At 75.5% G+C, this 56,142-nt stretch carries 52 protein-coding genes (2 of these 52 running past the window's edge); 33 read left to right on the forward strand and 19 right to left on the reverse strand.

Going from position 1 to position 56,142, the window contains the following annotated elements:
- Positions 1 to 2,141: the 3' portion of a CHAT domain-containing protein gene (locus ACIQCH_RS07780; protein WP_402579048.1), read on the forward strand. Its footprint begins 643 nt before the window's first position; the window shows 2,141 of its 2,784 coding nt (coding positions 644-2,784); the start codon falls outside the window, past its left edge; the stop codon is at positions 2,139 to 2,141.
- Between the two features lie 43 nt (positions 2,142 to 2,184).
- On the forward strand, positions 2,185 to 2,526 hold the full coding sequence (locus ACIQCH_RS07785; RefSeq protein ID WP_402579050.1) for a CU044_2847 family protein: 342 nt from the start codon (positions 2,185 to 2,187) through the stop codon (positions 2,524 to 2,526).
- A 56-nt stretch (positions 2,527 to 2,582) separates the two neighbouring features.
- Here ACIQCH_RS07785 and ACIQCH_RS07790 read toward each other — a convergent pair whose 3' ends face one another.
- On the reverse strand, positions 2,583 to 3,038 hold the full coding sequence (locus ACIQCH_RS07790) for a tellurite resistance TerB family protein (RefSeq protein ID WP_402579052.1): 456 nt from the start codon (positions 3,036 to 3,038) through the stop codon (positions 2,583 to 2,585).
- A 211-nt stretch (positions 3,039 to 3,249) separates the two neighbouring features.
- On the opposite strand from ACIQCH_RS07790, the gene ACIQCH_RS07795 reads away from it, so the two are divergent.
- Positions 3,250 to 3,681, forward strand: a complete 432-nt coding sequence (locus tag ACIQCH_RS07795) for a GNAT family N-acetyltransferase (protein WP_402579054.1) — start codon at positions 3,250 to 3,252, stop codon at positions 3,679 to 3,681.
- Between the two features lie 27 nt (positions 3,682 to 3,708).
- Here the strand turns inward: ACIQCH_RS07795 and ACIQCH_RS07800 are convergent, their stop codons facing one another.
- Entirely contained in the window at positions 3,709 to 4,278 is a 570-nt protein-coding gene (locus tag ACIQCH_RS07800) for a TlpA family protein disulfide reductase (RefSeq protein ID WP_402579056.1), read from the reverse strand.
- A gap of 323 nt (positions 4,279 to 4,601) precedes the next feature.
- Between ACIQCH_RS07800 and ACIQCH_RS07805 the strand changes: the two genes are divergently transcribed.
- The 3 genes from ACIQCH_RS07805 to ACIQCH_RS07815 all read left to right on the forward strand — a co-directional run bounded on the left by ACIQCH_RS07805 (position 4,602) and on the right by ACIQCH_RS07815 (position 7,652).
- On the forward strand, positions 4,602 to 5,387 hold the full coding sequence (locus ACIQCH_RS07805) for a hypothetical protein (protein ID WP_402579058.1): 786 nt from the start codon (positions 4,602 to 4,604) through the stop codon (positions 5,385 to 5,387).
- A 124-nt stretch (positions 5,388 to 5,511) separates the two neighbouring features.
- A complete protein-coding gene (locus ACIQCH_RS07810) occupies positions 5,512 to 5,970 on the forward strand; it encodes a GNAT family N-acetyltransferase (protein ID WP_402579060.1) in 459 nt (152 codons plus the stop codon).
- A 380-nt stretch (positions 5,971 to 6,350) separates the two neighbouring features.
- Complete coding sequence (locus tag ACIQCH_RS07815; protein ID WP_402579165.1) at positions 6,351 to 7,652, forward strand: cytochrome P450; 1,302 nt, start codon at positions 6,351 to 6,353, stop codon at positions 7,650 to 7,652.
- 59 nt (positions 7,653 to 7,711) lie between these two features.
- Here ACIQCH_RS07815 and ACIQCH_RS07820 read toward each other — a convergent pair whose 3' ends face one another.
- The 4 genes from ACIQCH_RS07820 to ACIQCH_RS07835 form a co-directional block, all read right to left on the reverse strand.
- Positions 7,712 to 9,445 carry an FAD-dependent monooxygenase gene (locus ACIQCH_RS07820; RefSeq protein WP_402579062.1) on the reverse strand — a complete coding sequence of 578 codons (1,734 nt, stop codon included), beginning with the start codon at positions 9,443 to 9,445 and terminating at the stop codon, positions 7,712 to 7,714.
- Between the two features lie 170 nt (positions 9,446 to 9,615).
- Positions 9,616 to 10,839, reverse strand: coding sequence for an alginate lyase family protein (locus ACIQCH_RS07825; protein ID WP_402579064.1), 1,224 nt, complete (start codon positions 10,837 to 10,839; stop codon positions 9,616 to 9,618).
- Positions 10,840 to 10,990: 151 nt separating this feature from the next.
- Positions 10,991 to 11,659 carry an ABC transporter gene (locus ACIQCH_RS07830; protein WP_402579066.1) on the reverse strand — a complete coding sequence of 223 codons (669 nt, stop codon included), beginning with the start codon at positions 11,657 to 11,659 and terminating at the stop codon, positions 10,991 to 10,993.
- Complete coding sequence (locus tag ACIQCH_RS07835) at positions 11,656 to 12,645, reverse strand: ATP-binding cassette domain-containing protein (RefSeq protein WP_402579167.1); 990 nt, start codon at positions 12,643 to 12,645, stop codon at positions 11,656 to 11,658. Before ACIQCH_RS07835 ends, ACIQCH_RS07830 begins: the two co-directional genes overlap by 4 nt.
- A 105-nt stretch (positions 12,646 to 12,750) precedes the next feature.
- On the opposite strand from ACIQCH_RS07835, the gene ACIQCH_RS07840 reads away from it, so the two are divergent.
- Entirely contained in the window at positions 12,751 to 13,365 is a 615-nt protein-coding gene (locus tag ACIQCH_RS07840; RefSeq protein WP_402579068.1) for an exonuclease, read from the forward strand.
- Here the strand turns inward: ACIQCH_RS07840 and ACIQCH_RS07845 are convergent.
- From ACIQCH_RS07845 to ACIQCH_RS07855, 3 genes are all read right to left on the reverse strand, one after another.
- Complete coding sequence (locus ACIQCH_RS07845) at positions 13,352 to 13,729, reverse strand: SH3 domain-containing protein (protein ID WP_402579070.1); 378 nt, start codon at positions 13,727 to 13,729, stop codon at positions 13,352 to 13,354. The genes ACIQCH_RS07840 and ACIQCH_RS07845 overlap by 14 nt on opposite strands.
- Before the next feature lie 184 nt (positions 13,730 to 13,913).
- Positions 13,914 to 14,534, reverse strand: coding sequence for an L-threonylcarbamoyladenylate synthase (locus tag ACIQCH_RS07850; protein ID WP_402579072.1), 621 nt, complete (start codon positions 14,532 to 14,534; stop codon positions 13,914 to 13,916).
- Positions 14,535 to 14,634: 100 nt separating this feature from the next.
- Positions 14,635 to 15,096, reverse strand: coding sequence for a MarR family winged helix-turn-helix transcriptional regulator (locus tag ACIQCH_RS07855; RefSeq protein WP_402579074.1), 462 nt, complete (start codon positions 15,094 to 15,096; stop codon positions 14,635 to 14,637).
- Positions 15,097 to 15,208: 112 nt separating this feature from the next.
- On the opposite strand from ACIQCH_RS07855, the gene ACIQCH_RS07860 reads away from it, so the two are divergent.
- Positions 15,209 to 16,087 (forward strand): SDR family NAD(P)-dependent oxidoreductase, encoded by an 879-nt coding sequence (locus ACIQCH_RS07860; RefSeq protein ID WP_402579076.1) that lies wholly within the window; start codon positions 15,209 to 15,211, stop codon positions 16,085 to 16,087.
- An 87-nt stretch (positions 16,088 to 16,174) separates the two neighbouring features.
- Here the strand turns inward: ACIQCH_RS07860 and ACIQCH_RS07865 are convergent, their stop codons facing one another.
- Both ACIQCH_RS07865 and ACIQCH_RS07870 read right to left on the reverse strand, forming a co-directional pair.
- On the reverse strand, positions 16,175 to 17,257 hold the full coding sequence (locus tag ACIQCH_RS07865) for a glutathione S-transferase family protein (protein WP_402579078.1): 1,083 nt from the start codon (positions 17,255 to 17,257) through the stop codon (positions 16,175 to 16,177).
- Positions 17,258 to 17,426: 169 nt separating this feature from the next.
- Positions 17,427 to 19,040, reverse strand: coding sequence for a DEAD/DEAH box helicase (locus ACIQCH_RS07870; RefSeq protein ID WP_402579080.1), 1,614 nt, complete (start codon positions 19,038 to 19,040; stop codon positions 17,427 to 17,429).
- Between the two features lie 216 nt (positions 19,041 to 19,256).
- On the opposite strand from ACIQCH_RS07870, the gene ACIQCH_RS07875 reads away from it, so the two are divergent.
- From ACIQCH_RS07875 to ACIQCH_RS07885, 3 genes are all read left to right on the forward strand, one after another.
- Positions 19,257 to 19,565, forward strand: a complete 309-nt coding sequence (locus ACIQCH_RS07875) for a hypothetical protein (protein WP_402579082.1) — start codon at positions 19,257 to 19,259, stop codon at positions 19,563 to 19,565.
- 181 nt (positions 19,566 to 19,746) lie between these two features.
- Complete coding sequence (locus ACIQCH_RS07880; protein WP_402579084.1) at positions 19,747 to 21,123, forward strand: cryptochrome/photolyase family protein; 1,377 nt, start codon at positions 19,747 to 19,749, stop codon at positions 21,121 to 21,123.
- A 424-nt stretch (positions 21,124 to 21,547) separates the two neighbouring features.
- A complete protein-coding gene (locus tag ACIQCH_RS07885) occupies positions 21,548 to 22,144 on the forward strand; it encodes a sigma-70 family RNA polymerase sigma factor (RefSeq protein WP_402579169.1) in 597 nt (198 codons plus the stop codon).
- On the opposite strand, the gene ACIQCH_RS07890 is transcribed toward ACIQCH_RS07885, so the two are convergent.
- A complete protein-coding gene (locus ACIQCH_RS07890; protein ID WP_402579086.1) occupies positions 22,108 to 23,256 on the reverse strand; it encodes a MerR family transcriptional regulator in 1,149 nt (382 codons plus the stop codon). The two genes, ACIQCH_RS07885 and ACIQCH_RS07890, sit on opposite strands and share 37 nt — an antisense overlap.
- 165 nt (positions 23,257 to 23,421) lie before the next feature.
- Between ACIQCH_RS07890 and ACIQCH_RS07895 the strand changes: the two genes are divergently transcribed.
- Positions 23,422 to 25,089, forward strand: a complete 1,668-nt coding sequence (locus tag ACIQCH_RS07895) for an AMP-binding protein (protein WP_402579088.1) — start codon at positions 23,422 to 23,424, stop codon at positions 25,087 to 25,089.
- Between the two features lie 91 nt (positions 25,090 to 25,180).
- Here ACIQCH_RS07895 and ACIQCH_RS07900 read toward each other — a convergent pair whose 3' ends face one another.
- The 5 genes from ACIQCH_RS07900 to ACIQCH_RS07920 form a co-directional block, all read right to left on the reverse strand.
- On the reverse strand, positions 25,181 to 27,760 hold the full coding sequence (locus ACIQCH_RS07900; RefSeq protein WP_402579090.1) for an ABC transporter permease: 2,580 nt from the start codon (positions 27,758 to 27,760) through the stop codon (positions 25,181 to 25,183).
- Between the two features lie 50 nt (positions 27,761 to 27,810).
- A complete protein-coding gene (locus ACIQCH_RS07905) occupies positions 27,811 to 28,614 on the reverse strand; it encodes an ABC transporter ATP-binding protein (protein ID WP_402579092.1) in 804 nt (267 codons plus the stop codon).
- A 205-nt stretch (positions 28,615 to 28,819) separates the two neighbouring features.
- Complete coding sequence (locus tag ACIQCH_RS07910; RefSeq protein ID WP_402579094.1) at positions 28,820 to 29,491, reverse strand: response regulator; 672 nt, start codon at positions 29,489 to 29,491, stop codon at positions 28,820 to 28,822.
- On the reverse strand, positions 29,488 to 31,152 hold the full coding sequence (locus tag ACIQCH_RS07915; RefSeq protein ID WP_402579096.1) for a sensor histidine kinase: 1,665 nt from the start codon (positions 31,150 to 31,152) through the stop codon (positions 29,488 to 29,490). Before ACIQCH_RS07915 ends, ACIQCH_RS07910 begins: the two co-directional genes overlap by 4 nt.
- A gap of 187 nt (positions 31,153 to 31,339) precedes the next feature.
- Positions 31,340 to 31,504: a hypothetical protein gene (locus ACIQCH_RS07920; RefSeq protein ID WP_402579098.1), complete on the reverse strand. Its 165-nt coding sequence runs from the start codon at positions 31,502 to 31,504 to the stop codon at positions 31,340 to 31,342.
- 186 nt (positions 31,505 to 31,690) lie between these two features.
- On the opposite strand from ACIQCH_RS07920, the gene ACIQCH_RS07925 reads away from it, so the two are divergent.
- The 3 genes from ACIQCH_RS07925 (at position 31,691) to ACIQCH_RS07935 (ending at position 34,932) form a co-directional block, all read left to right on the forward strand.
- Positions 31,691 to 32,572, forward strand: coding sequence for a DUF817 domain-containing protein (locus ACIQCH_RS07925; RefSeq protein ID WP_402579100.1), 882 nt, complete (start codon positions 31,691 to 31,693; stop codon positions 32,570 to 32,572).
- A 185-nt stretch (positions 32,573 to 32,757) separates the two neighbouring features.
- Entirely contained in the window at positions 32,758 to 33,471 is a 714-nt protein-coding gene (locus tag ACIQCH_RS07930; protein WP_402579102.1) for a DUF4142 domain-containing protein, read from the forward strand.
- A 9-nt stretch (positions 33,472 to 33,480) separates the two neighbouring features.
- Positions 33,481 to 34,932, forward strand: a complete 1,452-nt coding sequence (locus ACIQCH_RS07935; protein WP_402579104.1) for a DUF1996 domain-containing protein — start codon at positions 33,481 to 33,483, stop codon at positions 34,930 to 34,932.
- A gap of 382 nt (positions 34,933 to 35,314) precedes the next feature.
- Here the strand turns inward: ACIQCH_RS07935 and ACIQCH_RS07940 are convergent, their stop codons facing one another.
- Positions 35,315 to 36,532 carry a PucR family transcriptional regulator gene (locus ACIQCH_RS07940; protein WP_402579106.1) on the reverse strand — a complete coding sequence of 406 codons (1,218 nt, stop codon included), beginning with the start codon at positions 36,530 to 36,532 and terminating at the stop codon, positions 35,315 to 35,317.
- Between the two features lie 560 nt (positions 36,533 to 37,092).
- Here ACIQCH_RS07940 and ACIQCH_RS07945 point away from each other — a divergent pair.
- The 4 genes from ACIQCH_RS07945 (at position 37,093) to ACIQCH_RS07960 (ending at position 41,279) form a co-directional block, all read left to right on the forward strand.
- Positions 37,093 to 38,019, forward strand: coding sequence for a hypothetical protein (locus ACIQCH_RS07945; protein WP_402579108.1), 927 nt, complete (start codon positions 37,093 to 37,095; stop codon positions 38,017 to 38,019).
- Positions 38,020 to 38,024: 5 nt separating this feature from the next.
- On the forward strand, positions 38,025 to 39,485 hold the full coding sequence (locus ACIQCH_RS07950; RefSeq protein WP_402579110.1) for an NADH-ubiquinone oxidoreductase-F iron-sulfur binding region domain-containing protein: 1,461 nt from the start codon (positions 38,025 to 38,027) through the stop codon (positions 39,483 to 39,485).
- Between the two features lie 175 nt (positions 39,486 to 39,660).
- Complete coding sequence (locus ACIQCH_RS07955) at positions 39,661 to 40,743, forward strand: SCO0930 family lipoprotein (RefSeq protein WP_402579112.1); 1,083 nt, start codon at positions 39,661 to 39,663, stop codon at positions 40,741 to 40,743.
- 11 nt (positions 40,744 to 40,754) lie between these two features.
- Positions 40,755 to 41,279, forward strand: a complete 525-nt coding sequence (locus tag ACIQCH_RS07960; protein ID WP_402579114.1) for a hypothetical protein — start codon at positions 40,755 to 40,757, stop codon at positions 41,277 to 41,279.
- A gap of 438 nt (positions 41,280 to 41,717) precedes the next feature.
- Here the strand turns inward: ACIQCH_RS07960 and ACIQCH_RS07965 are convergent, their stop codons facing one another.
- The gene (locus tag ACIQCH_RS07965; protein WP_402579116.1) at positions 41,718 to 42,089 is read right to left on the reverse strand and encodes a hypothetical protein; all 372 of its coding nucleotides are present in this window, start codon (positions 42,087 to 42,089) and stop codon (positions 41,718 to 41,720) included.
- A 328-nt stretch (positions 42,090 to 42,417) separates the two neighbouring features.
- Here ACIQCH_RS07965 and ACIQCH_RS07970 point away from each other — a divergent pair, with 328 nt between their 5' ends.
- The 14 genes from ACIQCH_RS07970 to hypD all read left to right on the forward strand — a co-directional run.
- Positions 42,418 to 44,115 (forward strand): enoyl-CoA hydratase-related protein, encoded by a 1,698-nt coding sequence (locus tag ACIQCH_RS07970; protein WP_402579118.1) that lies wholly within the window; start codon positions 42,418 to 42,420, stop codon positions 44,113 to 44,115.
- Between the two features lie 91 nt (positions 44,116 to 44,206).
- Positions 44,207 to 45,262, forward strand: a complete 1,056-nt coding sequence (locus tag ACIQCH_RS07975; RefSeq protein ID WP_402579120.1) for a hydrogenase expression protein HypE — start codon at positions 44,207 to 44,209, stop codon at positions 45,260 to 45,262.
- A 67-nt stretch (positions 45,263 to 45,329) separates the two neighbouring features.
- Positions 45,330 to 47,117, forward strand: coding sequence for a nickel-dependent hydrogenase large subunit (locus tag ACIQCH_RS07980; RefSeq protein ID WP_402579122.1), 1,788 nt, complete (start codon positions 45,330 to 45,332; stop codon positions 47,115 to 47,117).
- Positions 47,114 to 47,653, forward strand: a complete 540-nt coding sequence (locus tag ACIQCH_RS07985; RefSeq protein ID WP_402579124.1) for a hypothetical protein — start codon at positions 47,114 to 47,116, stop codon at positions 47,651 to 47,653. Before ACIQCH_RS07980 ends, ACIQCH_RS07985 begins: the two co-directional genes overlap by 4 nt.
- Complete coding sequence (locus tag ACIQCH_RS07990) at positions 47,650 to 48,399, forward strand: DUF5947 family protein (RefSeq protein WP_402579125.1); 750 nt, start codon at positions 47,650 to 47,652, stop codon at positions 48,397 to 48,399. Before ACIQCH_RS07985 ends, ACIQCH_RS07990 begins: the two co-directional genes overlap by 4 nt.
- Positions 48,396 to 49,136, forward strand: coding sequence for a DUF6084 family protein (locus ACIQCH_RS07995; RefSeq protein WP_402579127.1), 741 nt, complete (start codon positions 48,396 to 48,398; stop codon positions 49,134 to 49,136). The genes ACIQCH_RS07990 and ACIQCH_RS07995 overlap by 4 nt, the downstream gene beginning before the upstream one ends.
- Positions 49,133 to 50,680 carry a hypothetical protein gene (locus tag ACIQCH_RS08000; protein ID WP_402579129.1) on the forward strand — a complete coding sequence of 516 codons (1,548 nt, stop codon included), beginning with the start codon at positions 49,133 to 49,135 and terminating at the stop codon, positions 50,678 to 50,680. The genes ACIQCH_RS07995 and ACIQCH_RS08000 overlap by 4 nt, the downstream gene beginning before the upstream one ends.
- A complete protein-coding gene (locus ACIQCH_RS08005) occupies positions 50,677 to 51,225 on the forward strand; it encodes a hydrogenase maturation protease (RefSeq protein ID WP_402579130.1) in 549 nt (182 codons plus the stop codon). Before ACIQCH_RS08000 ends, ACIQCH_RS08005 begins: the two co-directional genes overlap by 4 nt.
- A 10-nt stretch (positions 51,226 to 51,235) precedes the next feature.
- Positions 51,236 to 51,337 (forward strand): DUF6893 family small protein, encoded by a 102-nt coding sequence (locus ACIQCH_RS08010; RefSeq protein ID WP_402579132.1) that lies wholly within the window; start codon positions 51,236 to 51,238, stop codon positions 51,335 to 51,337.
- Between the two features lie 168 nt (positions 51,338 to 51,505).
- Positions 51,506 to 51,985: a hydrogenase maturation nickel metallochaperone HypA gene (locus ACIQCH_RS08015; RefSeq protein ID WP_402579134.1), complete on the forward strand. Its 480-nt coding sequence runs from the start codon at positions 51,506 to 51,508 to the stop codon at positions 51,983 to 51,985.
- 3 nt (positions 51,986 to 51,988) lie between these two features.
- Positions 51,989 to 52,720 (forward strand): hydrogenase nickel incorporation protein HypB, encoded by a 732-nt coding sequence (gene hypB / locus ACIQCH_RS08020; RefSeq protein WP_402579136.1) that lies wholly within the window; start codon positions 51,989 to 51,991, stop codon positions 52,718 to 52,720.
- Entirely contained in the window at positions 52,721 to 55,192 is a 2,472-nt protein-coding gene (hypF, locus tag ACIQCH_RS08025; protein WP_402579138.1) for a carbamoyltransferase HypF, read from the forward strand. It begins immediately after the preceding gene.
- Entirely contained in the window at positions 55,161 to 55,514 is a 354-nt protein-coding gene (locus ACIQCH_RS08030) for a HypC/HybG/HupF family hydrogenase formation chaperone (RefSeq protein ID WP_402579139.1), read from the forward strand. The genes hypF and ACIQCH_RS08030 overlap by 32 nt, the downstream gene beginning before the upstream one ends.
- Positions 55,511 to 56,142: the 5' portion of a hydrogenase formation protein HypD gene (gene hypD, locus ACIQCH_RS08035; RefSeq protein ID WP_402579141.1), read on the forward strand. 622 nt of this gene lie beyond the right edge of the window; only the first 632 of its 1,254 coding nucleotides appear in the window; it begins with the start codon at positions 55,511 to 55,513; its stop codon lies off the right edge, out of view. Before ACIQCH_RS08030 ends, hypD begins: the two co-directional genes overlap by 4 nt.

The following is a 56,142-nucleotide window of genomic DNA, read 5'->3' on the forward strand; positions in this document are numbered from 1 at the left end:
AGTGGCACGTGCTGCACCTCATCGGGCACGGCGACTACGACGAGGGCGCCGACGAAGGCCTCATCGCACTGGTCGACGGCAGTGGCGGCGCCGATCTGGTCGAGGCCTCCCGGCTGGCGGACCTGCTCGGCGAGGCCCGGCCGACGCCGCGGCTCGTGGTGCTCAACGCCTGTGCCTCGGCGCAGGGCGGGACGCGCGACGTCTTCTCCAGCACAGGCGCGACCCTGGTCCGCAGCGGCATCAGCGCGGCCGCCGCGATGCAGTTCGCGGTCAGCGACCGCGCCGCGATCCGCTTCGCACAGGGCTTCTACACCGCCCTCGCCCATGGCCGTCGGATCGACGAGGCGGCACAGAGCGGGCGCATCGCCATCCTCGGCACCAGCCGCCGCACCCTGGAATGGATCACCCCGGTGTTGTACGTGCGCGGCGACGCCGCCCGGTTGTTCACCTTCACCACGGGAGCCACTCCGCGCACGGTCCCGCCACGGCACCGGCCCGAGGGGGCCGACCCACAACTGCGCGCCCTCTACGTGACGGCCGCCGCGGAACTGCGCGTGGGACGCCACGACCGGGCCGTGGAGCTGCTCGACGACCTCCTCGCCCGCGCCCCGGACGACCGGGAAGCGGCGGCGCTGCGCGAGCGGGCCGTCGTCCAGCTCGAGCTCGCCTCGGTCTACCGGCGGGCGACGGATGCGGAGGCCGCCGGCGACTGGGCCGGCGCGATCGACGGGTACGCGGAGGTCCTCCGGGCCGAGGAGGGCTACCGGGACGCCGCCGAGCGGGCCGAGCGGTGCCGCTCCCGGCAGCGCGTCGCCGACCTCGAGGCGGAGCTGCGCTACCACGCGGACGCCGGCCAGTGGCAGGCCGTCCTCGAGGTCAGCGACGAACTGCGCGGGCTCGACCCGGCCGCCGCCGACCGGTACGGACTGGTCGGCCGCGCCCGGCACGCCCTGCGCGAGTCGGAACAGGAACGCCGCTACGACGAGGCCCGCGCGGCGGAGGACGGCCAGGAGTGGTCCGCGGCCGCGGACCGGTACGAGGAGCTCGCGGCCGACGGCGGCTACCGCGACGCCGCCGAGCGCGGCGCGCTCTGCCGGCGGGTCGCCGACCTGCGCGCCGCGCTGCAGCGGCAGGTCAGGGCGCAGGACTGGGTGACGGCGCTCGGGACGATCGCCGAGCTGACGGCCATGCGGGCGGACGCGGCGGCCGAGTACGCCGAGCTGGCGGGTCATGCCCGGCGGGAGATCGCGGCCGACCCGCCCGAGCTGGCCCGCATCGACTTCGGGGACGCGGTCCGTTCCGTGTCGTGGCACCCGAGCGGCGAGGGCATCGCCGTCGCGGGCGGGTCCCGGTGGGCCCGGATCTACGACACCTCGGGTGCGGAGCGCCTCAAGGTGAAGGGCGGGGGCCTGCGGTCCACCGTGCCCGCGGTGGCGTTCAGCCCGGACGGCCTGCGGATCGCCACGGGCAGCGCACACGACGCGGTCCGGATCTGGAGCGCCGGCACCGGACGGTTGACGGTCGAGGCCCGGCACGACGCCGGCGTGAACTGCGTTGCCTTCAGTCCCGACGGAACGCGCCTCGCCAGCGGCGGCGCGGACGCCACGGCCCGGGTGTGGGACGCCACGGGCGTCCGCGAGCAGCTGCTCGAGGTCCGCCACGGGGGCAGGTGGACCCCCGTGCAGGCCGTGGCGTTCGCCCCGGACGGGACCCGGATCGCCACCGGCGGTTCCGACGCCACGGCCCGGGTGTGGGACGCCGTGGCGGGGCGGCAGCTCCTCGAACTCCGCCACGGAGCCGCCGTGAACGCGGTGGCCTTCAACGTCGACGGGTCCCGCATCGCCACCGCGGGCTCCGACGGCACCGCCCGGGTCTGGGACGCCTCTTCGGGCAAGCCGCTCCTCGAACTGCGCCACGACGCCGGTGTGAACGCGGTGGCGTTCAGCCCGGACGGGACCCGCCTGGCCACCGGCAGTGGCGACGCCACGGCCTGCGTGTGGGACCTCGCCGAGGAGGTGCTGCTCCTCGAGCTGCGCCACGACGCCGCCGTGAACGCGGTGGCGTTCGGCCCGGACGGGACCCGCATCGCCACCGGCAGCGACGACCGCACCGTCCGCCTGTGGCCCGTGGGCGACCTGTAGCGGCGGAAAGCGCGACGGGAACGCGAAGGAAGGGACGCCTCGGATGGCACACCTGGTGGAATTCCCCACGGCGGACGGCGCCACGGTCCTGGTCGAGGTGCGCGACCCGGCCGCGGGGGTCGTCACCCGCGGGCTCCGCGACTCGGCGGTGACCCAGCGGGCGCAGAAGACCTTCGAGGACGCCGTGCGCTGTGCACGGCCCGCGGTCCAGGGCGTGGTCGACCAGCTCCGCTCGATCGCCGACTCGCCCGACGAGATCCACGTCGAGTTCGGCCTGGACCTGCACGCCGAGGCCGGCGCCTTCGTCGCGGCGGCCAGCACCACCGCCAACTTCACCGTGTCCGTCACCTGGCACCGCAGCAAGCCCCCGCCGAAGCCGCAATGAACCGTCCCCGCACCGGCCCGGCCGGTGCGAGCCCGGCCTGATCCGAAAGACAGGCGCTAGAGGTCGAACTCGTGCGGCGGCAGGTCGAGGGCGTAGCAGGCCTCGCGGACCACGGCCTGTTCGGTCTTGTCGAAGTCGCCGTCGGCGCCGCCGATGACGATGCCGATCTGGATGACGGCGCGGGCCTCGGCGGGCTTCTTCTTGGCCTTGGCCACCTCCTGGAGGACCGAGACCTTGCCGAAGGCGAAGTCGGCGGTCAGCTTGCCCAGGTTCTCGTCGAAGCGCCGCCGCAGGTCGTCGGCGTCGAAGTTCTGCAGCACCTCGTTGGTGGCGATCAGCTGGGCCACGCGGGCGCGCTCGGCCGGGTCGACGGAGCCGTCGGCCGCCGCGACGAGCGCGCACATCGCCATGGAGGCGTCGCGGAACGCACCGGACTTGAGGTCGTTCTTCTTCGCGACGAGCTGGGTCTGCATCGTCGACGCGGACTCCTTGATGCGGTCCCACAGGGCCATGCCGTCTCCGTCTCCTCGGACGGGCGGCGGGCCGTTCCGGGTCCGCCCCCGTCGCTTCTACAACACTGTAGAACCTATCAGGAGGGGCGGGGGAACGCGGTGTTGGTCGCACCGCGCCCGAAGGACCCGTGATCGGGGCGGGGTTGCGGCGCCCGCCGGGGCCACGCGAAAATCGACGGCCGGGTCCGCCGCGAACTGCTTGGATGCGGCCATGACCCATGAACCTCCCGCCGGGTACGAGATATCCGCCGACTCCGCCCGGATCGATCCCGCCCTGGTGTACCGGTGGCTTTCGCAGGACGCGTACTGGGCCCGCGGCCGGTCGCGCGAGAAGCAGGACCGGGCCATCGCCGGCTCCCTCAACTTCGGCGTCTACGAACGGGCCTCGGGCGCGCAGGTCGGCTATGCCCGGGTCGTGACCGACCGGGCCGACTTCGCCTGGCTGTGCGACGTCTACATCTGCCCGGAGGTGCGCGGCAAGGGCCTCGGCACCGCGCTCGTCACCGCGGTGCGCGACCACCTCGCGCCCTACGGCCTGCGCCGCATCATCCTGGCCACCGCGGACGCCCAGGGCGTCTACGCGAAGGTCGGCTTCGCCGCGCTGGAGAACCCCGAGCGGTGGATGACCCTGGGCGCCCAGTGAGCCGCGCCCGAATGGCGGCAGCGGGCGTCAGTTCGGGCCGAGCAGGACGGTGAGTTCGCGGTCGAGGGCGTCGGTGTCGGCCGCGGGGCCCTGGTGGAGGAGCTTGCCGTGCGCGTCCACCAGGACGTACGAGCTGGCGCCCTCGACCTCGAAGCGGTCGCGCAGGACGTGGCCCGCATCGGCCAGGTGGGGGAGCGGGACGCCGTTCGAGGGGAGGGTGAAGCCCTGCAGGCCCGAGCCGGCGTGCCCGTCGGGCTCGGTCACGGCGACCACGTTCAGGCGCCCGGTGTACCGGTCCGCGCGCGCCGCGGTCTCGAAGGCCTGGGCCGGGCAGGGCGCGCAGGTGGGGGTGTAGAACCACAGCAGCACCGGCTTGCCCGCGAGCGACGTGCCGTCGAACGGCTGGCCGTCCACCGTCCTGACCGTGAAGCGCAGCGAGTCGGGCACGGTGGCGGCCGCCCGCGCCCCGGGTGGGCCGAAGACCCCGGGGTGCGACGACACCGTGTCGCCGGGCCCGCAGCCGGACGTCGTCGCCAGCAGCAAGGGCAGTGCGGCGAGCCGGGCGAGCAGGGCGGTGGCGGCGGCAGGTCGGCGCATGGCGACCCTCCCAGGGTGCGGGGTCGAGTCGAAGGGGGGCGGAGTCGGACGTCGGGGGGCGAAAGGGCGGGCTTGCGTTCCCGGTCCTTCCACCCCCGTCCCCGGACAGCGGCGAATCTATGACTCGACAGAAAATCTGATGAGCTGAAACACCGGCCTTCGGGTCGATTCACCTCGATGGCCCAGCCCGCCGACGGCGGTCGCGGGACCGGCGTTCCGGGGCACGGTGCGGAGGCCCGTCGGCGACCAGTGGGTTCGCCGGGCAGGAGGCGGGGGCGAGGGGCGGGGATGAGATGCAGGGGATGAGGGGCAGGGGTGAGGTGATGAGCACGGTGTCCGGGTTCGTCTACGTCCACGACGAGGCGCGTGACCTCCTGCGGGGGGCGGTGGCCGGGTCGCGCGTCACGCTGCCGGCGTTCGAGCCGCCCTGGCGCGTGGTGGACCACGCGCTGGAGGGCGTCGTCGTCGCGCGGTGGCCGGGGCGGCTGTTCCGGGCCGAGGTGGTCCCCCCGGCCACGGACGGGGAACGGGCCGCCCTGGCGCGGGCCGCGGAGAACCTGCGCCCCGGCGCCGGCTACACGCGCGCCGTGTCCGTGGACCTGGTCCAGGAGCTCTCCCCGGCTGTGCTGTTCGGCCCGCACGGGGAAGCGGTCTGTCGCGTGCTCCGGGCCGCGGGCGCCCTCGACGAAGAGGGCGCGGGCCGGCTCGCGGCGGCCCGGCACCCCGCGGCCGACCGTGCGTACGGCGGGGCCTGGGACAGCTGGCTCCTCGACCAGCCGCGCGGCGCGACCTGCCGGGGCCGGGCGCACGTCCGCACGCTCGCGGTCCCCGGCGCCGGGCCGTCCGGGTCCCCGATCGGCCACGGGTTCTCCGTGCTCGCCGGCGCGGTCCGCGCGAGCATCCGGCTGCGGGGCGGCGCGGGGGCGTACACCGTCGACGAGGACGGCGAACGGGTGATGGCGGATCCGTGGGCCGCGGCCCTGGGTGCCCTCCTCGACGCGGCCATGGCCTTCGGGGCCCCGCACCTCCTGGACGACCGGTCCGCCGCGGTGCTCACGACGGCGTGGAACGCCGTGTTCGGCCCCGCGGGGCCGAACACCGGAGCCTGACCCCCGTCCTGCTCCACCGCGGCGCAACCGCCGCCCGGCTTTCGACACACCGGCGCAGACGTCCCGCCCCGACCTCCCGCATGATCGGTTCACCGCCCTCCCGACGACGAAAGTGTGTGAGCCCATGTCGACCGGCATCAGCGTCCGCCCGGTGCGCGCGCAGGACTTCCCCCAGTGGCGCGCCCTCTACCGCGGCTACGCCGACTTCTACGGGGTCGAGCAGACCGAGGAGGCAGCCGAGAAGGTGTGGTCGTGGGTGACCGACCCCGGCCACGAGGTGAACGCCCTGGTCGCCGAGGGGGCCGACGGCCGGCTGATCGGCCTCGCCCACTACCGTCCCTTCGCCCGCCCGCTGTCGGCCACCACCGGGGGCTTCCTCGACGACCTCTTCGTCGACCCCGCCGACCGCGGCTCCGGCGCGGCCGACCTGCTGCTCGCGGCGCTGCGGGAGATCGCCGCCGAGCGCGGCTGGAGCGTGGTCCGGTGGATCACGGCCGACGACAACCACCGCGCCCGCGCCAAGTACGACCAGGTCGCCACCCGCACGATGTGGGTCACGTACGACATGCCGCCGGCCGACTGACCCGGGCCACCCGACGCCGACTCCGGCCCCGGCCCGTGGTGTGTGGGTCCCCTCGGTGCTTGAGCCGGTGTGGCCTGCAGGCCCTGCGGCAGGCCCACCCCTGGGGCAAGGGGGCTCCGCCCCCGGCCTGCGGCCACCCCAGGCCCGGGCCTGCCTCCGGACCAGCCTGCCATGACGCCTCAAGCACCTCCCCCACACCACTCCGGCCTCTGCCCCGACCGCCGCCGGCCCCGCCCGGAGCCGGCGGAGGCGGGGTTTCACCCGGTGCGCCCGCTCCCGTACAGTCCGTCACGCCCCCTCGCGGCGGAGACGACGTACGACAGCCGAACCAGGAGCAGCCCGTGGCCACACACGCCAGCCCCGGCCCCCGGCCGGCCGCGGTGACCGCCGCCCCGCCGGCCGCGCCCGCCGTCGGCCCGCCGGTCCCCGAACTCGACCCCGCCCTCGTGGCGCGCCGGCAGGCGCAGGGCGCCGAGCTGGTGGACCTGCTGCGCGAGGCCCGCGACCGGCTCGGCGGAGTCGCGGCCGTCCGCCTCGGCCCCCGCCCCACCGTCCTGGTCACCGACCCCGGGGCCGTCCAGCAGGTGCTGGCCCTGCACCCCGACCGGTACGTCAAGCGCTCCCACCGCGCCCGGCTGCTCGTCGGCGACGGCGTCCTGTCCGCCACCGGCGAGGCCTGGCAGCGCCAACGGAAACTGCTCCAGGGGCAGTTCACCGGTGCCGGCATGCGCCGGTACGAGCAGCGGATCGCCGCGGCCGCCCGTACCGCCGCGGCGCGCTGGGCGGCGTACGCGCGCACCGGGGAGGAGTTCGACCTCGGGGACGAGATGCGCCGCTTCGCCCTGGACACCATCTGGCGCTCGCTGACCGGCCACGCCCTCGACGCGGACACGGCACGTGAACTGGCCGCCGTCGGCGCCGTCATGACGGCCCTGCCGACGCTGCCGGCGGACGGGACCGCGAGCGCGGCCGTCGCGGCGGAGCTGGCCCGGATCGACGCCGTCGCCCACCGCGCCGTGGCCGCCGCCCGCGGCGGGGCCGCCGGGCCCGACGGCCCCGGCCTCCTGCACGTCCTGGTCGAAGCGGGGGAGGAGCGCCCCGAGTACACCGACCGGCTGATCCGCGACGAGCTGGTCACCCTCCTCGTCGCCGGCCACGAGACCACCGCCACCACCCTGACCTGGCTGTACCTGCTGCTCGACCGCCATCCGGAAGCACGCGTCCGGGCCCTCGCCGCGGGCCCGGACGGCTCGCCGGAGCGCCGGCAGGCCGTGCGCGCCCTGGTCCACGAGACGCTGCGCCTGTACCCGTCCGCCTGGATCCTGCCGCGCCACGCCGCGGCGGACGGCCTCGTGGGCGGGTACGCCGTCCCGGCCGGCACCGACCTGCTGGTCTGCCCGTACCTCACCCACCGCGACCCCGGACTCTGGCCGGACCCCGAGCACTTCGACCCGATGCGCTTCGTCACCCCGGGGCGCCGGCCCGGCCTCCAGGGGAGCTACCTGCCCTTCGGCATCGGTCCGCGCGCCTGCCTCGGGCTGCAGTTCGCGCTGCGCGAGGCCGTCGCGCTCCTGGAACACCTCCTGCCCGCCCCCGCCCCCCGCTTCCGCTCCGCCCCGGCGGGGGCCGTGTACGGCATCACCGTGCGCCCCGACGGCCCGGCACCCGTGACGCTCTCCTGACACCCACGCGGCGTCCCGCTCCGCCGGGGTCGTGGCGCCGCCGGCGGCTCCACCGGGCGTCAGTCGCCGAGCACCCGCCCGAGGTGCGCGGCCAGCGCCCCGGCGGCCGCCGGCCCGGTGAGCGGCTCGATGCGGGTCCCCAGGTAGCCGTCCGGGCGGACCAGGAACGCCGTCGAGCCCTCGGGGCTGTACCGGCGGGCGAACTCCCCGCGCCCGTCCCGGAACACCGCCAACGGCGCGCCGTCGGCGTCCGTCGCCCCGTACGCCACCTCCGCGCCGTCGCCCGCCCCCGCGTCCCCGTCGCCGCCCGCACCGGCCACGACGACGAACGCGGCCAGCAGGTCACCCGCCGACCGGCGGGCGGCGGCGACGAGTTCGGCGCACGCGGCCAGCTCGTCGGACGCCGCCGCGTAGCACACCAGCACCAGCCCCCGCTCGCGCAGGAGGTCGTACAGCCGCAGCGGCACGGCCGGGACGCCGGGCGCCAGCCCGCCGCAGTCGGGGGCCCGCTCGCCCGGGCCGGGCCCGGCCCGCCCGGGGCTGCCCGGTCCCACGACCGGGCTGTCCGGGTAGCCGACGAGCAGCTGCGCCTCGCGGAGCAGGACGGTGGTGGCGTCGTCCGCATCGGACCCCACGCCCTGCCGGGCATGGCGCACCGTGCGCCCGACGACCTCCTCGCCCACCGGGTGGCGCTCGGCGTGGTAGCTGTCGAGCAGCCGCCCTCGTGCGCCGTTGCCGTTGCCGTAGTGGTTGCGGTTGCCGCCGCCGTCCAGTGCGAGCGCCAGCTTCCACGCGAGGTTCACGGCGTCCTGGATCCCGGTGTTCATCCCCTGTGCGCCGGTCGGCGGGTGGATGTGCGCGGCGTCGCCGGCCACGAAGGCCCGGCCCGCCCCGTACCGGTCCACCAGCCGGTGGCTGATGCGGAAGACGGACGACCAGCGCATGGCCGTGGCGGTGGCCGGTTCGGGGGAGAGGCGGTCCAGTACCGCCTGGATGTGCTCGATGCGGGGCGCCCGGTCCGCCTGCAGCCCGTGCGTGATGCCGTCCCCGGCTCCGCCCGCCCCCTTCGCCTCCTGCGCCGCCGCCGAAAGCTCCGGTGCCACCAGCATCGACAGCCGGTAGCGGTTGCGGCCGGGCAGCGGGATGCACACCAGGACGTCGCCGGCCGCGCCCGCCGGGTCGTGCCGGATCGCCCGCACCCCGTAGCCGGGGGGCATGCTCCAGTCCACCTCGACGTCCGCGAGCATGTACTCCTCGGGGAACGCGCCGCCCTCGAAACCGAGTCCGAGGGACTTGCGCACGATGCTGTGCGCGCCGTCGCAGCCGACCAGGTACCGCGTGCGCAGTTCCTCCTCGCCGTCCGGGGTGCGCAGCCGGCTGGTGACCCCGGTGCCGTCCTGGACGAACGACAGCAGTTCGGTGCCGCGCTCGATCCGGGTCCCGAAGCGGGCCAGGTGCTCCTCGATGATGCGCTCGGTCTCGTACTGCGGCATCGCGGCGAAGCCGTAGGGCACCTCGGGCGGGAGCCGCAGGTCGATGCGGCCCTGGGCGGCGCCGTCGACGTAGACCAGCTGGCCGTGCAGGGGCACCGCGGTCTCCAGCGCCGCCCGGACCATGCCCATCCGGTCCCAGACCTCCATGGTCCGGGGCTGGATGCCCACGGCCTTGGCGTACGGCAGCCGGGCCGGGAGCCGGTCGACGAGTCGGCAGGAGACGCCCTGCCGGCGCAGCTCGGCGGCCGCCGTGAGTCCCACGGGGCCGGCCCCCACGACCAGCACGTCGGTGTCCGTCATCGGCATCTCCCGCCGGGAGCCCCCTGGCCTGACCGTCCCACCCATGGTCGGCCGAAAGACCGCGGCCGGCGACCCGAGCGGCGTACGCCGTCCGGGCCGCCGGCCCGCCGGTGCCGGGCGGTGCGCCGCGGCGTTCCCGCGCCCGGACCCGGTCCCCGGTCGGTCGGGGGTCAGTTGGGGTTGGCGGCGTGGGTGAGGGTCTCCCACGCCTCGAAGTGGTTCTCGGTGCCGGCCGGTCGACGGCCCTCGGTGAGCGTGCGGGTCCTGTCCATGGTGACGCCCAGCCGGGTGTGCAGGGCGTTGTAGCCGACCTCGGTGGCCGGCCCCAGCCCCCGCTTCAGCGTGCCGCCGCACAGCCAGGACGGCACCGCCTCGCCGAGCTCGTAGCGGGCGTGGAAGCCGAGGGCCTGCCGGAAGCGGTCCTTGAACTCCGGGTAGAGGTCGCGCCCTTGGATCCGCGAGGTCTCGGCGACGTGCATCGCGGCGGCGATGCCCATGCCCGTGTGGCCGAAGTCCCGGCACGTCTCCTGGGCGAGCCCGTCGACGAACGTGGACTGGCCGTGCCAGTAGTCGACCAGCTCGGCCCGCGTGTCGATGCCGGACCGCGGCGGGTACTTCGGCTGGGCGCCGTCGGACTTCAGGTAGAAGTACGCGGGCACGCGGCCCAGGTAGATGCCCATGGCCTTGTCGTAGCTCGCCCGGTCGTCCAGGTGGACGGAGATGCCGACGGCCGCGTCCATCATGATCAGTTCCCAGTTGCCGTTGCTGTTCGGCCGCCCGTCGATCACCTCGGGGAGGTACACGGTGCGCAGCATCGTCGCGAAGCGGCCCCGGTTCGGCCAGCCGCCGGTGTAGGTGTGCTTGACGAGCTCGGCGGACCGGGCCCAGGTGGAGCCGGCCCAGCCGGTCTGCAGCGGGGCGTTGCTGTTGGTGTGGTCCTTGATGACGGCCGACCACGCGTCCATCAGCTCGATGGACTTCCGGGCGTACTTCGGGTCGCGGCTGACGTACCAGGCGAGTGCGTGGGTGTAGGCCGCTATCGCGTCCTGGCGTTCGTCCGAGCAGCCGTGGTCGGGGTTGGAGTACGAGCCGCACTCGACGACCGCGCGGGGCTTGGGCGTTCGGGCGAGCGAACCGTACGGCCCGGCGAGCATCTGGTCGTACGCCGCCTTCCACGGCTGCTGCCCGGCCTGCACCTTCGCGCGCACGAAGTCCAGTTGGGCCCGGCTGCTCAGGACGCCCGGGTGGGCGAACGCGGCGGGGGCGGGGGGAACGGCCGCCGCGGCGGCGGCCGTCGGGGTCGAGGCCGCGGCGGGGGAGGGGACCGCGGGGGCCAGGGCGGCCGCCGCGCCGAGGGCGAGGGCGGTCAGGCCGGCGGGAAGTCCGAAACGCATGGGGGGCCTTCCGGTCGAAGGGGTTCCGGGAAGGAGGCGAACATATCCGCGCCCCGACCGCCTCGACAACGGTATCTGACAAGAAAGTTTCCTATCAGTCGGCCGCCTCGCTCCCGCCAGTCGGCCGCCTCGCTCCCGCCAGTCGGCCGCCTCACTCCCGCCAGGGGCTGACCGCACAGGCCACCGCGACCGCGCCCGCGGCGCCGAGAGCGGCGGCGAGCAGGGGGAACAGGGGCACGTGCACCACCCCGTGCGCGGAGCCGGTGACCATCCCGGCGACGGCGGCGTTCGCCGGTGACGCGCCCGTCACCAGGAGGAGCAGTGCGGACGCCGCTCCGACGGGGATGCCCCAGGCCGGGCTGCGCAGCAGCGGACGGTTGGTCAGGGTCCCCACCGCCACGCCCGCCAGCACGCAGCACAGGGCCGTCAACACGCCGGCCAGCGTGGCGGTTCCCAGGGGTACGGCGGTCCGGTGGTCGCCGGAGCGGGCGTCGGAGAACAGCGCGATCACCGCGGCGCCGGCCAGCCCCACGACGGTCGACGCTCCGGCGGCGCTGACCAGGGACGCCAGATGGGCGCGGCGCGGGCCGACGGCCGCCGTCAGGACGTGCCGCGCGGCGGGCGGTTCGACCGTCACGCAGACCCGGACGAGCCACGCGGAGACCGGTACGAGCGCCGCGGCCGCGTAGCCGAACCCGTCGAGGACGGGCTGGCCCGCCTGGAGGCCGATGACGAGGAAGGCGGCGTAGACGAGGACCGGCGGCAGCCACCGGTGGGACCGCAGCAGGAGGGCGCAGTGGTAGCGGACGAGGGCGGTCACGGGTGGTTCCTCTCCCCGTCGGGACGGGTGCGGTGCACGTCGCGGTCAAGGGCGTGCGGGTCGAGGGCGTGGGCGGGGGCGCCGCCGGGTGCGCTGCGGCCGTCGTCGTACCGGGGCCGGCCCGCGGTCGCACCGGGCAGGCCCCGGTCGGCCTCCTCCGGTGCCGTGACCTCGTGGACGTGCCACGGCGGGTCGGCGGTGAGCAGGGCGCGCAACAGGGCGTCGGAGTCACGGGCCGCGACCCGGAAGCGGTGGCGGTCCCCGTGCCGGGTGGCCGAGGGCGCCCCGGGCAGCGGGGGCGGTGGCGCCCCCGCGCCCTCGGGGTGCTGCGCCAGTACCGTCACCCGGGGGCCCGGTGCCCCCTCCGCCGGGCCGACGGACGTGCCGGTCACCCGTAGGCCGGAGACGCGGAGCAGCGTGTGGGGTGCGCCGGCGAGACCGCCGGGGTTGTGGTCGACGAACACCACGGTGGCTCCGTCCGCCACCCGCTCGCGCACCGCCTGGTCCACGGTGTCGCGCGCGGCCCGGTCCAGTCCCGTCCAGGCCTCGTCCAGGACCAGCAGCCCGGGCCGGGCGAGGAACGCCTGTGCCAGCGCCACCTTCTGGCTGCTGCCCTTGGACAACTCCCGCAGCGGTGTGCCGGCGTGGCCGCCCGCTCCCAGCCGCTCCAGCCACCGCACGCCCTCCCGGGCCGCCCCGGCCCCGGACAGGCCGTGCACCCGGCCGACGTGACCCAGGTACTCCCGCGCGGTGAACGGCAGGTGCCCGGGGAAACGTTCGGGCACGTAGGCCGTCCGCGGCCGGCCCGTGACCCGGCCGCGGGTGGGGGCGTCCACTCCCGCGACGATGCGGGCCAGCGTCGACTTGCCGCTGCCGTTGTCGCCCGCGATCCGCACCAGCGCGCCGGCCGGCAGGTCGAGGTCGACGTCGCGCAGCACCCACGGGCCGCGCACCCCGTACCGTCGCCCCACCCCGTGCAGCCGCATGCCCATGCCCGAAGCCCTCCCCGCCGCGTGCGGGCCCGCGGGAACGGGCCCGGACCAAGGGTAATTCGCTGGGCCGGGTGGCCGTGGCCTGCGATGCTCACCGGCATGGCACCAGCGCGAAGGATCAAGCCCAGCCTCTACTTCTCCGTCGACGTCGAGGCCGACGGACCCATCCCCGGCCCCTATTCGATGCTCAGCTTCGGCGCGGCGGTCGCCGGCCGCCAGGACGCCGAGGGCTACACGGCAGCCGACCCCGAGGAGAACACCTTCTACCGCGAACTGCGGCCGATCAGTGCGGACTTCGTCCCGCAGGCGCTCGCCGTGAGCGGGCTGGACCGCGAGCGGCTACGCGTCGAGGGGGCCGAACCCCAGGCGGCGATGGAGGAGTTCACCGCCTGGGTGTGCGACGTCAGTGATGCGGCGGGCGCCCAGCCCGTGATGTGCGGCTACCCGGCCGGGTACGACTGGACGTTCCTGTACTGGTACCTGATGCGCTTCGCAGGGGCGAGCCCGTTCGGCCACTCCGGCTGCCTGGACATGAAGACGCTCTACGCGGCCAAGGCCGGCCTCCCGCTGCGCGCGGTCGTCAAGGGCACCATGCCCCGGCACCTGCTCTCCCGTCGCCGGCACACCCACCACGCGCTGGACGACGCACTCGAACAGGCCGACCTGTTCAGCAACCTGATGACCTGGCAGGGGCCCGGGCTCAGCACGCCCTGACGGGCTGGAGGTTGTGGACGTAGCGTGCGGACACCCAGCCCTTGGCGCCCTGCAGCCGGTACCAGACCGGATTGCCCTGGACGAAGCCGCCGCGCTTCTGGCAGTTGAGGAGCACCCGCTGCTGCGGACGCAGCGTCGCGATCGCCGTCGAGTAGACGGTCGGCTGGCTGCGCACGTACAGGCCGGTCCGGGAGTCGACCTGCCCCGTGGGGTACGCGGCCTTCGCGGCGACCGGCGTGGACCGCGCCGCGGCCGCGGGACCGGGCCGGTCCGCGGTGGCCGCGCCGGCCGGTCCGAGCGCCAGGCCCGCCGCCAGTACCGGCCCCAGTGCCGCCGCCGAGGCCCTCGTCACCATCAGCATCATGAGCGTTCGACTCCCGCCTCGCGCACGGCCGGCGGAAACCCGGCCGCCGGGCCACCGGGCAGCCGGAGCGGCACCCGTCCTGCCCCGACTATCCGTTCCCGGGTCGGTGGGGGACCGGGGACACGCCCGCGTGCGGCCGTACGGGCGACGGGGCGGCGCTGCGGGACGGGCCGAGCGGCGGCGGTTACTCGAAGCGGTCCGGGTCGCCGGCGCCGCGCCGGACGATCTCGGCCGCGCCGCCGGAGAAGTCGACGACCGTCGTGGGGAGCGTGCCGCAGTCACCGGAGTCGACCACGGCGTCGAGCGAGTGGTCGAGCCGCTCCTTGATCTCCCACCCCTGGGTCATGGGCTCCTCCTCGCCGGGGAGCAGCAGCGTGCTGGAGAGCAGCGGCTCGCCCAGCTCGGCGAGCAGCGCCTGGGCCACCGCGTGCTCGGGGATGCGCACGCCGACCGTCTTCTTCTTCGGGTGCAGCAGCTGGCGCGGCACCTCGGAGGTGGCGGGGAGGATGAAGGTGTACGGGCCGGGCGTGGCCGCCTTGACCGCGCGGAAGACCGCGTTGTCGATCCGCACGAGCTGGCCCAACTGGGCGAAGTTCTGGCACACGAGCGTGAAGTGGTGCTTGTCGCCGAGGCTGCGGATCGAGCGGATCCGCTCCAGGCCCTCGCGGTTGCCGAGCTGGCAGCCGAGCGCGAAACAGGAGTCCGTCGGGTAGGCGACGAGCGCGCCGCCGCGGATCATGTCCGCGACCCCCGTGATCGTGCGCCGCTGGGGGTTGTCCGGGTGAACGTCGAAGTACTTCGCCACGGGGCGAGCTTACGCGACCTCCGGGGGCGGAGCCGTCGCCCGTCCGGGAGCGCGGCCGGACCGCCCCGGCACGAGCCGTTCCCCGCCGTGGTCCCGCCGGCTACGCCGACGGCTTCTTGAGTTTGGCCCAGACGCTGTTGAGCGCCTCGACGTCCGCGTCGTCCAGCCGGTCGTCGAAGACCTCGGCCAGGGCCCGCCGCCGGGTGGCGTCGGCCGCGGCGTAGGCCTCGTGCCCCTGGGGGGTGAGCGCGATGCCCACCGAGCGGGCGTCGGTGGGGGAGGGGACGCGCTCGACCAGGCCGCGGGCCTGGAGCGCGTCGACCACGCGGGAGACCTGGCTGCGGCTGAGCAGCGTACGGGCGCCGAGTGACGAGGGGGCGACGGGTTTGGGCTGCGCGCGCAGCCACAGCATGACCTCGAACCAGGAGAGCGGCAGGTCGTGGCCGCGTATCAGTGCCTGGTCCACGCGCGCGGTCAGGGTCGTACCGGCCCAGACCAGACCGTAGAACGCGCGGTCCCGGCCGGTGAGGTCGCCCAGGGCGAGGTTGTCGTCACGGCTCATGCGACCAGCCTACCGGGCTTGCGTGCACACGCACACATCTCTATGGTGTGTGCGTGTGCACGCAAACAATGTGTGCCGTATTTGATCGCATGTGACTGGAATGAGGCCACCCATGAGCGCGACGACCGGGACCACCCGCTCCACCGAGACCACCGACCAGATCGTCCTGATCACCGGAGCGTCCTCCGGGATCGGCCTGGCGGCGGCCGTGGCCGCGGCCGGTGCCGGCTGGACGACCGTGGCGACCATGCGCAACCTGGTCAATGCCGACGCGCTGCGCGCGGCCGCCGCCGAGGCCGGCGTCGCCGACCGGGTCCACATCAAGAAGCTGGACGTGACGGACGAGGCGGCGGCCGTGGCCTGCATCGCCGAGGTCGTCGCCGAGTACGGCCGCCTCGACGCCGTGGTCAACAACGCGGGCGCCGGCCACGTCGCCACCATCGAGCAGGGCACCCTCGAGGACGTCCGCGCCACCATGGAGGTGAACTTCTTCGGCGTCGTCGCCGTGACCCGCGCCGCCCTCCCGCACCTGCGCGCCTCCCGGGGCCGGCTGATCAGCGTCACCAGCGTCGGCGGCGTGATCGGCCAGCCCTTCAACGAGGCCTACTGCGCCGCCAAGTTCGCCGTCGAGGGCTTCATGGAGGCGCTCGCCCCGGTCGCGGCGACGGTCGGCGTCCGCGTGAGCGTGGTGGAGCCGGGCGCGGTGGCCAGCGAGTTCGTCACCAACATCGGCCTCGACGTGCCGGCGATGGTCGAGGCGGCGGGCCCGTACGGACAGGCCCTGCACGGCTACGTCGACCACGCCATGAAGTCCTTCAGCACGCCCCAGACCCCGCAGGAGGCGGCCGCCCCGATCGTCGCTGCGCTGACGGCGGACGAGCCGGCCTTCCGCATCCAGACCTCCGACTGGGCGCGGGAGTTCGTCGGCACCAAGCTCGCCGATCTGGACGGCTCCGCGGTCGTCGGCATGACGGCGGGCTGGCTCGGCTGACGGCTGACGGCTGACGGCTGACGGCTGACGGCTGACGGCGGCCCGGGGCGCGTCGGCGCACGGACCACCGGCGGGCCGCGCCGGGGGTCACCGGCGGGCCGGCCGGCCCGCGACCGCGGCGGGCACCCGGTCGGCCCCGGTGCCCGGCACGCCGGCCGAGCCCAGGCCCCACGGGGTGTGGGCGGCCGGTACAGCCTCCCCGGGGGCCACCGGTCCCGGCGGGCCGCCGTCCCCGAAGGGCCGTCCGCCCAGCGCGCCGCGGCCGTGCGGGACCAGCCAGTCCGACAGGTCCGGACCCGCGGGCACGATGCCCGTCGGGTTGATGTCGGAGTGCACCACGTAGTAGTGCCGTTTGATGTGGTCGAAGTCCACGGTGTCGCCGAAGCCCGGGGTCTGGAACAGGTCCCGCGCGTAGGCCCACAGCACCGGCATCTCGCTCAGCTTGTGCGCGTTGCACTTGAAGTGGCCGTGGTACACGGCGTCGAAGCGCACCAGCGTCATGAAGAGCCGTACGTCCGCCTCGGTGATCGTGTCGCCGACCAGGTAGCGCGACCCCGCGAGCCGGTCCGACAGCCGGTGGAGCCGGGCGAACAGCGCGGCGTACGCCTCGGCGTACGCGGACTGCGAGCCGGCGAACCCGGCCCGGTAGACGCCGTTGTTCACGTCCTCGTACACCACCGCGTTCACCGCGTCGATCTCGGACCGCAGCGCGGGCGGGTACAGGGCCGGAGCACCGGGCCTGTGGTGCGCGGCCCACTCCAGCGAGAGGTCGATCGTGAGCTGCGCGAAGTCGTTGGTCACGACCTCGCCGGTCGTCGTGTCCACGACCGCCGGCACCGTGATGCCCCGGTCGTAGCCCGGGTCGCGGGCGAGGTAGGCCTCCCGGAGGCGCGCGATCCCGAGCACCGGGTCCCGTCCGCCGGGATCGAGGTCGAACGTCCAGCTGCGCTCGTCGTGGACCGGCCCGGCGATGGCCATGGGCAGCGCCCGCTCCAGGCCGAGGAGGCGCCGCACGGTCACCGCGCGGCTCGCCCAGGGGCAGGCGCGGCTGACCACGAGCCGGTAGCGGCCGGCCTCCACGGGGAAGCCGTCGCGCCCGTCCGCGGTGACGCGGGTGGTGAGGTAGCGGCTGTCGCGGGTGAAGCCTTCACCCTGGTGTACGTAGCTCATGTCCCCGCGGCTACCCGCATGGGCCGGGCCGACGCGGGCGCGGGCGCATCGGGGCCACGGGCGGCGTGCGCGGGGCCGGAGGGCCGCCGGTGCCGGTGACCCGCCCCTGGTCCCGGCGCGTGCGGCGTACCCGGCGGGGTGCGCGGGTCGCGCGTCCCCCTCCCGGAGCTCAGCGGCCCTTGCGGACCCGGGCGGCCTTCCGCGCGTCGGCCAGCTGCCGAGCCTCGGCGGACTTGCGCGACTGCCCGCCCGAACGGCCGCCGCCGCTGCCCATGCCTCGGAAGGGCACCTTGCGGGCCCGGTCCGACTCCGCGTCGCGACCGCCCGCACCGGGAGCGGATCCCGAACCGGACCCGGGGCCCGCACCCGAACCGGCGCCCCTGGCGGGCTCCGCGCCCCGGCCGCGGCCCGCCGGCCGGCCGGACCCGCCGGCCGCCCCCGGGGTCCCGTCGCCGCCGAGGCCCTTCGCGGGACCGGCCGCCGGCGCGGCCGCGTCGCCGGCCTCCGGAAGGCTCCGCGCGCCGGTGATCCGGGCCAGCTCGGGCTCGCCCGGACGGACCGGCGTGACCACGGCCCGGATCCCCGCCGCCGTCAGCATGCGGTTCAGGTCGCGCCGCTGGCCCGGCGTGACGAGGGTGACCACGCTGCCGCCCGCCCCGGCGCGCGCGGTGCGGCCGCCGCGGTGCACGTAGTCCTTGGGGTCCGTGGGCGCGTCCACGTTGACGACGAGCTCCAGCGCCTCGACGTGCAGGCCCCGGGCCGCCACGTCGGTCGCCACCAGCACGTTCACCGCGCCGGTCCGGAACTGCTCGAGGGTGTGGGTGCGCAGCGGCTGCGACTTCCCGCTGTGCAGCGCGGCCGCCTTGACGCCGGCGGCCCGCAGCTCGCGGGTGAACCGGTCCACGCCGGCCTTCGAGGCCAGGAACATCAGCACCCGGCCCTCACGGGCCGCGATCTGCGCGGCCACGACGTACTTCTCCGTCGTCTGGACCTGGAGGAGGTGGTGCTCCACCGCCTCCGCGCCGTCCACCGGGACGTCGTCCGCCCCGTCGACCGCGGCGAGGACGGAGTCGACCAGGTACCGCTGCACCAGGCCGTCGACCTCGCCGTCGAGGGTGGCCGAGAACAGCATCCGCTGGCCGTCGGGGCGCACCTGGTCGAGGAGCCGCGTCACCTGGGGGCCGAAGCCCATGTCGCACATCCGGTCCGCCTCGTCCAGGACCGTGATCCGTACGGCGTCGAGGGCGCAGTCCCGGCGGTCGACCAGGTCGGCCAGTCGGCCCGGGGTGGCGATGACCACCTCGGCGCCGGCCCGCAGCTCCTTGGCCTGCTGCCCGATGGACAGGCCGCCCACCACGGTCGCCACCCGGACGCCGAGCGCCCGGGCGTGCGGTGCCAGCGCGTCGGCGACCTGCTGCGCGAGCTCCCGGGTCGGTACGAGGACCAGGGCGTGCGGCCGCTTCGCCGCCGCCGCGCGGCGCGCGGCCGTCCGGGCGAGCAGCGGGAGGCCGAAGGCCAGGGTCTTGCCGGATCCGGTCCGGGCCCGGCCCAGTACGTCGTGGCCGGCCAGCCCGGCGGGCAGCGCGGCCGCCTGGACGGGGAACGGCCGGGTCACGCCGAGGCCGGTCAGGGACTCCAGGAGCGCCGCCGGCAGCCCCAGGTCGGCGAACGACACGGATTCCGCCCCGTCCGCTGCCTCGGCACCTGCGGCGACGCCGTCGACGTCGACGGGCGTGGCCTCGGTGGCGCCGGAGTCGTCGGCGGCTGACGCGTGCGCGTTCATGGGGGAACCTTCCTGCGGGTTGCGGCCGAAACGCATCGGGGCCCGTACCCCCTGGGTACGGGCCCCGATGGTCGAAGCGTGCCGCCATTTTACCAGCGCGCGGCCCGCCCCCGACCCGCACGGCAGCCCCGGCGCCGCCCCGCGAGCCGCCGCCTCGTCCGGCCCGGCCGGCCCCCGGCCACCGGCGGCGTCCGGGGCACCGTGTTGGATGGGCGCATGGCGAGGCGACACAAGAAGGCGAAGCCCCCGTTCCCGATGCCCACGGGGCTCCTCCTCCTGGAGACCGCCGGCGGCTGGCGCCACGCGATCCGGACCCGGGACGGCGGATCGCTGTGCGGGCGCCTGGCGGACGTACCGGTCGGCGCCGCGCCCGAGGAGGCGCGCCGCGCCGCCGCCGCGATGCTGACGGAGCTCGTCCACGACGTCCACGGCGCCCGCGTCGAGGTCGTGTGGGAACCGCCCGCCGAGCCCGGCTCGTGGACGGCCCTGGTACGGCCGGCCGGCCCCTCCGCGCAGGGCTCCTGAGGGGGGCGCCGCGTCCGGAATTCCTCCCGCACGGGTGCATCCGCCGGCGGGTCGGGCGCCGAAGACAGGGACGGAACCGCCAGTGACGCGCCCGCCCGGCGCCCGCACCGTCCCGCCCGCACCCGCCGGGGCGGGCCGGTGCCGTGCCCGGGTGGGCCCCCGCCCGCCCAGGAGTGGCGCCATGAACGTCTCGCTCGTCCTGTTCACCTCGGACCTCCGGCTGCACGACCATCCGCCGCTGCGCGCCGCCCTCGACTCCGCGCAGGAGGTCGTCCCCCTGTTCGTCCGCGACCCCGCCGTCGACAAGGCCGGGTTCGCCGCCCCCAACCGGCTCGCCTTCCTCGCCGACTGCCTCGGCGACCTCGACGCGGGCCTGCACGAGCGCGGGGGCCGGCTGGTCGTCCGTAGCGGCGACACGGTGGCCGAGGTCGTCCGCGTCGTACGCGAGGCCGAGGCCGACACCGTGCACATGGCCGCCGGGTGCAGCGCCTTCGCCCGCCACCGCGAGGAGCGGCTGCGGCGCGCCCTCGAAGCCGAGGGGCGGCGGCTGTACGTCCACGACGGCGTCGTCACCGCCCTGCCGCCCGGGGCGGTGACCCCGAGCGGCTCGGACCACTTCGCCGTCTTCACGCCGTACCACCGGCGGTGGTCCGCGCAGGTCCTGCGCACCCCGCTCGCGGCGCCGCGCAGGATCCGGGTCCCCGCGCACGTACCGTCCGATCCGCTCCCCGACCGCGGCGCGGTCCCCGCCGTGTCCGAGGGGCTGGCGGCGGGGGGCGAGCGGGAGGGCCGCAAGGCGCTCACGGCGTGGCTCGCCCGCCACGCCGACGCGTACGAGGAGCGCCACGACGACCTGGCCGGTGACGCCACCTCCCGGCTCTCCCCGTACCTGCACTTCGGCGCGCTGTCCGCGGCCGAGCTGGTGCACCGGGCCCGCGCGCGGGGCGGGCCCGGCGCCGAGGCGTTCGTACGGCAGCTGTGCTGGCGGGACTTCCACCACCAGGTGCTCGCCGCGCGCCCGGAAACCGCCGCCGAGGACTACCGGCCACGGCACGACCACTGGCGCCGGGGCCGGGACGCCGAGGCGGACCTGCGGGCGTGGCGGGCGGGCCGGACCGGCTACCCGGTGGTCGACGCGGCGATGCGCCAGCTCGCGCACGAGGGCTGGATGCACAACCGGGGCCGGTTGCTGGCGGCCTCGTTCCTCGCCAAGACGCTGTACGTGGACTGGCGCGAGGGCGCCCGCCACTTCCTCGACCTCCTCGTGGACGGGGACGTGGCGAACAACCAGCTGAACTGGCAGTGGGTGGCGGGCACGGGCACCGACACCCGCCCGAACCGGGTCCTCAACCCCGTGCTGCAGGGCAAGCGGTACGACCCGTACGGCGCGTACGTCCGCCGCTGGGTGCCCGAACTGGCCGACGTACCGGTGCGGTTCGTGCACGAGCCGTGGAAGATGCCCGCCCCGGACCGGGCCGCGTGCGCGGACTACCCGCAACCGGTGGTGGAACTGGGGGACGGTCTGGCCCGCTTCCGGGCGGCGCGGGGCGGGGCGTGAGCGGTCGCCCCGCACCAAACGGTGCACGAACGGTGCGAGTGGTGGGGGTCCGTCCCCGCCCCGGAGGCTGAGGGGGCCGGGGCCCGACCGCCCGCGGGCCCCGGCGACGTCCCGTCCGCAGCCCCGCGCCCGCCCGGGGCCCGGCAGAGGAAGAGCAACCGCCATGCCCGCCCCGGCAGCCGCCCCACCGCGCACCCGCGTGCCGAACCCCGCCCCGCCCCGGACCGACGCCCTGCCCCGGACCGACGCCCTGCCCCGGACCGACGCCCCGCCCCGGACCGACGCGCGGCCCGGGACCGTCGGGCCGACGTCCGGGCCCGCGCCGACGTCCGCCTGTGGCTCGACGTCCGCCTGCGGGCCGACGTCCTCCGCCGGTGGAGCCACCGCCGGCCCCGTCCCCACCGACGACGACCTCGGAGCGGGGCTGCTGCGGGATGACGAGCACTGTCTCGGCGAGGCGTACCGCCGCTGGGGCGGCCTGGTCCATGCCCTCGCCGCCCGCGCCCTCGGCGACGCGCGCGAGGCCGAGGACGTCACCCAGCAGGTCTTCCTCGCCGCCTGGCGCGGCCGCGCCGGCTACCGGCCCGAACGCGGCCCGCTCGCCGGCTGGCTGGTCGGGATCGCCCGCAAGAAGACCGCCGACGCGCTCTCCGCCCGGACCCGGCGCAACGCCCTGCTCGTCGCTGCGACCGCCGCGCACCTCACCGAAGCCGGCCCCACCGGCACGGACCACGGCGGACCGGACGCCGTGCTCGACCGCCTGACGCTCGACCGGGAGCTGGCCCGGCTGCCGTACGAGCAGCGGCGCGTCCTCGCCCTCGCCTACCTCTGCGACCTGACGCAGGTCCAGGTCGCCCAGCACACCGGCCTGCCGCTCGGCACCGTCAAGAGCCACGTCCGGCGCGGCCTCGGCCGGCTCCGCCGCGGCCTGGAACCCGCCGCACGGGACGGCTCCGCGCCCTCGGGAGGGACCGGCGACGCGCCTCAGCGCCCGGCGCCCGACGGGCCGCCCGAAGGGTAGAGGCGGCCCAGGACGTCGAGGGCCTCGCCCAGCGAGGCGGGGCGGGCCATCCCCGGATCCGGTGTCCGGCCCGCCCAGCCCGGCCCCGCGAGGAGCACCACCGGCCGGGTCCGGGCCCCGCGCACGCCGAACCCGCCGGCGGCCACGGCCCGGGCCAGCGCCCGGCTCGCGGTGGAACGCGCCTGGGACCACAGCACCACGGCCGCCGGCCCGGTCCGCCGCACGGCGGCGTCCAGCGCCTCCGCCGGCACGGCGGCCCCGAACATCCGGGCCGGCAGCCCGCGTTCGGTCAGGCCCGCCGCGAGGGCCTCCAGCGCCAGGGTGTGCTGCTCGGACGGTACGCAGGCCAGGAGGACCGGTGCGGCCCCGCCCCCGCCCCCGTACCCGTTCCCGGCACCGGGCCCCCGCCCGGGGCCGTCACCGGCACCGTCCTCACCGGTCCGCGTGACCGGTCGTGGCCGGGACGCCGCCCGCCGCAGGGCGGTCGAGACGTGCCAGGACAGCAGGTGCTCGACCTCCACGTACCGGTCGCCGGCGGTCTCCCACTTGCGTCCCACCGCGTGCAGCGTCGGGGCCATGACCTCCTCCCACGCGGTCACCAGACCGTGCCGCGCCACGACGCCGTGCAGCAGTTCGTCCAGGGCCGGCGCGTCCAGCCGTACCGCCGCCCGGGCCAGACCGCGGCACTCCTGCCGCACGTCACCCGGGACGAGCCCGCCCGCGCCCCCGCCCCGGCGCTCCGACCCGGTGCCGGTACCCCGTCCATCACCGGTACGCCGGACGCCACCGGGACCGGCCGCGTCACGGGCGTCGCCGACGTCCGCGTCACCGGCACCGCCGACGTCCCCGGACCCGGACCCGGCACCGGGCGCCGACCGCCCGCCGAGCGCGGCCCGGGCCGCCTCCGCCGGCGGCACGCCGGACGCGGTGAGCCGGCACATCTCCTCCAGCTCCGCGATGTCGCGGGGCGTCCACCTGCGGTGCCGGCCCTCCTGCCGCACGGCGGCCGGACCGATGCCGTAGCGGCGCTCCCACGAACGCAGGGTCGTGGGCGACACGCCGAGGAGCCGTGCCACGGCCCCGGTGGTGATCCCGTACGCGGAGTCGGCCATGCGGCGATGGTACGACGCACGAGCGATGCGACCGGGAGACGAGCGCCGAACCCCTCCCGCACCGGCCCCCCGCCTGCAAGGATCACGGCGGGACCGCCCGCCCACCCCGCGCGGCGGCCGCCGCCCCGCACGTGCCCGAACCCGACTCCGACAGGGAGACACCGCGTGTCCGAGCAGCCCACCACCCCCCGGTCCACCGCACCGGTCGAGCCCAGCTACGCCTCCGGCACCTCGGCGGCGCCGTTGCTCGGTGACACGATCGGGGCGAACTTCGACCGCACCGCCGCCCGCTTCCCCGACCGCGACGCGCTCGTGGACCGGGCGGCCGGGCGCCGGTGGACGTACGCGCAGCTGGCCGCCGACGTGAACGCCCTCGCCCTCGGGCTGCTGGAACTGGGCGTCGTACGCGGCGACCGCGTCGGCATCTGGGCGCCCAACCGCGCCGAGTGGACGATCACCCAGTACGCCACCGCCAAGATCGGCGCGATCCTCGTCACGGTCAACCCGGCCTACCGGGCGCACGAACTCGAGTACGTGCTGGGTCAGTCGGGGATGCGGATGCTGGTGGCCGCCGAGCGCTTCAAGTCCTCCCACTACGCCGCGATGATCGAGGAGGTCCGGCCCCGCTGCCCGGACCTGGAGTTCGTCACGCTGCTCGACGGCCCCGAGTGGGACAAGCTGCTCGACCGCGGCCGGACCGCCCCGGATCCGGAGCGACTGGCCCGGGCCCAGGCCGAGTTGGGCCCGGACGACGCGGTGAACATCCAGTACACCTCCGGCACCACGGGCTTCCCCAAGGGCGCCACCCTCTCCCACCACAACATCCTCAACAACGGCTATTTCGTGGGCGAGCTGCTGCACTACACCGAGCACGACCGGGTGTGCATCCCGGTGCCCTTCTACCACTGCTTCGGGATGGTCATGGGGAACCTCGCCTGCACCAGTCACGGCGCGGCCATGGTGATCCCGGCGCCGTCCTTCGAGCCGGCCGCCACCCTGGCCGCCGTCGAGGCGGAGTCGTGCACGTCGCTGTACGGGGTGCCGACGATGTTCATCGCCGAGCTGGCCGAGCCGTCGTTCGACTCCTACGACCTGTCCAGCCTCCGGACCGGAATCATGGCCGGCTCGCCCTGCCCCGTGGAGGTGATGCGCCAGGTGATCGACCGGATGGGGATGGCGGAGGTGTCGATCTGCTACGGGATGACGGAGACCTCGCCGGTCTCGACGCAGACCCGGGTGGACGACTCCGTCGAGCGCCGGGTCTCCACGGTCGGGCGGGTCGGCCCCCACCTGGAGGTCAAGGTGGTCGATCCGGGAACCGGCCGGACCGTGCCGCGCGGGGTCCCGGGCGAACTGTGCACCCGGGGCTACTCGGTGATGCTCGGCTACTGGGCGGACCCCGCGCAGACCGCGGAGGCGGTGGACGCCGGCCGCTGGATGCACACCGGCGACCTGGCCGTGATGGACGCGGACGGGTACCTGAGCATCACCGGCCGGATCAAGGACATGGTGATCCGGGGCGGCGAGAACCTCTACCCGCGCGAGATCGAGGAGTTCCTGCACGGTCATCCGGACGTCCTCGACGTCCAGGTCATCGGCGTGCCCGACGCCACGTACGGCGAGGAGCTGATGGCCTGGATCCGGATGCGCGAGGGCGCCGCCCCCCTGACGGCGGACGACGTCCGGGCCTACTGCACCGGCAGGCTCGCCCACTTCAAGATCCCGCGCTACGTGCACGTGGTCGAGGAGTTCCCGATGACCGTCACGGGCAAGGTGCGCAAGGTCGAGATGCGCGAGCGCGCGGCCGACATCCTGGCCTCCGGGGACCGGTGACGGCTCCGGTGCCCCGCCCAGGTCCGTACGGGGGCGGGGCACCGGAGCCGAGCCGGCCCGGCGGGCCGAGCGGGTGCGGACGTGATGCGGGTCAGGAGGCGGCCACGGCCCGCAGCGGGCCGAGCGCCGCGGCCCGCCGGGCGGGCAGTGCCGCGGCCGCGGCACCGACGGCCAGGGAGGCGGCGACGACCAGGGCGAGCGTGCCCCAGGGGACGGCGAACGCGTACTGCGGAACGGCCCCGTTGGCGAGACCGCTGACCCGCCACGCCCCGAACAGGCCGGCCGCCAGGCCCAGCAGCGTGCCGTAGCCGGCGACGGCCAGGGACTCCAGGCGGATCATGCGGCGGACACCGGCGCGGTCCAGGCCGATCGCGCGCAGGACCCCGATCTCCCGGGTGCGTTCGGAAACCGACATGGCCAGCGTGTTCACCATGCCGAGTGCGGAGATGACCACGCCGACGGCGAGCAGCCCGAAGACCATGGTGATCAGGTCGCCGGCGACCCCGGCCTGTTCCCGGACGAGCTGGGCCCGGTCCTGGACCTTCAGCAGGGGGCTGTGGTCGACGGCGGCCCGCAGCCGCCGCGCCAGGTCCGCGGATCCGGCGCCGGTGGCGGCGTCGGCGCGCACCAGGACGCGCTGGACGGACCCGCGCACGAAGCCGTACCGCTGGACGTCACCGCGGTCGGCCAGCACGTCCCGTGCGGTCGGGTTGTCCTCGTACACGCCGACGACGGTGTAGGTCCGGTCCCGGTCGCCGTCGCCCTGGCCGGGGCCGATGCCGGCCCGGATCCGGCTGCCCGTGCCGATCCGGTTCTCGCGGGCGAAGCCGGTGGACACCGCGATCCGGCCCGGTCCGACGTCCGCGGCGGAGCCGCTGGTGAAGCGGAGCCGCATGACGTCCCCCACGGTCCTCGGGTCGACCCCCGAGACCTCCCGGGCGAGCGCGCCGGTGGAGAGGGTGGAGTCCGCGACGGCGGACGCGGTCGCGACACCGGGCACGGCGGCGACCCGCCGGACGGCGGCCGCGTCGATGGCAGTGGTGGCGTTGCGGGTGCTGATGACGAAGTCGGCGCTCAGACCGGCGGCCGCCTGGGCGTCCAGGGCCCGGGCGGAGGAGTGGTCGATCACGGCCAGTCCGGAGACCAGCGCGGTGCTGATCATCAGGGCCACCGCGGTGGCGGCCGTACGCCGCGGATCCCGCAGCGCGTTGTCCCGAGCGAGGCCGCCCACGATCCCCGACCGGGCGGTGAACCGGCCGAACAGGCGGATCACCGGGCCCGCCAGCAGCGGGGCCAGCACGATCAGACCGGTCACGAGGACCCCGCAACCCAGCAGTGCGGTACGGAGGTTGTCGTCCGAGGCGTCCTTCGCGCCGCCCAACGAGAGCAGCAGACCGGCCCCGAGGACGAGCAGCGCCGCGCCGATCGCGCCCCGCAGCCGGGACGGCGCCGCGGCCGGCGGCAGGCCGGCGGAGCGCATGGCGGCGACGGGCGCGATCCGGGCGGCCCGGCGGGACGGCAACCACGCGGCCAGGACGGTGACGCCGACGCCGACGGCGAGGGAGGCCGACGCCGGGGCCGGGCCGATCACGAGGGGCCCCCGCGGCAGCAGGTCGTCACCGGTGCCGAGGACGTCCGGCAGCACGGTGGCGACGCCGAGCCCGAGGACGAACCCCAGGGCGGAGGCGATGAGGCCGACCAGGGCGGCCTCGGCCAGCACCGAGCGGACCACCTGGCGGCGGGTGGCGCCGACGGCGCGGAGCAGCGCGATCTCCCGGGAGCGGCGGGTGACGAGCATGCCGAAGGTGTTGATGATCAGGAACGAGCCGATGAAGAGCGACACCACGGCGAAGACCAGCGGCAGCCTGGCGTAGCTGCTCGTCCTGGTGTCGACGTACACCGACTGCTGGTTCGCCAGCGCGGTCGCGGTGACCGCCTCCGCGCGGCCGGCCGGCAGCAGCGGGCCGACCCGCTCGGCGAGTTCGACCGGGTAGGTCCCCGGGGCGGCGGACAGGTCGATCCCGGTGTACCCGCCCGGGGCGTCGAACAGCCTCCGGGCGGTGGACCTGTCGAACACCGCGAGGGTGCCGCCCGAGGTGACACGGGTGTCGTGCGTGCCGACCAGGCCGACCAGCCGCATCCGCAGGACCGGGCCGTCGCCGGCCAGCGTGACGGTGTCGCCCAGGGCGTACCCGCCGGCCGTCGCGCTGCCGCGGTCCAGGGCCACCTCGCCGGCCGAGCGCGGCGCCCGGCCGGCGGTCAGCGGGTGGCGGGGGTCGGTGCCGTCGGCGCCGGGGAGGTACCCGGCCGCCAGCCTGCCCATGGCGTCGTCGGCGCGCAGGGGCTCGCCGTCCTTGGCGGCCAGGGTGACGGAGCCGTCGAGGACCGGACGGGCGACGGCGACCCCGGGCACGGCGGCGAGCCGGGCCACGAGGGCGTCGTCGAGGGGGGAGCGGCGCCGGTCCGCCGGGGCACCGGGCGGGTACGTCGGCTCGATGACGACCGCGATGCCGGCGTAGTCCTTCGCGAGGGAGGCGCGGTAGGCGGCGGTGGTGGAGTCGGCGAAGACGAGCGAGCCGGAGATGAACGCGACCCCGAGGCAGACCGCGAGGACGGTCATGGCCAGACGGGCCTTGTGCGCGAGGACGTTGCGCAGGGCTGTTCGCAGCATGGTGGGCTTTCGGAGGCTGGAGGAGTACGGGCGGACGGCGACCGGCGCGGTCAGGAGGCGCGGCCCTGGGCGTCGAACGCGAGCATCCGGTCCAGGACGGCACCGGAGGTCGGTTCGTACAGCTCGTCCACCAGGCGGCCGTCGGCGAGGAACACCACCCGGTCGGCGTGGGCGGCGGCCACCGGGTCGTGGGTGACCATCACGACGGTCTGGCCGAGCTCCCGCACGGAGTCGCGCAGGAAGCCGAGCACCTCGGCGCCGGCACGGGAGTCGAGGTTCCCGGTCGGCTCGTCCGCGAACACGATCTCCGGGCGGGAGACCAGGGCCCGCGCCACGGCGACGCGCTGCTGCTGGCCGCCCGAGAGCTGGGCGGGGCGGTGCGCGAGCCGGCCCGCGAGTCCGACGGTGGCGACGACGGTGTCCAGCCAGGCGGTGTCGGGCCGACGCCCGGCCAGCCGCAGCGGCAGCGTGATGTTCTCCAGGGCCGTGAGGGTGGGCAGCAGGTTGAAGCCCTGGAACACGAACCCGACCTTCTCCCGCCGCAGTCGCGTGAGTTGACGGTCGTTCAGGGCCGACAGCTCGACGCCGCCGATCCGGGCCGAGCCGGAACTCACCGTGTCCAGGCCCGCCATGCAGTGCATCAGCGTGGACTTGCCCGAGCCGGAGGGCCCCATGACGGCGGTGAACCGGCCCCGGGCGAAGTCCACCGACACGGCGTCCAGCGCGGTCACCCCGGTCTCGCCCTTCCCGTACGTCTTGGTCAGGCCCGACGCGCGGGCGGCCGGCTCCACGGGCGCGGGGACGGCTCCGCCGGAGGCGCCGGCTGCGCGGGGGGAGGGGAAGGTCTGCGACATGGGTGCTCCGCCTGGGTTGCGAGGGCCCGCGCACGGTGCCGCGGGCCTGGGGACGCATCCATCCTCACTGCGCTGAACTGCGGAAACATCGCCCCGGAGGCGGTAGTCGGACTCTGCCGAAAGGGCAGTCCCGGCCCGCCGGGCTCTGCCGAAGGACAGAGGCGGGGCGGCGTGCACCGGCCCCGGAGCCGGGCCCGACCGGGCGTCAGGTGGCCAGGCCGGTCCGGTGGGCCAGCAGAGCGGCCTGGACCCTGCTCGCCGAGCCGGTCTTGTCCAGGATCGCGCCCACGTGCGTCTTCACCGTGCCGGTCCCGATGCCCAGCCGCGTGGCGATGTCCTGGTTCGACAGTCCCTCGCCCAGCATCGCCAGCACCTCCCGCTCGCGGCCGGTGAGCCGGGCGATGCGCTCGTCCGGGCCCGCGCCGCCGACCGGGTCGGCGGCGCGCAGCATCCGGGAGATCACGGCCCCGGTGACGCCGGGGGAGAGCACGGCGTCACCGGCCGCGGCCGCCCGTACCGCGCTGATCAGCTCCTGCGGTCCCTCGTCCTTCAGCAGGAAGCCCGTGGCCCCTTCGCGCAGGGCCCGCACGACGTTGTCGTCGTCGCCGAAGGTCGTCAGCATCACCACCCGCGGCGCGGGATCGAGCGCCAGCAGCGGCGCGATCGCGGCCAGCCCGTCGCAGACCGGCATGCGGACGTCCAGCAGCACCACGTCGGGGTGGTGCTCGGCGGCCAGTTCGACGGCGCGCCGGCCGTCCGGGGCCTCGGCGACGACGTCGATGCCCTCGGCGTGCCGGAGGATCAGACGGACGCCGGTCCGGATCATGGTCTCGTCGTCGGCGAGCAGGACGCGGATCGGCCGCGCGGACTCGGTCACGGGGTCTCCCAGGGTGCGGCGTCCCGGACCGACGGGACGGTGAAGCGGTCGATGGCGATGAGCCGCTGCGCGGCGTCGAAGCAGTAGCGGGCCACGGTCAGGCCGCCGGGGCGGGCCTCGGTGGCGCCGGTGAACGGGTAGACGCAGCCGGCCGTGCCGGCGGGCCGGGGCGGTTCGTGACCGGTGGCCGCGGCCCGGACCGCCGCGTTGTCCAGGACACCGGACCCCCTCACCTCGTCGTAGGTCATGCCGACCCGGGGGAGCGGGGGCGGCCCGGCCTCCTGGTGCGGGGCGGTGGCGTACACGAAGGCGGCCCCGAGGGCCATGAGCACCGACAGCGCGCCCAGGCCGAGGGCGAGCGTGAGCAGGTGCGCGGTACGGCGCCGCGGTGCGGGCCCGCCGTGGTCGGCGTCCGCACCGTCCCGGCCGACCGCCCCGTACGGATCCGCCGGCCCGGCGCCCGGGCGGTCCGTCGGCACGGACGGGCGGTCGGCCGGCCCGGCGGGGGCGTCGCCGGGCTCGGTCGGCAGCCGGGCGTCCACGAGGAACCCGCCGGTCGGCAGCGGGGCGGCCGCGAAGGTCCCGCCCAGCAGTTCCACCCGCTCCCGCAGGCCGGTCAGCCCGCGGCCGGTGCCCACGCTCCCGGCGGGTGCCGCGGCCGCGGGGGGCGTGGCGCCGTTGCGGACGGAGATCCGTACGGTCTCGTCGTCGTGCGCCACCACCACGGTGACGTGGGCGGTGCTCGCATAGCGGTGGACGTTCGTCAGGGCCTCCCGCACCACCCGGTGCACGGCGCGCCGTACCGGCGCCGGCCGCGCGTCGAGGTCCGGGCCCGTCCAGTCCAGGCGCACCGCGACGCCGCCGTCCCGGGACCCGGCCACCAGCGCCTCGACGTCGGCCCGGGTGCCGGTGGCGGGGGTGAGCGCCTCGGACCCGGTGTCGCGGCCGAGCGGGCCGAGCACGCCCAGGGCCTGGCGCAGCTCCCGCATCGCGTCGCGCGTGGTCCGCCGGACGAGGACGGCCTCCTCGCGCAGCTCCGGGTCGGCCCCGGCCAGGGCCAGTTCCAGCCCGCCGGCGTGCAGGGAGATCAGGCTGAGCCGGTGGCCCACCAGGTCGTGCATCTCCGCGGCGATCCGCGACCGCTCGTGGATGCGGGCCTCGCTGTCGGCCAGCCGCCGGGCCCGTTCCGCCGCGTCCCCGCGCTCGCGCAGCGCGCGCACCAGCCGCCGCTGCTGCCCGTCCGCCGTGCCGACGAGCCCCGGGACGATCACGGCGGTCGGCGTGAGGACCAGGCCCAGCGCCAGCCCGTACGCGACGGAGCCCGGGCCGAGCCAGGGCGCGGACACCGTCGCGGCCACCACGACCAGGGCCCCGGCGGCGGCCAGCAGGCGGGCGCGCCGGCGCGCCCGTGCCGTACGCCGTGCCGTGCCGTACGCCGTCGCCGCGGTGACCGGACCGACGCAGAACGCCAGACCGGTGAGCACGGCCAGCACGAGCGGCACGGCCGTCGGGAACCGGCGCCGCAGCGGGAAGAGCGCGCCGCCGACGGCGAGCGCCGGCAGCTGCAGGTACACGTGCGGCAGGAGCCCGAGGTGCCCGACCGCGGCCCACACCCCCAGCCCCGCGCCCACCGCCCCGACCGTCCCGGCCAGGGAACGCACGACGCCCCGGAACGGTCGGGGCGGCGCCGGACGCGGGAGGGGACGGGGGAGGAGACGAGCACGATCCACGCCGACCAGTATCGATGCCGCGATCCCGCCGGGCGTGCGCCTGCGGACCGATCCGACCTCTGCCGAAAGGCAGAGGACGTCCCGGGTCCCCTCTGCCGGAGGTCGGAGTCGTCCGCGGTCAGCCGTGGCAGGCCGGGAGGAACTCCAGGCCCTCGGGGGTGCCGTAGCGGAGGACCGCGAGGTAGGCCTTGGGGACGTCGCAGCCGACGTCCATCCACTGGTAGGCGAACACGCTCCAGACGACGGCGGCGGCCACGAGCAGCCAGCGGGTGGTCTTCGACATGGGGGGATGCTGTCCACGTGGGCACGGAGGAGTCCGTTCCGTCCCGATCGTGGCCGAAACCCGCTCCGGGGCGGCGCGGACGCGGGGTCGGCGGCGCCGGGCGGGGACGGTGTACGGGGGTCGGCGGCGCCGGGCGGGGACGGCGTGCGGCGCAACCGGGCGGGCCGGTGGGCCGTCATGACCTGCATGGGGACGACCGGAACGGGGATCGGGGCGGCGGCCGGTGCGTGGGGGCGGCAGCTGCTGCTCTTCGGGTGGACGCAGGTGCGCTGCTGCCTCTTCGCCGCCGCGCTCTTCTGCGGCATGGCCGCTTCCACCCTCCTCCCGCCGCTGCCGGTGGCGCGGTACGACCTGCTGCTCGCGTACGGGATCCTGCTGACCGCCGGCTTCCTCGTGCTCCGCTGGGAGACCCGGGGCGAGGCCGCGGTGATCGCCCTCTGCCACCTGCTCGGGCTGCTCTTCGAGCTGGTCAAGGTCCGGGTGGGCTCGTGGAGCTATCCCGAGGACGCGCTCACCAAGGTCGCCGGGGTGCCGCTGTACGGCGGGTTCATGTACGCGGCCGTCGGCAGCTACGTCTGCCGCGCCTGGCGGCTGTTCGACCTCGGCCTGACCGGCTACCGGCCCCGCGCGACCGCCGCGGTGGCCGCGGCCCTCTACGCCAACTTCCTCACCCACCACTGGTTCACCGACCTCCGCTGGGTGCTCGGCGCGCTGCTGCTCGCGGTGACGGCCGGCACGTGGGTGACGTACCGGGTGGGGGAGCGCCGGCACCGGATGCCGTTGGCCGTGGCCTTCGCGCTGATCGGGTTCTTCCTGTGGGTGGCCGAGAACGTCGCCACCTACCTGGGCGCCTGGACGTACCCTTCGCAGGCGGTGGCCTGGCAGCCGGTGGCCCTGTCCAAGTGGCTCTCGTGGGGGCTGCTGATCAGCGTCACCTTCGTGCTCTCCCGACCGCGCCGCACGGCCCGACGCCCGGTCGGACACACGAACGCACGCGTGAGCGCGGGCCCGAGCGCGGGCGCGACGGCGGGCAGGACGGGCGGTCGGACCGCGCGCACGGGACTGTAGCAGCCTTGCGGGGTACCGCCCGGATGTTTGTCCGATGGTGATGCACTTGCCGCGCGGCCACCGGATACGGCACTAGCGTCCCGTCGCACCCCCGGGAACGCGGGTCCGCGCACCGCCCGAGCGGTGCCGTCGGTCGTACCACTCGACGCCCGCCCGCCTCCCGGCACTCGGAGCGAGGAGGATGCGTGCTGCCCCAGCGTCTACGGTCCCTGCCGGACGCCACCCGACACACCCTTGCCGGCGGTCTCGTCATCGGCGCGCTGGCACTGACGTTGCTGGCCCTGCTGGTCCCCGTCGACTCGTTCGGCGCCCGGCCGACCGCCGCATCGGCGGCGGCCGCGTCGGGCGACGACGGCCTCGGCACCCTGAGCACGCCGTACGGGCCGCTCACCGCCCAGGACCGGGACTTCGTGCGCAAGGTGCGGCTGGCCGGCCTGTGGGAAGGCCCGGCCGGCCGCCAGGCCCAGCAGCGCGGCCGCCGCGCCAGCATCCGCACGGCCGGCGACCACCTCGTCATGGGCCACAGCGACCTCGACCGGCGGGACATCGAGGTGGGCCAGGCCCTCGGCCTGGACCTGCCCACCCAGCCCAGCGAGCAGCAGCAGGGCTGGCTCTCCGAACTCGACCAACTGCAGGGCGACGCCTACGAACGGCGGTTCGTCCAGCTGGTGCGCGCCGCGCACGGCAAGGTCTTCGCCCTCGTGGCGCTGGTGCGGGCCAACACCCGCAACTCCATGGTGCGCGCCCTGGCCACCACGGCCAACGCCACGGTGCTGGACCACATGACGGTCCTGGAGGACACCGGCCTGGTCGACTTCGAGGCGCTCGTCGACCCCAGCCCCGCCCCCGGCGCACCCGGGTCCTCGGCCACCCTTCCAACCGCCCCCCTGACGAAGTGAAGTGATCGAATGAGTCGACAACAGGGCCACAAGCGCACCCGGTTGTCCCGCAAGGGCCTCGCCCTCGTCGCCACCCTGGCCCTGGGCGCCGGCGCCGTCGCCGTGGTCGCCCAGCAGGCCTCCGCCGGCATCACCTCCAACGACGGTGCGGGCCGCGCCGGGAACGGCGCCCAGGTCGTCACCGCCACCATCGACTGCCCCGACGTGGGCGACCGGCTGACCGCCGTACCCGACCAGGCGCGCGCCGCCGTGGACCGCAACCTCGCCGACCTGGACACCCAACTCGCCGACGCCTACCGCGACCTCGCCACCGGTCGCGCCTCGGAGCAGGCGCTCCTCGGCCGGTTGGAGCAGCAGCGCGACGGGTCCATCGACCGGGTGGCCGACGCCATCGGCGACTTCACCCGGCGCCCCGGCGAACTGCAGCGGATGAGCTCCTGCTCGATCAGCCGCACTCCCGCCGACCCCGCCGACGCGGCGGCGCCCGCGAACGGCGCCGCCGCCACGCCGGACAACGCCGGCGCGTCCACCGGCGACGCCGCGGCGCAGCAGCAGGGGACGTCGGAGCGGCGCAGCAGGGGCGGCCCGAGCCGCCGCGACTTCGTGCCGATCACCGCCGTACGGCCCAACGTGCGGCGCCCGGCCCTCCAGTCCGGTGCGTCCAACGGTTCCCTCACCGTCTTCTGCGGGCGCAACGAGAACGGCCACTTCAACCCCGACAACGTCATCGTCGCCCCCGGTGTCAGCAACGGCGCCCACCACATGCACGACTACGTCGGAAACCTCGCCACCGACGCCTTCTCCAGCAACGACACCCTCGCCGCCGCCGGCACCACCTGCAGCAACGGCGACAAGTCGACCTACTACTGGCCCGTGCTACGGCTGCGTGACGGCCGCGCCGAGCGGGACGTGAACGCCCCCGGCGGCGGCCAGGACGCGAACGTCGGCACCATCCAGCGGCCGCGCCAGGTGACCCTGCAGTTCAAGGGCAGCCCCGTGTCCAGGGTGACCGCCATGCCCCGCTTCCTGCGCATCATCACCGGTGACGCCAAGGCGTTCACCAACGGGCCGGGCAACGCCAACGCGTCCTGGAGCTGCACCGGATTCGAGGACCGCCAGCTCAAGGACAAGTACCCCATCTGCCCGACGGGCAGCGACGTGGTGCGCACCTTCTCCTTCCAGAGCTGCTGGGACGGGCGCAACATCGACAGCGCCAACCACCGCACCCACGTGGCCTTCGCGGACCGCGGCGGCCGCTGCGGCAACGGCTTCACCGCCATCCCGCAGCTGGTGCAGCGGATCGTCTACCGCGTGCCGCCGGGTTCCCGGATCGCCGTGGACAGCTTCCCGGAGCAGCTGCACAAGCCCGTCACCGACCACGGCGACTTCATCAACGTGATGTCGAACCGCCTGATGGACTTCGCGGTGCGCTGCATCAACTCCGGGCGCGCCTGCAGGTAGACCCGGTTCCGCCCCGCAACCCCGGACGGCCCGGCCGTCCGGGGTTGTCCGTGCCGGGAGTCCCGTCCGTGCCGCACGTCCCCTCCGTACCGGAAGACCCGTCCGCACCGAGGAGGGAGGTCCCCGACGGGCCGTCACGGCGCGGAGCGCGGGCCACGGACGTCGCCGGGGCGGCTCCCGACGCCGCACCCGCCCCACCGCACCACGCCGCCGCCCGGCCGCACGGGCGGCCCCCCGCAGGACCGCCGCCCGGGTGCACGGGACGGCACTCCGCACGACCGCGGCGCGATTTCCGGGGCGGGCCGGCCACGACAGCACCGTGCCCTTCCCCCGTGAGCGGTCGGGAGAAGGGCACGGTCGCCGTGGACGGAGCTGCTCGCTCCTACAGCCCGTTGACGCGGGCCAGTTGTACGGAACCCAGCGGGCGGAACTCGGCCGTCACGGGCCGCATTCGGCGGCCCACCCGGGTGTGCTGGCGCCGGACCTCGGCCATCAGGCGGCGGCTGCGCAGGGCCATCTCGAGCTCGAAGCGGGTGCGGGGGTCGCGCAGGCCCGGGCCGAACAGCTTCTCCAGCTGGCGCATCCGGTAGCGCACGGTCTGCGGGTGGACGCTCAGGGCCTTGGCGGCCTCGGGGGCGCCGCCGCCCTCCAGCCAGGCGAGCAGGGTGACTTCCAGGCGCTCGCTCTGCCGCGGGGTCAGGTCGGCGAGGGGTTGCAGCCAGCGGGCGGCCAGCGCATGGGCCAGCGGCTCGTCCTGCAGCAGCAGGAGGGTCGAGAGGTGGTCGTCGACGAACACGGCGCGCGGCTCCATGCCGGCCCGGGTGGGGGAGAGGGCGAGCAGCCGCATCGCCCAGCGCAGGGAAGAAGCGGTCTCGCGGGGTGGTACGGGATGTCCGACGGCCGCGAACCGGCCGCGCAGGGCGGCCTCCACGGAGGTGCGGTCGTCCGCCTCGGGGCTCGGCACCAGCAGGCAGGGCTGTCCGCCCACCAGTCCGGCGAGACCGTCGTCCAGGACGGCGGCGAGCTGCTGGGCCTCGCCGGGGGTGGCCAGGGCGATCGCCCGCAGGGCGGGCGGCTGGGTCCAGCCGGCGGCGTCCGCGAGCTCGGCCAACTGGATGTCGGTGAGCCCCGGGTCGCCCGTCAGCGCGTGGAAGAGCTCCTGGCGCGCCCGGTCGGGCACGACGGGCGACTCGTGTCCGCGGGCCTCCTGCGGGCCCGGGTGGTCGGCCCGGGCGTGTTCGGGGACGGCATCGGGCGCGTCCGCGCCCCGTACCCCGTGCGAGCTCCGCACTCCGCCCGCGCCCCGTATGCCGGCCGATCCCTCGGGAGCCTCAGCGGGGTCGGCGTCCACGGACGCGGTGTCCAGGTCCTCGTGTCGCCGCGGGGACGGGCGCTGGTAACCCAGCGCGACGAGCAGGGCCTCCTCCAGTGCGTGTCGGAGCAGTTCGTCGTCCATGTCTTCGACGCCCGCCGGGAGTGCGGGCGATCCGTGCAGCATTTCCTCCACGATCTCGCCGGCCAGAGCCGGGAGTTCCCTGCGCAGCACACGGCGCCACTCGCCGCGCGGGCGGGACCAGATGCGGTTGAGAAGTTCGCACATCGCTACCTCGTTCATGCCGGGTGAGGCCTGCCCGAGCGGAAAGGCGGCAGGCCCGTCGAGGTGGGCTCCCTCGCCGAACCGGTCATGTCCGGCGGGGAAGTTGAGGCCTCATCACTCCCTCCCAGAGGTAGCCCACCACTGGCTGTCCCGCGGCTGCGCAGCGTCGCGCCACCGTGGAACGGAGTGGGCGGCAACCCCGGGGATCACCCGTCCCTGCCGCACCACTGGAACGGAATCCTCCGTGGTTACACGATGTCATGGCGACACGCCCGCAAGAAGTTGTCACGTTTAGATAAATCCTGTGGTCGCGTTGCGAAGCTCCACGATGCTTCTGCCACTCCGACGGCCGAGCTGCCGGACTTGCCGGCACCGCCGCGCAGTACCGACCACTATCCCCCCGTGGTGCCGAGCGTGAGGTGGAGCCTCGGTACGCGGGGCGCACGGGAGACCCGATGCCGCTGTCCCACACGCACCCGCCGCGAACTCACCGCGCCAGCCGCCGAAGGCGGCACGCCGGAGCCGCCCGCACCGCAGGCCGGCGGGCCGTCCGGCGCCCGCCGTTGTCCCTCGCCCCCGCGGCGGGGCGCGCGCCGCGCGGCCCCCGGTACGCGGCCGGCGCCGCGCTCGTCCTCGTCCTGGTCGTGGCGGCCCGGGCCGGGGCGCTCACCCGCATATGGGAGTTCCTCGACTTCGGGGCGGGGGTGCTCTCCCTCGTCTCGCTCTCCGCCGCGGTGCTGTGGGGGTTGGCGGCCACCGATCGGACCGTCCTGGACTCCGGCCACCGGCTCCTCGCGCAGGGCGTGCACCGCGCCCTCGCGGTGTCCGGCCTGGGCTTCCTCGGCCTGCACATCTGGGCCAAGATCGCGGGCGGCACCACGGTGGCCGCCTCCGCGGTCGTGCCCTTCGCCGACCGGGACCGTCCGCTGATCATCGGTCTGGGCACCCTGGCCGGCTACCTCTTCGTCTCCGTGGCCGCCTCCGGCGCGCTGCGCAGCGCGTTCGCCACCCGCAGCCGCTCGGTGTGGTGGCGCGTGCTGCACACGGGCGCGTACCCGGCCTGGGGCGCGGCCCTGGTGCACGGGCTGCGCGCCGGCCGCGCGGCCGCCGACTGGGTGACCACCTCGTACATGCTCTGCCTGGCCGCGGCCGCGTTCCTCGTCGCGCTGCGGGTCCGGAACCGGCTGCGCGGCGCCGCCGGCACGGCCCGACCCCCGGCCGGCGCTGCGGCGCCCGCCGCCGCGCCGACCCGGGCCGACACGCCGGCCGCGGCGCCGGACGCGCGACCGCCGCTGATCGGAGTGCCGCCCGGACCCGCGGTCCCCATGATCCCCCTGGCGGACTCCCGGCCCGGCACCGGAGACGCGCGGGCGGACCTCATCGAGACCCAACCCATCCCCGTCCAGCCGAACCTGATCCCACCCCAGCCCGGCCCGGACCGGGCCTTCCCGGGCCCCGCGCCCCGCCTCGTCCGCGGTCCGGGACGGTGACCGCGGTGTACGAACCCCGGCCCGCCCTCGGCTCCGTGGGGCCACCCCGACTGCTCGCCGGACTCGACCGCACCGGCCGGCTGGACCGGGTCGGGCACCTGACCCAGCACGGCTCCCCGCCCCGGTTCCGCCCCGACGAACTCGCCGATCTGGCCGAGAACGTCGACCTGCGCGGCCGGGGCGGCGCCGGGTTCCCGTTCGCCCGCAAGGTGCAGGCCGTGACCCGCTCGACGGCCTCCCGCGAGGGCCGGTGCAACGTCGTGGTCAACGGCAGCGAGGGCGAACCCGCCTGCCTCAAGGACACCGCCCTCTGGCTCCACGTACCCCATCTGGTCCTGGACGGCGCCCAGTTGGCCGCCGAGTCGCTGGGCGCGGAGGAGGTGGTGGTCGGCGTCACCCGGTCCGACGTCCACGAGTCCGCGAGCGCCGCCATCGCCGAACGCGGGCCCGCGGCCGTCCGGTTGCGGGTGGTGCGGCTGCCGGAGCGGTTCGTCACCGGTGAGGGCACCGCGCTCGTGGCCGGGATCAGCGGCGCCGCCGCGGTGCCCGCCGGCCGTCGCGTCCGCACCAGCGACCGCGGCCTGGGCGGACTGCCCACCCTGCTGTCGAACACCGAGACCTTCGCCCAGCTCGCGGTCGCCGCCCGGCTCGGCGCCCTCGCCTACCGGGCCGCCGGCCTGCCCGACGAACCCGGCACCCTGCTCCTCACCATCGCCGGCCGGGTCGTCGTCGAGACCCCGACCGGCGTACCGCTGCCGTACGTCCTGCGGCAGAGCGGCATGGACGCCGGCCAGGGCGTCCTCGTGGGCGGCTACCACGGCAGATGGCTGACCCCGCGCGACGCCAACGCCGCCCTGGTCTCCCGGCAGTCGCTGTCGGCGTACGACGCCGTGCTCGGGGCCGGCGCGGTGCTGCCGCTGCCCGAGGACACCTGCCCGGCGGGGGAGGTGGCGCGCGTGACCCGCTGGATGGCCGGCGAGTCGGCCGGGCAGTGCGGCCCCTGCGCCAACGGCCTGCCGGCCCTGGCGCGGCGGCTGGAGGACGCCCTCGTCGGCGACCGGCGCGCCTTCGGGGACCTGGAGGCGCGGATGCGGGCGGTCCGGCGCAGGGGCGCGTGCAGCCATCCCGACGGCACCGCCGCGTTCGTGGCCTCCGCGCTCGCCGTGTTCGCCGACGAGTTCCACGACCACGCCCACGGGCGCGGCTGCGGCCGCGCCGTGCTCGGGGCCCTCCCGCTGCCCCCGGACGCCGCGCCACCGGAGCCGGAGGGCCGCCAGCAGCTCGTCGTCGACTGGACGCTCTGCAAGGGCCACGGGCTGTGCGCCGACGTCCTCCCCGACGTCGTCAACCTCGACCCCGACGGCTTCCCGGCCCAGGCCTCGATGCCGGTGCCCCCGCGCCAGCGGGCCCGCGCACTGCGCGCCGTACGCCGCTGTCCGGCGCTCGCCCTGCGCATGCAGGAATGACGCGGGAAACGGGTGCCGGAGCCCGCGAGTTCAATGTTGGCGGGATCTGATAAATTCCGCCGCGATTCTCGCAACCGGCACCGGAACTCCCGTATGAATTTCCCCAGCAGTAAAGGACGTCCGCCGGGTGGAGACGCTCGAGGCCAGAGACGTTCGCAATACGGAGGAGAAGACGATGGACGACGACAAGCGCCGCGGAATCATCGCCGGATCGGCAGTGGCCGTGCTCCTGCTCACCGCAGGCTGCGGAGCCGGCGGAGACCGTGCGGCCCCGGTCGGCAATTCCGTCCAGCAGCAGGGCGGCGTCGGCGCGGCGAAGGACGCGGCGGCCGGTTCGGGATACGGCTCCGGCTCCGGATCCGGATACGGATCGGCCGACGGCTACGGGTCCGGCTCCGACGGGTCGGACACCGGCTCCGGGTACGGCGACGCGGACGCCGCCGGGAAGGGCGAGCCGGCCGGCAAGCTCGCCGCCCGGGAGATCTCGGGCGTGGGCACCGTGGTCACCGACGGCGCCGGCGCCACCCTCTACCGCTTCGACAAGGACAGCGCCGCGCCGCCCCGGTCCGCCTGCGACGGCGACTGCGCCGAGGCCTGGCCGCCCGTCCCCGCGGGGGACGCCACCGCCGCGGCCGGCGTGGACGCCGCCCTTCTCGGCGAGGTGCTCCGCTCCGACGGCACCCGCCAGCTCACCCTCGGCGGCTGGCCCGTGTACCGCTACGCCAAGGACACCAAGCCGGGCGAGGCGAAGGGGGAGGGCGTCGGCGGCACGTGGCACGCGCTCGCACCCGACGGCAAGAAGGCCAAGGACGCCGGAGCGGCGGGCGGCAGCAGCGGCGGCAGCGGCAGCGGCAGCGACACGGGAATGGAGGACATGAACATGGGCTCCAAGAGCGGCGCCGAACTCTCGGTGTTCCGCGACCCGCGCTTCGGGAATCTCGTGGCCGAGGCCTCCGGAATGACCCTGTACCGATTCGACAAGGACAGCGCCTGGCCCATGAAAATCGGCTGCGTCGGCGCCTGCGTGAATACGTGGAAACCGGCGAAGCCGGTGGACGCGGAAAAGGTGTCGGGAATAGCCAAGAAACTCATCGGATCGGTGAAGCGGCCCGACGGGACCATGCAGCTCACCATCAACTGCTGGCCCGTCTACTGGTTCACCGGGGACAAGAAGCCCGGCGACACCAACGGCCACGGCAAGCAGGGCCTGTGGTTCGCCATCACCGACACCGGCAAGAAGGCCCCCGCGGCCGGATAGGAGCGACGGCCGTGGCCCCCTCCCGCGGAACCGGCCGCGCCGCGGTCGCCCTGCTCGCCACCGCGCTGCTCCTCCCCGGCTGCGCCGCCCGTGAGCCGTCCCGGACGGCGGCCCGTGAGCCGGTCCGGGAGCCGGCGACGGCCGCCCGGCCGACGGCCCGCCCGCCCGGCCTCCAGACCCTGGCCACCGCCCTCGGCTGCACTCCCACCGTCAGCGTCGACGCCGACGAACTGCGCCAGGGCGAGTGCCGGACCGGCCGGGGTGCCTACCGGCTGGTCACCTTCGCCACCGGCAGCGGCCTGCGCGCCTGGCTGACCGAAGCCCGCGCGTACGGCGGTACGTACCTGGTCGGCGACCGCTGGGTGGTCACCGCCCGGCCGGAAGCCGCCCTGACCCCCCTCAAAGCCCGCGTCGGGGGCCGCCTCGACGCCGCCCCCGCCCACGGCCACCCCTCGGACCCGTCCCCGACCCACTCCGACCACATGAGCGGGATGAACCACCCCGCCCCCGACCCCGCCCACCCCGACCACGGCTGACCCTCCCCTACCCCCTCCCACCCCTGACCCGACCGACCTGGCCCGAACACCCCCGACCCGATCACCCCGACCGACCGACCACCCGACCCGTTCCGACCACCCCGACCCGAGCCACTCCCACTGCTGACCCGACCGGACATCCACCTCACCGGAACGACCCGAACCCACCCGTCCACGACGACCCTCCCCGATCCGACGCACCCTCCACGCCGACCTCCGGGAACCGGCCTCCTCAGCCTCCACCCTCCCGGACCCGACCCCCTCGGAACCGACCCCCTCGGCCCGGATCCGACCGAAAGGAGCCGCCCTTCGCACCATTGACCGACCCTCCCCAACCCCGGCGGCCGCCCCGCCGGAACCGACCGGGACGGGGGACACGGCGTACTGCACCGCGCCGGATCCCCCGTCCCGCGTCCGTGTCCGCGTCCGGCGACACCCCTAGAGCTTCTCCTCCATGCGGATGGCCGACTCCAGGTCCTCGTGCGCCCGCCCCGTGCGCCCCCGCTGCTGCTCCAGCAACGCGGCGGCGATGGCGTCGAGCTTGCGCTGGATCGCGTGCTCGGCACGGCGCTCGGAGTTCTTCAGCAGCGCCAGCAGGAGCAGGGACACGGCCCCGATCGCGTCCCCCGCGATGTTCTGCCACTCCAGCCCCAGGCCCGCGACGTGCACCACGACGAAGGCGGCGACCAGCGCGACGCACACCAGGGAGAAGACCGAGGAGCTCGTGAAGTTGGACGCGAGCTCGGCCAACCGCTCGAAGCGGTTGCCGCGCGCCTCGTCCGTGCGCTCCGCAGGGTGCTGGAAGGCCATGCACCGCTGCTGCCCCCGACACGCACGGGCACACCTGCCCCGCAACGCACGGCACCGCATCCGCACCTCCACGCGCATCCGCATCCGCCAAGGACGCACCGCCGCATCCGGCTCCGGCACCCCCGCCGACCGGCCCTGCCGACCCCCCGCTTTCGGGTGACCCCGCTGCCCGGCTCCGCCGCGCCGCGCCCACCACCCCGGAATCATCGCTGGCGGCCGGTCATGCCCCGGTCACGCGGAACGGGCCGGAGACGGCCCCCTCCCGCGTCCCATCCGCAAGGCCGGCCCGCCCCGCGCGACCCGGCACCGGCCGCCGCCGGGAGACCACGTGCACATCCTGCTCGTCGCGAGCGCCTTCAACAGCCTGACCCAGCGGGTCCACGCCGAACTGCGCGACCACGGCCACCGCGTCGCCGTGGAGCTCGCGCTGCCCGGCACCTCCCTCGCCGGGGCGGTGGACCGCCACGACCCGGACCTGGTGATCGCGCCGATGCTGCGCACCGCCCTCCCGGAGGAGGTCTGGTCGGCCCGCACCTGCCTCATCGTCCACCCCGGGCCCCCGGGCGACCGCGGCCCCTCCTCGCTGGACCACGCCCTGCACGACCGGGCGGCCCGCTGGGGCGTCACCGTCCTCCAGGCCAACGCCGAAATGGACGGCGGCGACGTCTGGGCCTCGGCCGACTGCCCGCTGCCCCCCGCCGGCAAGAGCGACCTCTACCGCGGCGAGATCGCCGACGCGGCCCTGGAGGCGGTCCTCGAGGCCGTGGAGCGTTTCGCCTCGGGTACGTACGTCCCCCGGCCCCAGGACGCCGGCCACGTCCGCCCGGCGGTCCGCCAGGAGCAGCGGCGCATCGACTGGGAGGCCGACCCTACCGAGCGCGTCCTGCGCGTCCTGCGGGCCGCCGACTCGCGGCCCGGCGTCCTCGACGACCTGCTCGGCACCCCCTGGTACCTGCACGGCGGCCACCCCGAGGACCGACTGCGCGGCCGTCCCGGGGAGCTCCTGGCCACCCGGGCCGGCGCGATCTGCCGGGCCACCACCGACGGCGCCGTGTGGATCCCGGAGCTGCGCGCCCCCCGCGTCCCGGGCGGCCCCGTCCCGGTCAAGCTCCCCGCCACCCTCGCGCTCGGCGACCTGCTGCCGCCGCTGCCCGAGCGCCCGGCCCCGCCGACCTCCGCCCGCGGCCGCCGCACCTGGTCCGACATCGGCTACCGCGAGGACGGTGCGACCGGGTTCCTGACCTTCTCGTTCCCCGGCGGTGCCATGAGCACGGCGCACTGCCGCCGGCTCCTCGACGCCTACCGGGCCGCGTGCACCCGCCCCACCTCCGTCCTCGTCCTGGGCGGTGGCCGGGACTTCTTCTCCAACGGCATCCACCTCGGCGTCATCGAGGCCGCCGCCGACCCGGCAGCCGAGTCCTGGGCCAACATCAACGCCATCGACGACCTCGTCGAGGCGGTCCTGACCACCACGGACCGCCTCGTGGTCGCGGCCCTGGGCGGCAACGCCGCCGCCGGCGGCGCCATGCTCGCGCTGGCCGCCGACGAGGTCTGGTGCCGGGCCGGCGCCGTCCTGAACCCGCACTACCGCCTGATGGGCCTGTACGGCTCCGAGTACTGGACGTACACCCTGCCGCGCCGGGTGGGGGACGCGGCCGCCGCCCGGCTGACGGCCGACGCCCTGCCGGTCAGCGCCGCCGCCGCCCGGAACGCCGGCCTGGTCGACCGTACGGTCGCCTGCGCGCCCGGGGCCTTCGCCGAGCGGACCGCGGCGCTCGCCACCCGGCTGGCGGCCGCACCCGGCACCCAGGCCCGGATCGCCGCCAAGAAGGCGCAGCGCGAGCGCGACGAGGCCACCCGGCCCCTCGCCGCGTACCGGGCGGACGAGCTGGCCCGGATGCGGGCCGTCTTCGACGACCCCGAAGCGCCCTACCACGCCCTGCGACGGGCCTTCGTGCGCAAGGAACGCCCCACCGCGACCCCGCCCCACCTCACCGGCCCGGGTCACCGGACCGGCCGTACATGACGGGGCGCTCGCGCCGCCGTCCTGTTAGCAAGAAAGGTAGGCCGCCCACGGCGGTCCGTCCCCCACCACCCTCCCCGAGGAGGAACCCCGCATGGACGCAGCAACGCCGGTCGAGGCCGACGCCCCTCCGATCCACGTCCTCTGGATCAATGCAGGCCTGAGCTGCGACGGGGACTCCGTCGCGCTGACCGCGGCCATGCAGCCGACCATCGAAGAGATCGTGACGGGCGCGCTGCCCGGGCTGCCCAAGATCCAGGTGCACTGGCCACTGATCGACTTCGAGTGCGGACCGGTCGGCGGCGCCGACACGTTCATCGAATGGTTCTTCAAGGGCGAGCGCGGCGAGATCGACCCCTTCGTGCTCGTCGTCGAGGGCTCCATCCCCAACGAGCAGATCAAGCAGGAGGGGTACTGGTGCGGCTTCGGCGACGACCCGGAGACCGGCCAGCCCATCACGACGAGCGAGTGGATCGACCGGCTCGCGCCCAAGGCCCTGGCCGTCGTCGCCATCGGCACCTGCGCCACGTACGGCGGCATCCACGCCATGGAGGGCAACCCCACCGGAGCCATGGGCGTGCCCGACTACCTGGGCTGGGACTGGAAGTCCCAGGCCGGCATCCCGATCGTGTGCGTCCCGGGCTGCCCGATCCAGCCGGACAACTTCTCCGAGACGCTCACCTACCTGCTCTACCAGGCGGCCGGCTCGGCCCCGATGATCCCGCTCGACGACAAGCTGCGCCCGACCTGGCTGTTCGGGCAGACCGTGCACGAGGGCTGCGACCGGGCCGGCTACTACGAGCAGGGCCAGTTCGCGGAGACCTACGACTCGCCCAAGTGCCTGGTCAAGCTCGGTTGCTGGGGCCCGGTCGTCAAGTGCAACGTGCCCAAGCGGGGCTGGATGAACGGCGTCGGCGGCTGCCCCAACGTCGGCGGCATCTGCATCGCCTGCACCATGCCCGGCTTCCCGGACAAGTTCATGCCGTTCATGGACGAGCCGCCCGGCGCCAAGGTGTCGACGAAGGCCAGCGGCGCGTACGGAGCGGTCGTCCGCAGGCTCCGCTCGATCACCCTCCACACGGTGGACGAGGAGCCCAAGTGGCGCCGCACCGGCCCGAAGCTCGCCACCGGCTACCGCCCGCCGTGGTGACCCCGGCACCTCCCCGCACCAGCTCGCCCCGCAACTCCCGCACCCCGGAAGGCTCACGGCACAGACGATGACAACCCCGAAGACCAAAACGGCCGGAGACGGCAACGGCCTCGTGGAGATGGCCTGGGATCCGATCACCCGGATCGTGGGCAGCCTCGGCATCCACACGAAGATCGACTTCAAGCAGAAGCGGGTCGCCGAGTGCTACAGCACGTCGTCGGTCTTCCGCGGCTACAGCGTGTTCATGCGCGGCAAGGACCCCCGAGACGCGCACTTCATCACCAGCCGCATCTGCGGGATCTGCGGCGACAACCACGCCACGTGCTCGGTGTACGCGCAGAACATGGCGTACGGGGTCAAGCCGCCCCACCTCGGCGAGTGGATCATCAACCTCGGCGAGTCCGCGGAGTACATGTTCGACCACAACATCTTCCAGGAGAACCTGGTCGGGGTCGACTACTGCGAGAAGATGGTCCGCGAGACCAACCCGGGCGTCCTGGAACTGGCCGAGCGCACCGAGGCCCCGCACGCCGCCGAGCACGGCTACCGCACGATCGCCGACATCATGCGCTCCCTCAACCCCATCGAGGGCGAGTTCTACCGCGAGGCGCTCCAGGTCAGCCGCTACACGCGGGAGATGTTCTGCCTGATGGAGGGCCGCCACGTGCACCCCTCCACCCTCTACCCGGGCGGCGTCGGCACCGTCGCCTCGGTGCAGCTGTTCACCGACTACATGAGCCGCCTCATGCGGTACGTCGAGTTCATGAAGCGCGTCGTCCCGCTCCACGACGACCTCTTCGACTTCTTCTACGAGGCGCTGCCCGGGTACGAGGAGGTCGGCCGGCGCCGCGTGCTGCTCGGCTGCTGGGGCGCCCTCAACGACCCCGACCACTGCGACTTCACGTACGCCAACATGACCGACTGGGGACGGAAGATGTTCGTCACCCCGGGCGTGGTCGTGGACGGCAAGCTGGTCACCAACGACCTCACGCAGATCAACCTCGGCATCCGCATCCTCCTCGGCAGTTCGTACTACGACGACTGGGAGGGCCGGGAGCAGTTCGTCACCCACGACCCGCTCGGCAACCCGGTCGACCCGCGCCACCCGTGGAACCAGCACACCATCCCGGCCCCGCAGAAGCGGAACTTCGACGACAAGTACAGCTGGGTGATGTCGCCGCGCTGGTTCGACGGCAAGGACCACCTGGCGCTCGACACCGGCGGCGGGCCCATCGCCCGGCTCTGGTCGACGGCGCTGTCCGGCCTGGTCGACGTCGGGTACGTGAAGGCCACCGGGCACAGCGTCGTCATCAACCTGCCGCGCACGATGACGAAGCCGGAGACCACCTTCGAGTGGCGCATCCCGAAGTGGAGCAACGCGCTGGAGCGCAACCGCGCCCGCACGTACTTCCAGGCCTACGCGGCCGGCATCGCGCTGCACTGCGCCGAGAAGGGCCTCGCCGAGGTCCGCGCCGGACGCACCCAGACCTGGGAGAAGTTCGAGGTCCCGGACGAGTCCATCGGCTGCGGCTTCACCGAGGCGGTGCGCGGCGTGCTCTCGCACCACATGGTCATCCGCGACGGCAAGATCGCCAACTACCACCCGTACCCGCCCACCCCGTGGAACGCCAGCGTCCGCGACTCCTACGGCACGCCGGGCCCCTACGAGGACGCGGTGCAGAACACCCCGATCTTCGAGGAGAACCCGCCGGAGAACTTCAAGGGCATCGACATCATGCGCGCCGTGCGCAGCTTCGACCCCTGCCTGCCGTGCGGCGTGCACATGTACGTCGGCGGCGGCAAGACCGTCAAGCAGCTGCACGTCCCCACCGGCCTGAGCGGGCTGGGCGGATGAGCGCGCGCACGGTACCCGACGCCCGGCAGGCCGGGCGCCGCGTGGAGGAGATCCTCGACGGCCTGGCCGAGAGCGGGGACCGCCCCGCCCTCGCGGCCGCCGAGGAACTCGTACGCGTCCTCATGGAGTTCTACGGCGCCGGCCTCGCCCGCCTCGTCGCCGCCCTCGACCCGGCCCGGACGGCCCGGCTGCTCGACGACGAACTCGTCGGCGGGCTGCTGGCGTTGCACGACCTGCACCCCGAGGACGTCCACACCCGCATCGGCCGGGTGCTGGCCGCCGCGCCGGAACCGGTCGAACTGGCCGCGTTCGACGAGGCCGACGGCGTGCTGAGGCTCCGCAGGGCCGCCGCGGGAGGCGGCTGCGGCTGCGGCTCCACCGACCCGGACGCCGCGCGGCGCGCGCTGGAGGACGCGGTCGCCGCCCTGGTGCCCGAGGTGACCTCGGTCGAACTGGAACCCGCCGGGAGCACCGGGCCGCGGCAGCCCCTGCTCCAGATCGGCACCCGGCCCCCGGCCCCGGCGCGGGTCCGGTGACCGCCGCCGCACCGCGCACGGCGAGCCCGCTCGGAAGGGGCGGGCTGCGCCGGTTCACCGGACCGCGCCCACCGCGACCGGAGGTGTGCGAGCTGTGCGGGACGCCGGTGGCCGGCGACGGTCACCGGCACGTGGTCGAGACGGAGCGGCGGGCGCTGGTGTGCGCCTGCCGGGCCTGCGCGACGCTCTTCGACCGGCCCGGCGCGGCCACCGGCCGCTACCGGGCCGTGCCCGACCGTTACCTCGCCGACCCGGACCACCGGCTGGACGAGGGGGCGTGGGAGCTCCTGCGCATCCCGGTGGGCGTGGCCTTCCTCTTCCGCAACTCCGCCCTCGACCGGCCGGTGGCGCTTTACCCGAGCCCGGCGGGCGCCACCGAGAACGAACTCGACCCCGACGTCTGGCAGTCGGTCCTGGACGCCGGCCCGCTCGCCGGACTCCTCAGGCCCGACGTGGAGGCCCTGCTGCTGCGCCGTACGGACGGTCGCACCAGCTGCCATCTCGTACCCGTCGACATCTGCTACGAACTGGTGGGCCGCATGCGCCTGCTGTGGCAGGGCTTCGACGGCGGCGCCGAAGCCCGCGCCGCCCTGGCGGAGTTCTTCGACCGGGTCGAGCACCGGGCCCGCCCGGTAGGCCCGGACGCGGCGACCAGCGGGACCGCGACCCGGCGGCCCCCGGCGACGGCCGCCCCGGCGACGTCCGACACCACGGCCCCGACCCGGACGGGGGCGGCCCGCCCGTGACCGACCTCACCTTCGCCTGCACCGGCGTGACCGCCGACCCGTACGCCGCCGGCCCCACCCTGGTCTTCCGGCTGCGCATCACCGGGCCCCCGCAGACCCGGGTGCACGCCCTCGCCCTGCGCTGCCAACTGCGCATCGAACCCGCCCGGCGCTCCTACGGCCCCGCCGAGGCCGAGGGGCTGACCGACCTGTTCGGCGAGCGCTCCCGCTGGGGCACCACCCTCAACCCCCTCCAGTTCGCCCAGGTCGCCCTGATGGTCCCGGGGTTCACCGGGGAGACCGAGGTCGACATGCCGGTGCCGTGCACGTACGACATGGACATCTCGTCCGCCCGCTACTTCGACGCCCTGCGCGACGGCGCGGCCCCGCTGCTCCTGCTCTTCTCGGGCACCGCCTTCACCGGCCCCGGCGGCTTCCAGGTCGCGCCCGTGCCCTGGGACCGGGAGGCGGCCTTCCGGCTCCCGGTGTCGGTCTGGCGGGAGATGGTCGAGCAGCACTTCCCCGGCTGCGGCTGGCTGAAGCTGCCCCGCGAGACCATGGACGCGCTGCTCGCCTACCGCTCCCGGCACTCCCTGGCGTCCTGGGAGTCGACCGTACGGGCCCTGCTCGACGGCGCCGCCGCGGCCGAGTCCGTCCCCCCACCCGGCGCCGCACCCCCGCGGCCCGGCGACCCGGCGCGCTCCCACCGGCTCGGCGCCATCCTGTCCCGGACCGGCGGCGAGAGGCCCGCGCCATGACCACCACCCGCACCACGACCGCCCCCGCCCCCCGCACAGCACCCCCCGGAACGGCCGGGTTCGCGCACGCCCGCCAGGTCGCCGACGCCGTCCTCTTCGAGGGGTACGTGCTCTACCCGTACCGCGCCTCCGCCGCCAAGAACCGGCTGCGCTGGCAGTTCGGCGTCCTGGTGCCGCCCGCGTGGGGCCCCGCGCACGGCGAGCACTCGACCTCGCGGACCGAGCTGCTCATGGAACCCCGCGGCACGGACGCCGTGCTCGCCGTCGAGCTGCGCTTCCTGCACGCCCTGCGCCGGACCGTCCAACAGGCGCTCCCCGACGGCGGGTTCGAGGACACCGCCGAACTCCAGCTGCCCGACCGGGTGCTGGTCCCCTGGGACGAGGGCGCCGAGGAGCGGGTGGAGTTCGCCGTACCGGTGGCGGACCTGCTCGGCGACGGACTCCTGCTGCCGTTCGCCCGGCCGGCCCGCGAGGAGACCGAACCCGTCCACGACGCCGCCGGTCGCACCGTCGGCCGGCTCGTCCGCCGCGCCGCGCCCGTCGAGGGCGCCGTACGGCTGCGGGCCGCCGAACTCGACGTGCCCTACCGGGCGTTCCGGCTCACCGCCACGGTGGAGAACACCAGCTCCTGGGCGCCGGACGGCGCCTCCGAGGCCGCCGACCGCGACGCCGCGCTGCCCCGGTCGCTGGTCGCCGCGCACCTGCTGCTCGGCCTGAGCTCGGGATCGTTCCTCTCGATGACCGCGCCGCCGGAATGGGCCCGCGCGGCGGTGGCCGCCTGCGAGAACCGGCACACCTGGCCGGTGCTGGCCGGCGCGCCGGGCCGGTCGGACGTCGTGCTGTCCTCGCCGATCATCCTCGAGGACCACCCCGCCATCGCCCCGGAGAGCGCCGGGGCCATGTACGACGCCACCGAGATCGACGAGATCCTCGCACTGCGCACCGCGGCCCTCACCGAACAGGAGAAGCGCGAGGCACGCGGCACCGACGCCCGGGCCGCCGCCGTCGTCGACCTCGCCGACTCCCTCCCCCCGGAGGTGCTGGAGCGCCTGCACGGTGCGGTCCGCTCGCTGCGCGACGTCACGGGCGACGCCACGGGCGAGGACACCGCCCGGACGCCGCCGGACACCGGCGGCCCGCGGCGGGTGCCGGGCGAGGACGCCGACGGCCCGTCGGACGCCGCGGACCCCGACCTGTTCCGGCCCGACACCCCCTGGTGGGACCCCGCCGGAGCCGCCCCGGCCGGCCCGCCGCCCGACCGGGTCCTGGTCGACGGCGTCCTCGTCGGCGAGGGCAGCCGGGTGCTCCTGCGCCCCGGACTGCGCCGCACCGACGCCCAGGACCTGTTCCTGGCGGGCCGCGCCGCCCTGGTCGAGTCCGTCCTGCACGACGTCGACGGGGTCGTCCACCTGGCGGTGACGGTCGAGGGCGACCCCGGCGCCGACATCCGCCGGGAGCAGGGCCGCTTCCTCTACTTCCAGCCCGACGAGGTCACCCCGCTGCCGGACGGCCCGCGGCCGGACGCCCCCCTGGAGGACGCGTGAGCGGTCGGACCCTGGTCGCCGGCATCGGGAACGTCTTCCTCGGCGACGACGGCTTCGGCGTGGAAACCGTCCGCGCCCTGGCCGGACGCCAGCTGCCCGGCGGCGCCGAGGCGGTGGACTTCGGCGTGCGCGGCGTGCACCTCGCCTACCAGCTGCTCGACGGCTACGACACCCTCGTCCTCGTCGACGCCACCGCCCGCGGCGGCGAGCCCGGCACCCTCTACCTGATCGAGGTCGAGGACCCCGGACGCACCACCGTGGAGACGGAACGGCCCGCCGTCCTCGACGGCCACCAGATGTCCCCGGACACCGTGCTCGCCCTCCTGGGCACCCTGTGCGCGGGCACCGGCGGCAGCCCGCCCGGACGGATCCTCGTCGTCGGCTGCGAACCGGCCTCCCTGGCGGAGGGCATCGGGCTGAGCGAGCCGGTGGCGGCCGCCGTGCCGGAGGCCGTACGGATGGTCCTGGACCTCCTGGACGAGGCCGCCGGGCGACCCGCCGCCGCACCGGAGCCGTGCACCCCCGCCGGACTCCCCGAGAACTGAAGGAGACACCGTGAAGAAGGTCTTCGCCGGCGCCGTGTTCGCCGCGCTCGCCGTCGTGTTCGCGTCCCAGCTGCCCGATCTCCGGCGGTACCTGCACATGCGCAGGATCTGACGCGCCGGGTCCGGCGCGCGGGGTCCGGCGCGCCGGACCCGATGCGCCGGGCCGACCGCCGACCGCCGCCGCCCGCCGAACGGAGTACGGGGCGCACGGCGCGACGGCGAGCCCGGCGGCATCCGACCCGCCCTGCCGGTGTAATGAGCGGCGGCAGGACGGAGTCCGATGCACGAGATGTCGATCGCCATGGCCGTCGTGGCCCAGGTGGAAGAGGCGGCCCACGCCGCCGGCGCACGCGCCGTCAGCGAGGTCCGCCTCCAGGTGGGGGAGTTGGCCGGGGTCGTCCCCGACGCACTGGCCTTCTGCTTCGAACTCGCCTGCGCCGACACGGTGCTGGCCGGCGCCGCCCTGGTCGCCGAGCCGGTGCCCGCCCGCGCCCACTGCCGGCCCTGCGCCGCCGACTGGGACGTCGGCATGCCGCCCGACCTGTGCTGCCCCGACTGCGGTTCGGCGGCCGGGACCGAGCTGCGGACCGGCCGTGAACTCCAGATCGCCGGCGTCACCTGGGACGACGAACCCGCCCGCGGACCCGCCCCCGGAGCCGGCCCCGACCGCGAGCCCGCCCCCGTCCCCGCGTCCGGCCGCGCCGCGCCGGACGTACCCGCCCGCGCGCGCCACCGCGAACCCCTCCCCGAGGAGCGCTGAACCATGTGCCGAACGGTCGACCTGAAACAGGCGGTGCTCGCCAAGAACGACGAGGCCGCGCACGCCCTGCGCAGCCGCCTCACCGCCGCCGGCACCACCACCGTCAACCTGCTCTCCAGCCCCGGCAGCGGCAAGACGGAGCTCCTCGAACGCGAACTCGGCCTGGCGCGGCGGCGCGGCGTGACCACCGTCGCCCTGACCGCCGACCTCGCCACCGAGAACGACGCGGTCCGCCTCGCCCGATCCGGCGTCCCGGTCAAGCAGGTCCTCACCGACGGCCTCTGCCACCTGGAGGCCCACATGCTCGGCCGCCACCTCGACGGCTGGCTCCCCGCCGACACCCGGCTGCTGTTCGTGGAGAACGTCGGCAACCTCGTCTGCCCCGCCTCCTACGACCTGGGCGAGGACCTGCGCGTGGTCCTCGCCTCCGTCACGGAGGGCGAGGACAAGCCGCTCAAGTACCCCACGGCCTTCGGGCTGGCCCACCTGGTGCTGGTCACCAAGCACGACCTGGCGGCCGCCGCGGAGTTCGACGAGCCGGCCTTCCGCCGCAACGTCGAGCAGGTCAACCCGGGCGTCGAGGTGGTCCTGACCTCCGCCCGCCGCGGCACGGGCCTGGGCACGCTCCTCGACCGCGCGCTGGCCCTCGGCGCCGGTACCCCCGCCCACGTCCCCGTCATGGCCGGCCGCCCCCGCACCGACCGGCACGCCCACGCCCACGCGCACGGACACTGAGTGACCGGCGCACCGGCGGAAGCCCACCGGCGCCGCCGCGTCACCGTGCGCGGCGTCGTCCAGGGGGTCGGCTTCCGCCCCTACGTGTACACCCGCGCGACCGCCCTCGGCCTCGCCGGACACGTCACCAACACCCCCGACGGCGTCGTCGCCGAGGTGGAGGGCCCGGCCTCCGCCGTACGGGAGTTCTGCGAGCGGCTCGCTGCGGACGCGCCCCCGCTGGCGGTGGTCGACGCCGTCCAGCACAGCGAGCTGCCGACCGCCGGCACCACCGGCTTCACCATCGTCGCCTCCCGCACCGAGGGCGCCGCCCGCACGCTCGTCGCCCCGGACACCGCGACCTGCGCCGACTGCCTCGCCGAACTCGCCGACCCGGCCGACCGGCGCCACCGGCACCCGTTCATCACCTGCACGCACTGCGGGCCCCGGTTCACCATCGTCACCGCCCTGCCGTACGACCGCGCGCACACCACCATGGCGGGCTTCCCCCTGTGCCCCGACTGCGCCCGTGAGTACGCCGACCCCGCCGACCGGCGCTTCCACGCCCAGCCCGTCGCCTGCCCGGCCTGCGGGCCGCGGCTGCGGTTGCTCGCCGGCGACCCGCCCCGGGAGGACCCCGGCAGCGACGCGGTCGCCGGAGCCCGCCGGCTGCTCGCCGCGGGCGCCGTCCTCGCCGTGAAGGGCCTCGGCGGCTACCACCTGGCCTGCGACGCGTCGCAGCCCGCCGCGGTCGCGGAGCTGCGCCGCCGCAAGGGCCGCGGCGACAAGCCGTTCGCGCTGATGGCACCCGACCTCGCGACCGTCGAGCGGCTGGCGGCGGTCGGCCCCGAGGAGCGGGCCCTGCTCACCGGCGCGGTCCGCCCGGTGGTCCTGCTGCGGCGGCGCGCCGCCGGCCCGACGGCCCCCGGCGCCCCGACGGAGCCGAGGATCGCGGACGAGGTCGCCCCGCGCTGCCCCGACCTCGGGTTCATGCTCCCGTACACGCCCGTGCACCACCTGCTGCTCGGCCTGCCCGGAGATCCGCCCGGCCCCCGACTGCTCGTCATGACCAGCGCGAACCTGTCGGGCGAGCCCATCGTCACCGACGACGCCGAGGCCCTGGAGCGGCTCGCCGGCATCGCGGACGCCTGGCTCACCCACGACCGGCCCATCCACGTGCCCTGCGACGACTCGGTGGTCCGGGTCTGCGACGGCGCGCCGCTGCTCGTACGGCGCTCCCGCGGCCACGCGCCGCTGCCGCTCACCCTCCCCGTGCCGGTCCCGGCGACCCTCGCGGTCGGCGGGGACCTCAAGAACGTCTTCTGCCTCGGCCGTGACCGGCAGGCCTGGCTGTCCGCCCACATCGGCGACATGGACTCGCTCGCCACCCAGGCCGCCCACGAACGCGCCGAGCGACAGCTGGAGTCCATCACCGGCGTCACCCCCGGGCTGCTCACCGCCGACCTGCACCCCGGCTACCGGTCCACCCGCCTCGCCGAGCGGCACGCGGCCGGCCGGCCGCTCGTCCGCGTCCAGCACCACCACGCGCACGTCGCCGCCGCCCTCGCCGAGCACGGCCACGACGGTGCCGCCCCGGTCATCGGCGTCGCCTTCGACGGCACCGGCTACGGTGACGACGGGGCGGTCTGGGGCGGCGAGGTGCTGCTCGCCGACTACCGCGGCTACCGGCGCTTCGCGCACCTGGCGTACGTCCCGCTGCCGGGCGGCGACGCCGCCGTGCGCCGGCCCTACCGGATGGCACTGGCCCACCTGTGGGCCGCCGGCCTCGACTGGGCGCCCGACCTGCCCTGCACGGCAGCCTGCCCGCCCGACGAACTGGCCGTGCTGAGGCGCCAGTTGGAGCGGGACCTCAACTGCGCCCCGACCTCCAGCATGGGCCGGCTGTTCGACGCCGTCTCCTCGCTGACCGGGATCTGCCACCTCGCCGGGTACGAGGCGCAGGCCGCGGTGGAGCTGGAGGCCGCGGCACTGGCGGCGGCGGACGCGGACGACGGCCCCGGCTACCGGTTCGCCCTGCGCCACCCCGCCCCCGAGGACGGCCGCGACGCACCCGTCGCGGCACGCCCGTTCGTGGCGGACCCGACCCCCCTGCTGGCCGCGGTCGTCGCGGACCTGCGCCGGGGCACCGCTGCCCCGGTGATCGCGGCCCGCTTCCACCGCGCGGTGGCCGGACTGGTCCTCGAGCTCGGCGAGGCCGCCCGCGACCGGTACGGACTGGAGACCGTCGCCCTGACCGGCGGGGTGTTCTGCAACACCGTGCTGTCGACCGCCTGCGCGCGGTCGCTGCGCGGGGCCGGGTTCACGGTGCTGCGCCACCGGCAGGTGCCGCCCAACGACGGCGGCCTGGCGCTCGGCCAACTCATGGTGGCGGCCGCCCGACAGGGCCCGGCCGGATCGGACGGACGCGCCCCAGCGGCGACCACGGAACGAGGAGGATGCCATGTGCCTGGCGGTACCCGGCAGAGTGATTGACATCGGCGAGCGGGACGGCACCCGCATGGCCACCGTCGACTTCGGCGGGGTGGTCAAGGAGGTCTGCCTGGAGTACCTGCCGGACCTTCAGGTCGGCGAGTACGCCATCGTGCACGTCGGGTTCGCGCTGCAGCGACTGGACGAGGCCTCCGCGAAGCAGACCCTGGAGCTGTTCGCCGAACTCGGCATGCTCCAGGAGGAGTTCGGGGACCCCTGGGAGCTCGCGGCCGCCGAGGCCGGCGGCCCCGCGTGGCCCTTCGAGGACGGTCCGGCGGCGTCGCCCGCCGGTGCGGGAGCGGCGACGGAGGCGGAGCGGCAGTGAAGTACATCGAGGAGTTCCAGGACCCGGACCTCGCCCGCCGGCTGCTGGACGACATCCGCGCCACGGTCACCCGGCCGTGGGCGCTGATGGAGGTCTGCGGCGGCCAGACGCACACGATCATCCGCCACGGTATCGATCAACTCCTGCCCGCCGAGGTCGAGTTGATCCACGGGCCGGGGTGTCCGGTGTGCGTCACCCCGCTGGAGGTCATCGACAAGGCGCTGGCCATCGCCGCCCGCCCCGACGTGGTCTTCTGCTCCTTCGGCGACATGCTCAGGGTCCCCGGCAGCGGCAAGGACCTCTTCCGCGTCCGCGGCGAGGGCGGGGACGTACGGGTGGTGTACTCGCCGCTCGACGCGCTCAAGATCGCCAAGCAGAACCCGGACAAGCAGGTCGTGTTCTTCGGCATCGGCTTCGAGACCACCGCCCCGCCCAACGCCATGACGGTGCACCAGGCCAAGAAGCTGGGCATCCGCAACTTCAGCCTGCTGGTCTCCCACGTCCGCGTCCCCCCGGCGATCGAGGCGATCATGCGCTCGCCCAGCTGCCGGGTCCAGGGGTTCCTGGCCGCCGGGCACGTGTGCAGCGTGATGGGCACGGCGGAGTACCCCGAGCTCGCCGCCCGCCA

This window comes from Streptomyces sp. NPDC093225 (assembly GCF_044753805.1).
GTDB lineage: Bacteria > Actinomycetota > Actinomycetes > Streptomycetales > Streptomycetaceae > Streptomyces.

What these genes read in the sequence shown, in the direction of transcription:
- ACIQCH_RS07785 (WP_402579050.1), top strand. Translation starts at nt 2,185, where the DNA reads ATGGCACACCTGGTGGAATTCCCCACGGCGGACGGCGCCACGGTCCTG.
- ACIQCH_RS07790 (WP_402579052.1), bottom strand. Translation starts at nt 3,038, where the DNA reads ATGGCCCTGTGGGACCGCATCAAGGAGTCCGCGTCGACGATGCAGACC.
- ACIQCH_RS07795 (WP_402579054.1), top strand. Translation starts at nt 3,250, where the DNA reads ATGACCCATGAACCTCCCGCCGGGTACGAGATATCCGCCGACTCCGCC.
- ACIQCH_RS07800 (WP_402579056.1), bottom strand. Translation starts at nt 4,278, where the DNA reads ATGCGCCGACCTGCCGCCGCCACCGCCCTGCTCGCCCGGCTCGCCGCA.
- ACIQCH_RS07805 (WP_402579058.1), top strand. Translation starts at nt 4,602, where the DNA reads ATGAGCACGGTGTCCGGGTTCGTCTACGTCCACGACGAGGCGCGTGAC.
- ACIQCH_RS07810 (WP_402579060.1), top strand. Translation starts at nt 5,512, where the DNA reads ATGTCGACCGGCATCAGCGTCCGCCCGGTGCGCGCGCAGGACTTCCCC.
- ACIQCH_RS07820 (WP_402579062.1), bottom strand. Translation starts at nt 9,445, where the DNA reads ATGACGGACACCGACGTGCTGGTCGTGGGGGCCGGCCCCGTGGGACTC.
- ACIQCH_RS07825 (WP_402579064.1), bottom strand. Translation starts at nt 10,839, where the DNA reads ATGCGTTTCGGACTTCCCGCCGGCCTGACCGCCCTCGCCCTCGGCGCG.
- ACIQCH_RS07835 (WP_402579167.1), bottom strand. Translation starts at nt 12,645, where the DNA reads ATGCGGCTGCACGGGGTGGGGCGACGGTACGGGGTGCGCGGCCCGTGG.
- ACIQCH_RS07840 (WP_402579068.1), top strand. Translation starts at nt 12,751, where the DNA reads ATGGCACCAGCGCGAAGGATCAAGCCCAGCCTCTACTTCTCCGTCGAC.
- ACIQCH_RS07845 (WP_402579070.1), bottom strand. Translation starts at nt 13,729, where the DNA reads ATGATGCTGATGGTGACGAGGGCCTCGGCGGCGGCACTGGGGCCGGTA.
- ACIQCH_RS07855 (WP_402579074.1), bottom strand. Translation starts at nt 15,096, where the DNA reads ATGAGCCGTGACGACAACCTCGCCCTGGGCGACCTCACCGGCCGGGAC.
- ACIQCH_RS07860 (WP_402579076.1), top strand. Translation starts at nt 15,209, where the DNA reads ATGAGCGCGACGACCGGGACCACCCGCTCCACCGAGACCACCGACCAG.
- ACIQCH_RS07865 (WP_402579078.1), bottom strand. Translation starts at nt 17,257, where the DNA reads ATGAGCTACGTACACCAGGGTGAAGGCTTCACCCGCGACAGCCGCTAC.
- ACIQCH_RS07870 (WP_402579080.1), bottom strand. Translation starts at nt 19,040, where the DNA reads ATGAACGCGCACGCGTCAGCCGCCGACGACTCCGGCGCCACCGAGGCC.
- ACIQCH_RS07875 (WP_402579082.1), top strand. Translation starts at nt 19,257, where the DNA reads ATGGCGAGGCGACACAAGAAGGCGAAGCCCCCGTTCCCGATGCCCACG.
- ACIQCH_RS07880 (WP_402579084.1), top strand. Translation starts at nt 19,747, where the DNA reads ATGAACGTCTCGCTCGTCCTGTTCACCTCGGACCTCCGGCTGCACGAC.
- ACIQCH_RS07890 (WP_402579086.1), bottom strand. Translation starts at nt 23,256, where the DNA reads ATGGCCGACTCCGCGTACGGGATCACCACCGGGGCCGTGGCACGGCTC.
- ACIQCH_RS07900 (WP_402579090.1), bottom strand. Translation starts at nt 27,760, where the DNA reads ATGCTGCGAACAGCCCTGCGCAACGTCCTCGCGCACAAGGCCCGTCTG.
- ACIQCH_RS07905 (WP_402579092.1), bottom strand. Translation starts at nt 28,614, where the DNA reads ATGTCGCAGACCTTCCCCTCCCCCCGCGCAGCCGGCGCCTCCGGCGGA.
- ACIQCH_RS07920 (WP_402579098.1), bottom strand. Translation starts at nt 31,504, where the DNA reads ATGTCGAAGACCACCCGCTGGCTGCTCGTGGCCGCCGCCGTCGTCTGG.
- ACIQCH_RS07925 (WP_402579100.1), top strand. Translation starts at nt 31,691, where the DNA reads ATGGGGACGACCGGAACGGGGATCGGGGCGGCGGCCGGTGCGTGGGGG.
- ACIQCH_RS07935 (WP_402579104.1), top strand. Translation starts at nt 33,481, where the DNA reads ATGAGTCGACAACAGGGCCACAAGCGCACCCGGTTGTCCCGCAAGGGC.
- ACIQCH_RS07940 (WP_402579106.1), bottom strand. Translation starts at nt 36,532, where the DNA reads ATGTGCGAACTTCTCAACCGCATCTGGTCCCGCCCGCGCGGCGAGTGG.
- ACIQCH_RS07955 (WP_402579112.1), top strand. Translation starts at nt 39,661, where the DNA reads ATGGACGACGACAAGCGCCGCGGAATCATCGCCGGATCGGCAGTGGCC.
- ACIQCH_RS07965 (WP_402579116.1), bottom strand. Translation starts at nt 42,089, where the DNA reads ATGGCCTTCCAGCACCCTGCGGAGCGCACGGACGAGGCGCGCGGCAAC.
- ACIQCH_RS07975 (WP_402579120.1), top strand. Translation starts at nt 44,207, where the DNA reads ATGGACGCAGCAACGCCGGTCGAGGCCGACGCCCCTCCGATCCACGTC.
- ACIQCH_RS07980 (WP_402579122.1), top strand. Translation starts at nt 45,330, where the DNA reads ATGACAACCCCGAAGACCAAAACGGCCGGAGACGGCAACGGCCTCGTG.
- ACIQCH_RS07985 (WP_402579124.1), top strand. Translation starts at nt 47,114, where the DNA reads ATGAGCGCGCGCACGGTACCCGACGCCCGGCAGGCCGGGCGCCGCGTG.
- ACIQCH_RS08000 (WP_402579129.1), top strand. Translation starts at nt 49,133, where the DNA reads ATGACCACCACCCGCACCACGACCGCCCCCGCCCCCCGCACAGCACCC.
- ACIQCH_RS08015 (WP_402579134.1), top strand. Translation starts at nt 51,506, where the DNA reads ATGCACGAGATGTCGATCGCCATGGCCGTCGTGGCCCAGGTGGAAGAG.
- hypB (WP_402579136.1), top strand. Translation starts at nt 51,989, where the DNA reads ATGTGCCGAACGGTCGACCTGAAACAGGCGGTGCTCGCCAAGAACGAC.
- ACIQCH_RS08030 (WP_402579139.1), top strand. Translation starts at nt 55,161, where the DNA reads ATGTGCCTGGCGGTACCCGGCAGAGTGATTGACATCGGCGAGCGGGAC.